Here is a 49,275-nt window from a genome sequence, read left to right on the forward strand (position 1 = left end):
AATCATCGAACAGGCTCTGTCACCGCTTTACGTTTCGGTGCACGCGACTGATCCGGAGCTGCGAACCAAGATCATGGGACGCAAGAAGGTCGATGATCTGGCCGGTAAGATGCGCCGTCTTGTCGACGGCGGCATCCGGATCAATGCGCAGGTCGTTCTCATGCCGGAGATCAATGACGGTGCGCACCTGGCAAGGACGGTTTTTGACCTTTATTCTTATTACCCCGGCGTTTACTCGGTCGCCATTGTGCCCTTAGGGCTCTCGGATCATGCCCCAGCCCGGGGACGACTTACCCCCGTTTCCCCGGAGTTCTGTCGCGCAGTCATCCGTCAGGTGACGCCCTGGCAGCGGCAGTTCAGGCAGGAGACGGGCCGGGGCTTCTCTTATCTAGCCGATGAATTCTACATTCAGGGAGGATTGCCGATCCCCGATACCCGCTGCTACGACGACTTCGCTCAAATCGAAGACGGCATCGGCATGGTGCGCCACTTTCTCGACGAGTTTGCCACCCACCTCGGGCGGCGGCGCAAGCCCCGGCCTCATCTCAATGGGACATTGGCGACGGGAAAGCTCTTCTACGCGTTTTTGCGGGATTGTGCCGCGCTCCTGAACCAAAAACTGGGCGCACATCTCCAGGTAGTCGAGGTGGAGAATCGATTCATGGGAAAGAGCATTACGGTGGCAGGCCTGCTCGCGGGCCGGGATATTGCAGAAGCCCTCGACGGCCTGCCACTGGGCGATTTCCTGGTGATCCCGAACGAGGCCCTTTCCCAGATCGAGGGGATCTTTGTCGATGATATGTCGCCGGGCGATCTGGCGCGCCGCCTCGGCAAGCCCGTCTACCCCAGCGGCCGTGGCATGCGCGACTTCTTCGGACTGCTCTGCCAAAGCCTCTAGAAAGCTCAACGAAGGGGGCGCAGAGGAGAAAAAATGCGTTCCCCTGCACCTTTGCGCTCGCTGCGTTGAAAGCAGTTGTTTTTCCCACCTGTCTCCTGCAGAATGTATGGCCTCAGTCGCGGAGGCGATATGGCCAGGACTATCCAAGGGAAACTGGATGCAACCGGAAGCCGATTTGCGATCGTCATCAGCCGATTCAATTCTTTTATCAGTGATCGCCTGCTCAACGGCGCTCTCGACGCCCTGGAGCGCCACGGCGCCGCGCCGGATGACATCACGACCGTCTGGGTGCCCGGTTCATTCGAAATTGTACTGGCGGCCAAAAGGATGGCGCTCTCGGGCAAGTACGATGCCGTTATCTGTCTGGGCGCGTTGCTGCAAGGGGAGACCCCTCACTTCCAGTACATCTCCTCGACGGTGACCAGGGGAATCGGGAATCTCAGCCTGGAATCCGGGGTCCCGGTAATCTATGGTATTCTTACGTGCAACACTCTGGAACAGGCGATTGAACGGGCCGGTCTCAAGTCAGGAAACAGAGGGTTTGATGCCGCTCTTTCGGCAATAGAAATGGTTCAAGTCTTAAAGCAGTTATAGAACCGCGAACGCAACAGCGCACTCCTTTTACCGCATCCTAGGATCGCATCATCTGAAATGGGACTCAGAAGAACCGCGCGCGAATGCGCGCTTCAAATGCTCTATGAATTTGATGTGGGCAAACATGACCCCGAGATGATCCTGGACTCTTTCTGGGAGATGAATGAACAGCCGGAGAAGGTGCGCGAGTTCGCCTGCCACCTGTTCCGGGGGGCGCTCAGCCGCATCAAAGAGATCGACCGGCTCATCCAGGGCCACACCAAGAACTGGCGCTTGAGCCGCATGGCCGCCGTCGATCGAAATGTCCTGCGCCTGGCCGTGTTCGAACTGCTCTCGGACGTCAACACGCCCGACACCGTGGTGATCAACGAAGCCCTGGAAATTGCCAAGAAGTTCTCCACCAACGAGTCGGCGCAGTTCGTGAACGGCATCCTCGACAGCATCAAGAACGACCTCCTGCAAGAAAGGGTGAAGGAGTAAATGGAGCACGAAACCAACCCCCTGGTCCAACGGCGGCTCAAGCTGGAGGAATTGAAACGGCGGGGCTACGATCCTTATCCCCACAAATTCGATTACAGCCACACGCTGGGGGAAATCCACGGCCGTTTCGACCAGGCGTCGGCGCAGGAACTGGAGGAGTCCAAGCCGGCCGTGCGCGTGTGCGGCCGCATCATGGCACTGCGTCCCCACGGCAAGGCCGGTTTTCTCGACGTCTCTGACGGCGAACATCGGCTGCAGGTCTACGTGCGGCGCGACCGTGTCGGGCCGGAGATTTTCGGACTCTATGAGCTGTTCGACCTGGGCGACCTGGTAGGAGCGGAGGGGACGCTCTTCCGTACGCGCACCAACGAGCTCACCGTCCTGGCTGTTTCTCTGACTCACCTGGCCAAAAACCTGCTGCCCCTGCCAGAGAAGTGGCACGGTCTTACGGACATTGAAATCCGGTTCCGCCAGCGCTATGTCGATCTCATCGTCAACCAGGAGGTGCGTGACACCTTCATCAAGCGCGGCAAGATCATCCGGGAAATCCGCAACTTCCTCGATGGAAGGGATTACCTCGAGGTGGAAACGCCGGTGCTGCAGACGATCGCCGGCGGCGCCCTGGCCCGCCCTTTCCGGACGCATCACAACGCTCTCGACATCGACCTTTATCTGCGCATCGCCCTTGAGCTTCACCTCAAGCGCCTGATCGTCGGCGGCATTCCCAGGGTCTATGAGCTGAGCCGGATTTTCCGCAACGAAGGGATCTCGATCCAGCACAACCCGGAATTCACCATGCTCGAGTTCTATCAGTCGTACAGCGACTTTCGTGATCTGATGAATCTCACCGAGGAGATGATCACCCAGATAGCCGAGTCGGTTACCGGCTCGCGGCAGGTCGCCTACCAGGAGCGCCTGCTGGATTTCGATCACTGGCAGCACCATACCATGAAGGGAGCGATCCTGCACTTCTGGCCCGAGTCGATTCCCAAACCCGCTGACGAGGATTTGCGCTCCGAGCTCAGGCTGCGCGAGTTGGCGCGCGCCGTGGGCGCTGAATTCGGCGCTGCCGACACGGTCGGCACGCTGCTGGCAGCCGTATTCGAACACGTCGTCGAGCCCAATCTCATCCAGCCCACATTCATCTACGACTATCCGACCGAGGTCTCTCCTCTATCCAAGACCAAGCCCGGCGATCCGGATGTCGTGGAGCGCTTCGAGCTCTACATAGCCGGCATGGAGATTGCCAACGCCTACTCTGAGCTGAACGATCCGGCCGAGCAGCGTGCGCGCTTTGAAGAGCAACTCAAGGCACGGGGCCGCGGCGATGAAGAGGCTCACGTGATGGACGAGGATTACATTCGCGCGCTCAGCTACGGCATGCCGCCGACGGCCGGCGAGGGGATCGGAATCGACCGCCTCACCATGGTTCTGACCAACTCGCGTTCCATCCGTGACGTAATCCTGTTCCCGTTGTTGCGTCCTGAATCAGGAGGGGAGTAAAGCGAGATCTCCACGCACAGGACGCAGAGTTCTTTTGCTGCGTCCTCCACGTTGAGATTTCGGCAATCAAGTTGGCTGTCTATGAAATTTGAATTGTTTGTCGCGCTCCGATACCTCAAGGCCAAACGCAAACAGACCATGGTATCGGTGATCTCCGCCATCTCGGTGATCGGCATCACGGCCGGCGTGATGGCACTGGTGATCGCCCTGGCCCTGTCCACGGGATTCCGGGAAGACATCCAGACCAAGATCGTGGGCGCTACGTCTTATATCAACCTCCTGCGCATCGACAATAGTCCCTTGCTCAACTACCAGGATCAGCTCGTCAGCCTGGCCCGTGTCACGCATGTGACGGGTGCCGCGCCGGCGATCTTCAGCCAGGTGTTTGTCGCCAGCCCGACGCGCAACCAGGGCGCCGTGCTCAAAGGGGTCGATCCCGCGCGCGAGCGGGAGATTTCCGACTTCTTTTCCCACATCGTCGAAGGGGATCCCCACGCTCTTGAAGCGCCCGAAGCGCCTGCACCCGCAGATCCGGAAGCGCCTCCCATCCCCGGCAACATCATCGTCGGAAAGGAAATGGCGCGTTCCCTGGGCGTAAGGCTGGGAGACACCCTGCAGGTGTTCTTCCCGAGGGGGAAACTGACACCGCTGGCGGGAAGAATAGTTACCATAGGCGAGAAAACCTTCCGCATCGCGGGAATTTTCGAATCAGGCCTATGGGACTACGATTCGAATTGGGCCTATACCGATATGTATGCGGCGCGCAGACTGCTCTCGCTCCCGGCAGACTCCGCGTCAGTCCTGCAGTTCAAGACTGACAACCCTGAGGAGGTCGAATCGGTCGCCGATGCCATCCGCGCGACAGCAGGACCGGGGTTTATCACCACCACATGGATCGACCTCAACAAGCCGCTCTTCTCCGCACTCAAGTTGGAGAAGATTGCCCTGTTCCTCACCATCAGCCTGATCGTCTTCGTCGCCGCACTGAACATCGTAACGACGTTGATCATGATGGTGCTGGAAAAACAGCGGGACATCGCGATCCTGACCGCAATGGGCGCGACCCAGAGAACGATCATGTGGGTGTTCATGCTTCAGGGACTGATCATCGGCCTGATCGGAACGACCCTGGGAGCCGTTCTCGGGGTAGGTACCAGCAGGATCCTGGACAGCTACAAACTGATCCGGCTTCAGGCCGAGGTCTACAGCATCCCTTACGTCCCCTTCCACGTGAAGACCTGGGATGTAGTGCTGATCTGCGGCACGGCGCTGCTCATCAGCTTCGTGGCCACCCTCTATCCGGCACGCAACGCCTCGCGCCTCGACCCCGTGGAGGTCCTGCGCCATGAGTGATCTCCTGAAAGTGCGCGGCTTGTGCAAGGGTTACCGGTCGGGATCCGAACGCCTCGAGGTGCTGGTGGACCTCAGCCTGGACCTTGAAGAAGGGGAAATGATGGCGGTGACAGGAGTTTCCGGCTCCGGCAAGAGCACACTGCTGCACCTTCTCGGCGGCATGGATCGGCCCGATCGGGGCTCGATCCGCATCCAGGGGACGGAGATTACCACGCTTGCCCTGCCGGAGTTGTCATGCTTCCGCAATCACACGGTGGGTTTCGTATTCCAGTTCCACCACCTCCTACCCGAGTTCACGGCGCTTGAGAATGTCATGATGCCGTTGCGGCTGCGTGGCGAGTCTCCGGCGGCGGCACAGGCGCGTGCCTGCGCCGCGCTCGAGGACGTCCGAATGAAAGAACGCGTCCATCATCGCCCGGGTGAACTCTCCGGCGGAGAGCAGCAGCGGGTTGCTATCGCCAGGGCTCTGGTGGGGATGCCGAAGCTCCTGCTTGCAGACGAGCCCACTGGAGACCTGGATCTCCACACGGGTACGGCCATCGGCGAGCTGCTGCGCTCCCTTCACGAGCGGCACGGCCTCACTTCCATTGTCGTGACCCACAACGAGAAGTTGGCGGGGATATGCAGCCGCAGCTGCCGCCTCGAGAACGGCCAACTCAATCCGAAGGAGTCAGGAGTCAAGAGTCAAGAGTCAGAATAAGGCGTTGAGAGCATCGGCCCCGAAGCGCCGGCCGGACCTCCTGCAACAAAGCTTCGCGCCAGATTTCCCCTGCCGAATCCTCCAGATCGGTTTCAAGAGCGAGTCTCTCCCTCTTCAGCTATACTTGCCTGATGATTCTCTGGGTCGTGGCAATCTTCATATTTCTGCTGAACCTGCCGTTTGGTTACTGGCGGGCGCGAGTGCGGAAATTCTCCTTGCAATGGGTCCTTGCCATACACCTCCCGGTCCCCTTGGTGATCGCCTGCCGCATCTTTTCCGGGCTGGGCTGGCACCTCATGACTTTTCCAGTAATGATCGGCGCCTTTTTCCTGGGCCAGTTCGTTGGCGGAAAATTCTTAAGATACAAGCCCTTAGGTTCTGCATAGTTGAAACCTCGGAAACGGGGATTTAGCCGTCCCTCAGCGTTTTGCTTTGCGTTGTTCGCGGCCTCTGCATTGAGATTTTGTCCGTTCCGCATTACCTTTCACCTTTACAGGGTTTCCGGGCAATCCGTATAATATATTGTTAATGACTCGTCGAGCGTTACCGTATGTTTGAAAAATATACAGAGAAGGCGCGCAGAGTTATCTTCTTTGCCCGCTATGAAGCCAGCCAGTTCGGCAGCCCCTTAATTGAAACGGAACACCTTCTCCTTGGGCTGATTCGAGAAGACAAGAACCTGACCAACCGCTTCTTCCCCAAGGCAAATGCCTCTATCGACAGCATTCGCAAGGAGATAGAAGGTCGCGCGACGATTCGGGATAAGGTCTCGACTTCCGTCGATCTCCCCTTCTCGGATGAAAGCAAGCGGGCCCTGAACGCCGCAGCCGAGGAATCGGAACGGCTCTCCCACAAGCACATCGGGACCGAACATATGCTACTGGGATTGCTGCGCGAGGAAAAGTCGGTGGCGGCCGAGATCCTGCGGGAACGCGGCCTGCGCCTTTCGATGATCCGCGAGGAACTCGGGCGCGGCGCCCCGGAGAGGCACAGTCAGAGCCGGGCGAAAGAGCCGTTGAGCCTGGCCGAGTTCTCGCGCGATCTGACGGAAGCTGCGGCAAACGACGCGCTGGATCCTCTCGTGGGGAGGAACAACGAGATCGAGCGCATGATCCAGATTCTTTGCCGAAGGACGAAGAACAATCCCGTGCTTATTGGCGAGCCTGGTGTGGGCAAGACGGCAATTGTTGAGGGTCTGGCGCAGCGGATCGTTAGCGGCCAGGTTCCGCCGCCGCTCATGGACAAGAAGATCCTCGCGCTGGACATCTCTCTGATCGTCGCCGGCACGAAATATCGGGGCCAGTTTGAAGAGCGTCTGAAGACCATCATGAAGGAGTTGGTCGAAAACCGGAACCTGGTGGTTTTCATCGACGAGCTGCACACGCTCGTGGGCGCAGGTTCGGCGGAGGGCTCGCTCGACGCGGCCAACATTTTGAAGCCCGCGTTGTCGCGGGGGGAGATTCAGTGCATCGGGTCGACGACCCCTTACGAGTACCGCCGCTCGATCGAAAAAGACAGGTCGCTCGAGCGCCGCTTCCAATCGATCAAAGTGGCAGCCCCGACCGAAGCCGAAAGCATTCAGATCCTTCAGGGCATCAAGGAAAAATACGAGAACTTCCACCAGCTGAAATATACGGATGAGGCGCTGGAGAGCGCGGTTTACCTCTCCAACCGCTATATATCGGACCGTTTTCTGCCCGACAAGGCGATTGACCTCATCGATGAGGCCGGCGCGCGCGTCAAGTTGCGCTCCATCTCCGTGCCGGAGGAGTTGATCAACCTTCAGCGGCGCATCCGCATCATAGGCGGCCGAATCGAAACGGCGATTTCGGCGCAGGAATTCGAGAAAGCGGCGCGCTATCGGCTGGAGGAGGACCTCGAGCAGGAGAATCTCCAGGTCGTCAAAGAACGCTGGCGACTGAAGAGCACCGTCCCCTTGAAGGTGACGCGAAACGACATCGAGGAGGTCATCTCCAAATGGACGGGCGTTCCGGTCTCTTCGATCCATGAAGAGGAGAAGTTGAAACTCCTCCGCATGGAAGAGGAGCTTCACAAGAGGATCGTGAGCCAGGACAAGGCGATTTCCGCCCTCAGCAAGGCAATCCGTCGTTCCCGTGCCGGACTGAAGTCCCCGAAACGGCCGGTAGGCTCATTCCTTTTTCTGGGCCCCACGGGCGTCGGCAAGACAGAAATGGCCAGATCGCTCGCAGCCTTTCTCTTCGGCAGCGAAAACTCCATGATTCGGCTCGACATGTCGGAATACATGGAAAAGCATTCGGTGTCAAAACTCATCGGATCGCCTCCCGGCTATGTCGGTCATGATGAGGGAGGCCAGTTGACCGAGAAAGTGAAGCGAAATCCGTACTCGGTTCTGTTGCTGGACGAGATCGAAAAAGCGCACCCCGACGTTTACAATATCCTGCTCCAGGTATTCGAGGACGGGCAACTCACCGATTCGCTCGGCAACACTATCGATTTCAAGAACTGTCTCATCATCATGACCTCCAATCTTGGGGCCCGGTTCTTGGAGAAACGCGGCCACCTGGGATTCCGCACCACCTCCGAATCCGACGCCAAAAAGACAGAGGACATGATCCACAGTGAGGTCAAGAGAATTTTCAATCCCGAGTTCCTCAATCGGCTGGATGACATTATTCTCTTCGAAGCACTCAATGCGGATGACCTGGAAAAGATCGTCGATCTGCTGATCGGCCAGGGAAATGAGGTTCTCAAGCAGAAAAAAATAACAATCCTGCTTCGTCCCGAAGCCCGCAAATGGATCGTGGAAAAGACATGCGCTGATCGTTCCTACGGTGCCCGTCCATTGCGCCGCGCCATCCAGAAGTACATCGAGGACCCGCTTTCCGAAGCTCTCATCAGAAGTCAGTTCAAACCGGAGACTCTTCTTGAAATCTACCTGGACGGGGACAGCCTTTACTATTTGCCCGCCGGAGAAGCCGTCGAGAGCGGAGTGAAATTGAGCCTCTAGTTCCGGCGCAGGTCTCGGGTCATTTTTTGGCCGCGGCGATGGCAGAGAGCTCCCTGCAATTGTCTGCGATTTCCGCATTGAGGCTTTGGGAAGGCGATGCACTGCCAAAAAATGGAACGTAGCGAAAGGTAGCGGAGTATAGATACCCAGGCGAATCTCGTGCTGGATTTAAGCCCCTGGTTCATCTAAGATATGCGTTTTGTATAACATGCTGCAAAAGCAGCGGATGGGTTATGCGGTTCAGGGCCGTGTGAAGCTGGAGGACGGATGTCAAAGTTGGTCAAATCGGGAATCTGGTATCTGGCTGGGTTATTGCTGACAGGTTTCCCGGCCGTCGCCCAGCAACCCCAAAAGCAGAAGGAAGTAATCATAGAGAGGATCGACATCCGCGGCAACCGCAGGATGACGGAAGACAATATCCGGTCCTACATTCAGTCCCGTCCCGGGGATGTTTATGATGAGGAACGCCTGCAGTTTGACCTCAGGTCGATCTACAAAGAGCTGAAGTGGTTCGAGAACATAGAGGTCACGTCGACGGACGGCGACGCAGGGAAGATTGTCACATTCCTCTTCAAGGAAAAACCGCTGATCCGCGAAATCAAGTATGTCGGCAACAAGTCGTTCACCGAATCCAATATCCTTGATCAATTCAAGGAGCGCAAAGTCGGCATTGTGCAGGACTCCATTTACGAGCCGGCCAAGATCCGTGCGGCCGAACGAGCCCTGAGGGACCTCCTGCTGCAAAACGGGAGACCGTTGGGAACCGTGCATTCCGAGATCGAGCAGGTACCGCCGAGCAGCGTACGGCTGAAGTTTGTGATCGACGAGGGGCCCAAGGTGCGCATTGGAGATATCCGGTTCGTCGGTGCGAAGGTCTTCTCCGAGGAAGAGCTGAAAACGGCGCTGAAGCTCACCAAGGAACGCGGCCCGACCTCCATCTTCAAGGGAACGGACAAGTATTTCAAGGACAAGCTGGATTACGACCTCCAGACCAACCTGACTGCCTTCTACCAGGAGAGGGGCTACCTCCAGGTTCAGATTGGCGAACCTCTCACCCGCATTTTTGAAGGGCCTCGGGGAAAAATCCCGATGCTGAGGAAGACCAAGGAGCAGTTCCTGGTAGAGATCCCGATCGAAGCCGGTGACCAATATCACCTGGGCGATTTGAAGATGAACAATTGCGGCATCTTCAAATGCGACTTCCTCGCCAGCCTTTTTCAGATGAAGAAGGGGGATGTTCTCAACTACAAGAGGGTCAAGACCACCATCGATAACATCAAAAAGCTCTTCGGCAACTACGGTTTTATCGATGCGGACCTCATCCCGGATCAGACTCCCCACCCCGATACCAAGTCGGTAGACCTCACGTTTAATCTGGAGCCCGGCAAGCAGTTCACCGTGCACCGCATCGAGTTCGAGGGGAACACCAAGACTCGAGATAAAGTGATGCGGCGCGAGTTCGTGATCGAGGAAGGGAAGATCTTCAGCAGCCAGTTGCTCGAGACCTCGGTGCAGCGCCTGAACATGCTGGGCTATTTCGAAAAGATCGAGGACAAGGACTACAACACCGTTCCGGATCCCAAAACGGCGATGGTGGACGTCACCGTCAAGGTAAAAGAGAAGAGCCAGCAGTCCATCGGTTTGACAGGAGGCGTCAGCGGCTATTCGGGGAGCTTTATCGGCATGAACTATCAGACTAACAATCTGATGGGACGCGGCGAAAGCCTGGAGTTCAGCTTCACGGCCGGGACCCGCACAACCGACTTCATCGTGTCGTTCACCGAGCCCTACTTGATGGACACGCGCTGGAACATGGGCATCTCGCTTTTCAATTCGCGCAACCGCTTCGATACCTACAGCGTTTTCGGCTATACCAACATCGTTTCAGGGCAGCCGACCCAGTTGTTCACGCAGCGCACCAGCGGCGCGACCCTAAATCTCAGCCGTCCCCTTGGGCGCACATGGTGGCGCCTGGGAACGAGCTACACATACCAGAAGATTGGAGTCGCCGACATCGCATCCGGCTTCGAGCCGTTTGCGCTCGGGCAGTTCACCGGCTTTGCTCCTGGCGGGGATGCGAACGCCGCGCTGAAGGGAATCATCCGCAGCGAGATCACACCTTCGCTCTCCTATAACTCCACCAACGCCTTTTTCAATCCCACCAGGGGCCACAGCCTGACCTTGTCGGTGGGCGTCGCCGGGAGTGTACTGGGTGGTGATTTCAATCTGATCCGCCCATCGGTGGAATACCGCCAATTCTTCCCCGACAAGTGGATCAGCGGCCGGCGCAACACCTTCGGATTCCGGTTCGTGGGACAGTATGTGAAGACCTTCAGCAACTCGACCGTGCCGTTCTTTGACCGGTTCTTTATCGGGGGCGAGACTACCATCCGCGGCTTCGACATCCGCTCGGTCAGCCCGCTGGTGATCACCTCGACGAGAAGGCTGGATCCCCAGGGCAATCCGCTCATCGACCTCACGACCGGTCTGGCCCGCATCGATCGCAGCATCAATCCGATCGGCGGCGACGCCATGGGCCTTTTCAGCGGGGAGTATCGCGTTCCGATCGCGGGCCCGCTGGCCATGTCCCTTTTCTATGATATGGGCTTGACGACCGTGACTGATAGGAGTGTGCTCGGCGTCTTCGGCGCAACCACCTCCAACGCGCTGATCGCGTCCTCGAATCGCGTGATCCGAAGCTCAACGGGTCTGGAGATTTCGTTCATGCTGCCGATGGTGAACGCCCCATTCCGTCTGATCTTTGCCTTTAATCCCCAGGTTTATGACAACACAGTCCTGATCGGCACGATCCCGTTCAGTATCAAGGAGCCCCGCCACGACATCAAGTTCACAATCGGACGCAGCTTCTGATTCCATTTTGCCACTGCATGTGAGGTATAGTACATTTTTTCATCTGTACGCCTGCAATCAGCATTTTGTTTGCATTCATCGTGCCATCGAAAGGATCGAGCAGGCCTGGCACTTCAAAAAGACCAAAGGAGACTACATTTGATGAGTCGAAAACCGATTTTATTTCTGGCTTTATTGCTGGCGCTTCCCGTCTGGGGCGCAGCGCAGAATCCCCCGACCCCGCCGCCTGCACCCCCCGCCGCCCAAGCAGCCGCGCCGGTCGTGATCGGCCCGGCAAAGGTCGCTTTCGTGGACATCCAGCAGGCCATCACCCTCTGCGATGAGGGGAAGAAGGAATCGGCCATTCTGCAGCAGTATGTGGATCAGAAGAGCCAGGAACTTCAAAAAATGCAGAAGGAACTCGAGGGGCTGAGAAACCAGCTCGAACTTACGGGTTCCAAACTGAACGACGACGCGCGGCAGGATCTCGCCGACGCGATCGAGAGCAAGGACACCCAGGTGCAGCGCTTCCAGCAGGACACGCAGAAGGACATCGACAGTCGCCGACAGAAGCTCCAAAACACCATCGCGCGCAAGATGCTGACCTCCATCGAGAAAGTGGCCAAAGAGAAGGGTGCGAATGTGGTGCAGTTTCTCGGCATTACGAACATCTACGGTTATGTCGATCCATCGCTGGTCATCACCGAGGATGTCGTGAAGGCTTACAACATAGCCTATCCGGCCGCCGCCGTGTCTCCTGCGGTGAAGAAGTAACCGGGCGCATCCGCCGGCCCACCACTTCGACGAGCAGGCGGTTTGAGGTTACGGACTTGATTCGGGGATGGCATGCGCGGGCGCCATCCCCTTTTTCCCTCTCCCAGCCGAACCCGTTCCCGAGGAATCATGGAAGGCACTTTCTCTGCGCTGAAGATACGCGAAATCCTGGAAATCATGCCCCACCGTTACCCGTTTCTGCTGGTCGACCGCATCATCGAGTTTGACGGCAAAAACCGGATGGTCGGAATAAAGAATGTTTCCTTCAACGAAGCGTTCTTCCAGGGTCACTTTCCAGAACACCCGGTCATGCCGGGTGTTCTGGTAGTCGAGGCTCTGGCCCAGGTCGGCGTGATCCTTCTCTTCAGTGCGGACGAGAGCCGCAACTCCAAGCTGGTTTATTTTTCGGGAATCGACAACTGCCGCTTTCGCCAACCCGTGATTCCGGGCGATCAGATCCGTCTGGAGGTTACCTCGATCAAGCGCCGCGGCAACTTTTTCAAAATGAAGGGCGAGGCCCTGGTGGACGGCACGCTGGTAGCCGAAGCGGAACTGTCCTGCGCCATCGTGGATCGCGGCTAGGCATATGGGATATCGCATCAGCATGAGCATTCATCCTACGGCTATCGTCGACAAAAAGGCGGAGATCGGATCGGACGTGGCCATCGGCCCCTACTGCGTCGTGGCGCCGGACGTCCGCATCGGCAACGGCACCGAACTGGGTCCCTACGTGAGCGTGCAGAGTGGCACCACAATCGGGGAGTCCTGCAGGTTCTATGGCCACTCTTCCATCGGGACCGATCCCCAGGATCTCAAGTACATGGGGGAACCCACGCGCCTGCAGATCGGCAACCGCAACGTGTTCCGCGAGTTCGTCTCGATAAACCGCGGGACACCGCATGGAGGCCACGTCACCAAGATTGGTGATGACGGTCTGTTTATGGCTTACAGCCATGTCGGGCACGACGGCCAGGTGGGCAGCCATGTGATTTTCGCCAATGCCGCCACCCTGGCGGGACATGTTGCCGTCAGCGATCACGCGCAGGTTGGCGCGTTTTCCGCCATACATCAGTTCTGCCGCGTGGGACCTCATGCTTTCATCGGCGGCTTTTCCGTCGTGACTCGCGACGCCCTCCCCTATGTGAAAACGGTCGGCGCGCGCAACGATGCCAAGACGTACGGCATCAACACGATAGGCCTTCAGCGCAAGGGCTTTGCGGAGGACTCCATCGAAGAATTGAAGCAGGTCTATCGGATCCTGTTCCGCTCTCAACTCAACACCAGCGATGCCCTGGTTAAAGCGCGTGAGGGCACATGGACCGCGCCGGAAGTCGCAGTCCTTCTTGAGTTCATCGAAAGTTCCGAACGAGGATTTATCCGATGAGAGCATGCCGCCGAGACGCCAGAACCTCAAGGCGCCAAGAATGCAATTTTCTGCCGGCGTCTGCGCGTCCTGGTGCCTCGGCGGTTTGAAAGCGAAGGCGATGAACGAGAGTGCCGTCAAATACGGGCTGATTGCCGGAAATGGCAGGTTTCCTTTCATGGTGCTGGAATCGGCGCGGGAGCGCAGCTTGGACATGGTCGTCGCGGCCATAAAGGAAGAGACCTTTCCGGAGATCGAATCGTGCGGCTATCCCGTACACTGGCTCGGATTGGGACAGCTCGGTAAGCTGATTCGCGTGTTCCAGCAGGCCGGCGTCACAAAAGCGATCATGGCCGGTCAGGTCAAACACGTTCAGATCTTCGGCTCTTCCCTTCCCGATCTGACCATGCTCAAGACGCTCGCCGGCCTGAAACACAAGAGTTCAGACGCCCTGATCGGAGCCGTCGCCCGCGTGCTGGAGGAAGCGGGAATCGCCCTGCTTGATTCCACCGAGTTTCTCAAGCCGCACATGGTCCCCGAAGGGACGCTGACTCGTCGCGGCCTCAATGAGCATGAGCAGGCGGATCTGGAGTTCGGCAGGCCCGTCGCACACCGGATAGCGCTCATGGACATCGGCCAGACGCTTGTGGTCCGGGATCGGGCGGTGGTGGCCGTGGAGGCCATGGAGGGCACCGATGCAGCGGTCCGACGCGCCGGTGATTTGGCCGGCGGCAGAGATCTCACTGTGATCAAGGTGAGCAAGCCCAAACAGGATATGCGGTTCGATGTGCCGGTAGTCGGGCCATCCACCATCCGGAATATGATCGAAGCAGGGGCCACGGCTCTGGTGCTGGATGCCCACCGGACCCTGCTGGTTGATCGACGCCAATTGGTTCAAATGGCGGACAGCAACGGCATCGCAATCGTAGGGCTGCCCCCGATCGAATGACGCGCCGAACACGTCGGCGAAGGAGCAAATCGTGGACAAGATCCGTGTCGGCGTAGTCGGGGTGGGAGCCCTCGGCCAACACCACGCCCGAGTCTATTCGACGCTGCCCGATGTCACGCTCGTGGGTGTGGTCGATACCCGACCGGGACGAGCCGAAGAGATTGCCGGGCCACTCGCTACTCAGTCATTTGCAGACTATCGGCAGCTTTTCGGCAAAGTGGATGCCGTCAGCATTGCCGCGCCCACCACCCTGCACGGGGAAATCGGGGAAGAGTTCTTGAACCAGGGAGTGAGCGTGCTGGTGGAGAAACCGATCAGCCACACCCTCGCCGACGCCGACCGTCTCATGCGCGCGGCGCAGACAAGTGGCTGCGTGCTCCAGGTGGGACACCTTGAACGGTTCAACCCGGCAATCCAGGCGGTGCGCGAGATCGTCAACCGGCCGCGCTTTTTCGAAGCCCACCGCATGGGGCTGTTCTCGCCGCGTAGCTTGGATATCGATGTGATCCTCGATTTAATGATCCACGATCTGGACATCATATCCTCACTCGTCCCCACACCGCCGGTACACATTGAGGCCGTCGGAATCGCGATCCTGACCAAACGCATCGATATTGCCAACGCTCGCATCCAGTTCGGCGACGGCTGCGTGGCGAACGTGACCGCCAGCCGGGTTTCCATGGAAAAGATCCGCAAGCTGCGGTTCTTCCAGGCCCGCGAGTACATCTCCATCGACTACACCCGGCAGGATGTATCGATCTTTCGACTGGATGGGCCCCCGGCCAGAGCTGCCCAGATCATCAGCCAAAAACTCACTCCCCCGCGCCGCGAGCCGCTCGATCTGGAGCTGCGCGCCTTCCTGGATGCCGTCCGGGGACGCGGTCAGGTGGCATGCACGGGAGCTGAAGGCAAAAAAACTCTGGAACTCGCCCTCCAGATTCTGGAGAAAGCGGAGAAAGCACAGGCACAAGCCCTGAATTCCGGCCCGGAAATCCGATGACGGGTATAATGTTTATAGCATACTGAGCACAGGCATGGCATTTCAGGACTCGGCGCCAAAGTGCGCCGATCAGGCTTAAGCCCATAGAATTGACAGGACTTAGCTTGCCTTTCTATACTTTGCTGGATATGGGCGGTTAGACGCGAATGTTTGAATATGCGATTGGCCACTACCAGAAACACCCGCCGAGCAGGCGTTTGCTTGCCTCCTGGGTCGCCAGTATTCTGGGCCACGCCCTCGCGGTCTTGATCCTATACCTGAACCCGCAATTGCTGCAGGGTGGTTCCTATTTGTGGTTCCGGCAACCGGTGCTTACGCCGCCGGAAGCACAAAGCAAGCAGTGGCGCAACCTCACCTTCGTGGCAAAAATGGAAATGCCCTCCGCCGAAGAACTCAAGAAGTATATCTATGACTGGAACCGGGCCAAGGCCGAGAAGGAGGCAAGCCTTCCTCCTATCCGCATCAACCTGCCTCCCACGAACACGAATGATTTTCCTCCGCGGCTGCCGAAGCCTCGACTCGACAATCCTCCCATCCCGGGCAATCTGCCCATCCCAGTGACGGCAATACCGGCCGTGTCAGCACCACCCGCTACCAGCGGCGATGCTGGAGGAGACACCAAAAAGGCGCCGCCGACCGGCGTGACGGACGTGGCACCAAAGACGATTCCTAAGGGCGTAGGCGACGCTCCTGCTCAGCCTCCGGGTTCCATGACGACATCCGGTTCCACAACCGCATCCCAGGCTGCCGCACAGGGTGCGGGTGGGAAGGCTGTCAAAGATCCGGGACAGGAAATTAGGGGTGGAGGTGACTATCTCTTCGACACCAAAGGATTTAATTTCGACGAATACGGCAAGCTCGTCAAAGCCCTTATCGAACAAAAATGGCAGATCCCCTCGAACCTGCGCGACTCGCAGGGAAGCACAACCATTGTCTTCTACATCACCAAAAACGGGCAAGTCATACTCGCCGGTATCGAGGGGAAAGGATCAGGTAATCTTTCCCTGGACTATGCAGCGCTCAGCGCTGTATGGTTGGCAAATCCTCTCCCTCCGCTACCGAAGAACTTTCCTGCGGATCGCGTGGGCGCCAGATTCATATTCGCATACAACGAACGCAAGTGATGAAGAAGAGGACATTCCGATTCTCCAGACATTACTCAGCCTGACGACTGAAAGTGGGGGAAGATCGAGATTCATGCGGAGAGCTGCGGTCGACTCATGCCGGATTTCCGTCAGCGCTTTTGTCGTCTTCTGTAGCTTGCTGGCGGCCGGATGCGGGCATAAAACCGTAACGGTGAGCCCGCCCCGGCAGCCCCCGGCAGCCACCATTCCCGCGCAGAAACCGGCGCCGGTTCCTCCCCCTGTGGTGACTCCGCCAACATCTGCAACAGTGACCGGCGCAGGGATTGAGCGCACGCCGGTCTCCCCTTCCACTCTGCCCAGCCCGGGCCCGCGAGGTCCATCTGTCCGGATCGGCCTCACCGTCCCAGCGGAAGAATTGCGGATTTCCGCGGCGGGGGAGTTCATTCTTGTCGAAAAAACGCCCGAAGCCCTGCGGCAGACACTGACCGGACAAGTCCAGGTCCGGCTGGAGCGCCCCCTGCCGGAAGCCGCGGAAATCTATCGGGTTCAGGTTGCATCTCTAGCCAATCAGGCGGCGGCCGAAAAGCTGGGCCGGCAACTGAGCGAGCAGTTTTCCATGCCGACTGTGGTTCATGAGAACGCAGCCACAGGGACGAACCAGGTCCGGCTCGGCAGGTTTGCCACACGCAACGAGGCGCAGCAGTTTGCCGCCGGCCCGCTTGCCGAAGCCGGATACCGCGACGCCTTCGTCGTCCGCGAAGTCGGGGAAGCAGGCAAAGGAGAGCCGACGCTGGCTCTGCGTGGGCCGGAGAGTCTCTTCAAACTCAGCCGTGCGGGCTATCTCTTTCTGCCCGTGTCAGACCTGAACTTCCTGCGGTTGAACGGAAAGCCGTATCGGGGAGTGCTGGACATCAGCCTCAGCAAGGATGGTCGTGTGATCGTGGTGAACCAGCTCGGCATGGAAGAGTACCTCCTCGGCGTTGTCCCCGCAGAGCTGAGCCCCGATATCTATCCCCAGGAAGCCGCGCTGGCAGCGCAGGCCATCGCGGCACGGACCTACGCGTTAAAAAGCATCGGACGGTACCGCGCCGATGGTTACGATCTGACGGACGATACCCACACGCAGGTTTACGGAGGGGTGTCCATAGAGAAAGAAGCTTCCAATGCAGCGGTGCAGAAGACCTTCGGCATCGCCATCTATTATGATGGCAGTCTCATTGACGCCATGTACATGTCCACGTGCGGCGGACGCACGGAGGATTACGCCGACGTGTTCGATGCCGCGCCCAAGCCGTATTTAAAGAGCGTGTTCTGCACGGTGGAGAGCGGCGCCGCCGACATGCCGGAAGCGAACATCGGCGGGAGCCATGAGCTCAGCCAGGTGCTCTTTGCCGATGATGGCACCCCAGCCAACCGCGAGCTGGAGCTGGCACAAGTGCTGGGACTCACCTCTTTTGACCGGATCACACCGGAGGTGTGCGCAGGCATGCCCGGCCCGGATGAAATCAGAGGATGGCTGGAAAAGAGCCGCCTTCTTGCCGGCAAGACCGACAAGGAAAGCACGGCACAGGAAACCGGCATTACTTCGCGCGCCGGCTTCTTGCGTTATGCGGCGGAACACTTCTTCGGCATGCGTGAGATCGACCGCAGTGTATCCGAGTCCGATACCGCCTATTATCTGAGCAATTTCAGTGATGGGGCGGCCGTTCCGGCAGACGCCCGGCACGCACTCGCCTATCTCGTCCAGCGGAAGCTCTGGCAACCCTACCCGGACAACAGCGTCAGACCCAACCAGCCTGTCCAGCGCGGTGATGCGCTCGCTCTGCTGATCCGATGGATTACATCCGTGCGCCCCGAAATCCTCAAGACAGGAGTGTCGGCGGAACCAAGCGCCGAGATTGCCGGCGGCGGCTCCAGGAGCACGCTCATCATCAAGAGGGGCAGCCGCACCGAGCGGCTGCCCCTCGCCCGGGATGTCCGCCTGTTCAAGGCTACGGCCGGCAGGAGCATGCCTGTCGGCGGATTGCGTGTCATCGGCAACGAGAAGCTGGCCTATCATCAGAACCCGAATGGCGAGATCGACTTCCTCGAAGTGGAACTCAGCGCGAGCGGCGCTTCGAGCGACCGCTTCTCTCCCGTGGCAACATGGCAGACCACCATCACGAGAGCCGTGGTCGCGGAAAAGCTTCGTTCCCTGGCAGGGAACGTGGGGGAAGTCCGGGACCTGAAGCCCGCCCGCTTCGGCGCCTCCGGCCGCGTCGTCCAACTGGAAATTATCGGCAGCCGCGGCTCCGTGGTCGTCAATGGATATAAAGCGCGCGGCGCCCTGGGATTGAGAGATACACTCTATACCCTGTCACGCGCGCGCACCGACGACGGCAGCGTCGCCAGCTTCACCTTCGATGGGCGTGGCTGGGGTCATGGCGTCGGCTTATGCCAGACGGGCGCAGTCGGCATGGCACGGGCCGGGCGCAGCGCCGAGGAGATTCTCAAGACTTATTATCAGGGCGTCGAATTGCGCAAAGTCTATTAGGGCGATGGACCATCGACGAATGAACTTCGTGGAGCCGCGCGATGATGGATCGTCAACGCTCTCAGCTTCTGGGGATCATCGTATTGGCGGCTATTATTCTGATCATCGCCTGCATCCACTACTACCTCAAACTCGGCTGACACAGGTAAGATCTCAACACGAGAGGTGCAGGGGACGCTGAGAAAAACTCATCCTCTCTGCGGCCTCTGCGTTGAGGCTTTCCGAAGGTGATGTGACGATGGCGCACCCGGCGATCGCGGTTGTCGGTCCGACAGGCTCAGGCAAGAGCGATTTGGGGATGGCTCTCGCAGAGCGATTCCACGGTGAGATCATCACCTGCGACGCGCTCCAGGTGTATCGGCACATGGATATCGGCACGGCAAAGCCCGGGACGGACGAGTGTGAAAAGATCCCCCACCACATGCTCGATTTGCGGGAACCGTGCGACGACTTCTCTGCCGGGGATTACCTGCGTTGCGGGCGTGAGGCACTGCATGTGATCCGGGCGCGTGGGCGCATCCCGTTCGTCGTCGGCGGCACCGGATTCTATCTACGGGCATTGATCGAAGGACTTTTCGAAGGACCGGGGCGGTCGGACGTGCTTCGGTCCCGCATGCGCAGGATCATGGCCAGGCGAGGTCCGGAGAGCATTCACCGCGCCCTGCGTCGCGTTGATCCGGAAACGGCCGCACGCCTTGCTCCCGCAGATGCCGAGCGCAATATCCGCGCCTATGAAATCTACCTGCTGTCCGGGCATACGATGAACTGGTGGCAGCGCCGCCCTAAGAACAGTCTTCAAGGATTCCGCTGGCTCAAAGTGGGCATCCTCTGGCCCCGCGCCCTGCTGTACGCGAGGATCGACCAGCGGGTCGAAGAGATGTTCCGGCGCGGCTTCGTCGCGGAAGTTGAGACTCTGATAGCCAGGTATCCCAGGGATTGCCAGGCCTTCAAAGCCATCGGTTACCGGCAAATTGCGGGGCATCTGGAGGGAAAATGGAGCCTTGAGCAGGCCCTCGAGGACACCCAACGTGAAAGCCGTCGCTATGCCAAACGGCAGCTCACCTGGTTTCGTGCCGATCAAGAAATTGTCTGGGTGGATCCTACACCCGGCACGGAAGCTCTCCTTGACCGGAGCTCCGCCGAGGTCGCCCGATTCCTGGGCTGAGTCGTGGGGAGCACTGCCGAGGACCGCCCGGCCCAAGCCGCACACGCCGCTTTGACCCCTCGAACTCATTGACCCTCAGCAGTGCGGAATCAGCAGCGCTCCTGCCACATCCGCTCTCTTGCATGTCCTGTGCCATTTGGACATCTTCTCCGTGAAAGCCGCCATCTGTTTGAAATTCTTTAGCTTCGGACAATAACCGCAGTGCGCTCCGGAGCAGATCGGCCGCAGTAGTGAGCGTGCCGGCTCACTTCTGTTCCTGGCAGGCGACACCGCATGGCCGCAACTGAGACAGAGATCACGAAGAACACCGCGCGGCACAGCCGCATCCCGGTAATCTCAACGCACGGTGCGCTGAGATTGCAGGGACCGCAGAGCATTGATATTTTTTAAGAGCTGCGGTTGCTATAATTACAGATTCGTTGAGCAGAACCGGAGGCCCCCGATGGAATTCCAGCCCGTGATCGGACTAGAGGTGCACGCGCAGCTCCTCACGCACAGCAAGCTCTTTTGTGGATGCAGCACCCGGTTCGGCGCTCCGCCCAACTCGCTGACGTGCCCGGTATGTCTCGGGCTGCCGGGCGCACTTCCTGTGCTCAACCGGGAAGCAGTAGCCATGGCCGTGCGCGCCGCTCTGGCGCTGGGGTGCACCGTCGAGCCGATTTCCATTTTCGCCCGCAAGAACTACTTCTATCCGGATCTGCCCAAGGGATATCAGATTTCGCAGTTCGATCTCCCGCTTGCGGTGCGCGGCGCGGTGAAAGTGCTATCGGGCGAGAGGACGGAGGACGGGCACATCGTCAACCGGCGCGAGAAAGTTTTCGGCATCACCCGGCTGCACCTCGAGGAAGACGCGGGCAAATCTCTTCACGACGGCATGCCTGAGTCCGATGCAAAATCGTATGTCAACCTGAACCGCAGCGGTGTACCCTTGATCGAGATCGTGAGCGAACCCGATTTCCGGAGCAGCCAGGAGGCTTACGACTATCTGACGCATCTGCGCAGGACTCTGCTCTACCTTGGGGTTTGCGATGGCAACATGGAGGAGGGGAGCTTGCGCTGTGACGCGAATGTCTCCGTCCGCACCGCAGGGGCAGCCGCGTTCGGCACCAAGGTCGAGATCAAGAATCTCAATTCCTTCCGCTTCCTGCAGCGCGCTCTCGAATACGAGATCGACCGGCAGGCGCAGGTCATCGCCGAGGGAGGCCGGATCGTCCAGGAAACCCGTCTGTGGGATGAGGCAAAAGGCAGCACGGCAGTGATGCGGAGCAAGGAGGAGGCTCACGACTACCGCTATTTCCCCGAGCCCGATCTGCCCCCCCTCAAACTGGATCCTGCGTGGATTTCAAGCTTGAAGGATTCTCTGCCCGAATTGCCTCACGAGAAAACACTGCGGTTCATGAAGGAGTATTCCTTGGCGAGCGATGATGCGCTGCAGCTCACTTCGAGCCTTGCCATGGCGGCCTACTTCGAGGAATGTGCCGGAATTTCGGGAAATCCGCGCGGAGCGCTTCACTGGATCACCGGAGATCTGGCTTACACTCTCAAGAACTCCGGCCAGGAGATCGAAACGTGCCAGCTGCCGCCGGAGCGGCTTGCCGCTCTGATCCGTCTGATCGACACCGGGGAGATTTCCGGCAAAATCGCCAAGACGGTGTTCGAGGAGATCTACCATTCCGGGGAGGAGCCTATCGCTGTCGTCAAGCGGCTCGGTCTGATCCAGATCAGCGATGAGGCTACGCTTGAGGAGGCTATTGACAAGGTCAAGGCTGCAAACCCAAAACAGCTCGCCGACTATCGCTCGGGCAAGGAAAAACTCTTCGGCTATTTCGTCGGACAGGTGATGAAGGAAACCAGGGGCCAGGCCAATCCACAGCTCCTGAACGACCTGTTGAGAAGAAAACTCAAAGAGTAGGGATCCGACCTCAGACCTTCGACCTGCGGCCGTGCCGGTGAAGGGGGTTAGGAGTCAGAATACCCGTCCGGCGAGCCATTTCTGGCAGCTATACTCTCTATCGGCGCCCGTCTTCGGTCGGATGTCGGAAGGTCCGAGGTCGGAAATGAACAAATCGGAGTCTCGCAGGAAGGCGGCGTCGCTGCGGCAGCGACAGATCCGCTCGAAGGCGTTCTCGCCGCAAGCCGACAGCCCCAGACCGCTGTTCGTAGCCGATGTCATGCTCGGTCGCCTGGCCAAATGGCTGCGCATCGCCGGATTTGATGTCCTCTACTCCAACCGCTTTACGGACGATGAGTTGGTGGCCTTGTCACGCCAGGAGGGTCGAATCCTGCTCTCCCGCGACACGCGTCTCCTGGTACGCAGAGCCGTGGAGCGGTTCATCTTTCTCGAGAGTGAGACCATCCAGTCTCAGCTGAAGCAGGTGTTCCAGGTTACCCGCACCACCTGCTTGCCGGGCATCCTGACCCGCTGCCTGTCCTGCAACGACGCCTTGCTGGAAATCCCGCGTGAAAAGGTGCGCGGAAAAGTTCCTGCGTTCGTGTACGAGACTCAGGCCAGTTTCAAGTGCTGCCCGAAGTGTGGCAGGATCTATTGGGCCGGAACCCACCGCCAGTCTATTCTGCGGACCTTTGAAAAACTCATCTGTGGACCGATTATAAGTCAACGTCCTCCTCGAAGTTGAGGCTATCGGAGCAGTTGAGATTCTTTGCTGGTATCATTGCGCACAGGAGGATCGGAATTGCTGACGGCGGCGCAAAAACAGGAGGTGTTGAAGTTTGTCCGCGGGCTTGAAGCCCGGACATTCACTTTCCGGGACGTAGTGCGATGGCTGGACCTTGACAGCGATGAGCGGCGCAATCTGCAGCGCTATCTGGATGAGCTTGATTCCCAAGGCATCATTCACCGCATCAAGAGGGGCCAGTATGCACTCCCGTCCAGAGAGGCTCTGGTTTCCGGGATTCTGATCTGCCACCGTGACGGGTACGGATTCGTGCGACTCGAAGACCGCTCGAAATACGGCCAGGACATTTTCATTCCCTCCAGGAACATGGAGGAAGCCCTGCACGGAGATCGGGTGTTGATCAAGGTGATCAGGAAGAAACGTGTCTCCAGACCGGGCCGCCACCCACACCCGGACGCAGGCAAGCCGGAAGAGCGGCTCGAAGGCACGGTGCTGCGCGTGCTGGAACGCGCACACCCAAGCATCGTGGGGCGCTACTACGAGCATCCGCGCTTTCCCATGGTTGTGCCCCTCGACACGCGCATGTTCCAGGACATCCTGATTCCACCCCAGCAGAGCAAGAACGCCAGAAATGGTCAGGTAGTGGTGGTAACCCTGCTGATGCCTCCGGGAAAGAATCAGAGCCCGCGCGGGCGCGTGATCGAGGTCCTGGGATATCCAGGCGACAAGGACATAGAATACAAAATCGTAGAGCATAAGTACGGCCTGCCGGTGGAATTCAGCATCCGGACTGAAGAGGAGGCGGCCGCGATTACGGACCGCGTGCTGGAGCAGGATTGTGCGGAACGCGAAGACTTTCGTGACGAGACGGCAGTGACCATTGACGGTGAAACCGCGCGCGACTTCGACGACGCCGTCACTCTCGAAAAGCTGCCTTCCGGACACTTTCTCCTTGGCGTTCACATCGCAGACGTCTCGCACTACGTGCGCGATGACACCGCCCTCGATGCCGACGCCTATACCCGGGGCACGTCTGTATACTTCCCGGATCGCGCCATTCCGATGCTCCCGCCCAAACTGTCGAACGGAATCTGCTGCCTGAAGCCCAATGAGGACCGGCTTGTTTTCTCTGTGATCATGGAAATCGACGGGCATGGCCAAGTCATCCAGAGGCGTTTTACTGAAGCCGTTCTTCGCAGCCGCGCGCGCATGACCTACACCTCCGTGGCGCGGATCCTGGTGCAGAGAGATCCGTCAGAACGAAGCCGTTATGCCCAGCTCCTGCCCCTGTTCGAAACCATGGAAGAACTCTGCATTATTCTGTCCGGGAAAAGGTACCGCCGCGGCGCCGTGGATTTCGACCTGCCGGAAGCGGAAATTGAGTTTGACCGGAACGGGCGGGTGATCCGCGTCGTTCCCGCCGAACGAAATATCGCCCACCGCATCATTGAAGAGTTCATGCTGCTCGCCAATGAAACCGTGGCGGAGCGGTTGACCGAATCAGGCGGGCCCGCGCTCTATCGAGTTCACGAAGAGCCTGATCCACAGAAGGTGGAAGATTTCGCGGAGTTCGCCGGCGCGCTGGGGCACCGCCTCGAAAGCCACAACGGCCAATACCGCCCCCGCGATTTCCAGAAGTTCGTTGCCCGACTCGAGGGCAGAACCGAGGGTCGGTTCCTCGCCTACCTGATGCTGCGCTCTTTCATGCAAGCCCGCTATTCGGCTGAAAATCTGGGGCACTTCGGACTCGCCACATCCGAGTACACCCACTTCACTTCCCCCATCCGGCGTTATCCCGACCTGATACTCCACAGGCTCCTGAAGGAGTGCCTCAGGAAGCATCCTTCGGAAGCGTGGCAGGCAAAAATGTCCGCACGGCTGCCTGAGATCGCTGCCTGGATGTCGGCGCGCGAGCGCAATGCCGGCGAGGCGGAGAGAGAGATCGAGAAGATCAAGAAAGTGCAGTTCATGGCCGACAAAGTCGGTGACGAATTCGAGGGCATCGTCTTCTCGGTCATTCGCCAGGGATTTTTCGTGGAGCTGCTGGAGCACTACGTGGAAGGATTCGTCCCTGCAGGCACACTCATCGACGATCGTTACTTCTACCAGGAAGACACCCATTCCTTTGTCGGCGAGCGCCTCCATCGCCGCTTCGCGCTTGGATCCAAAGTCGTGGTGCGCCTGGACCTTGCCGACCAGGAAACCTGCCGGCTCACATTCTCGGTTGTACGTGTGCTCGGGTGAGCAATCATCGGCCGTCGCCGATCCGCTCGGCCAGGAATCTCGGTTTTTGGCAGGCCATGCCATTCAGGCGGAATGGCCGACATCCAAAATCAGAGAAGCGCCTGGGCCAGTGCTCCCAGCAGGAGTCTCTCCTGGGCAGGAAATACCGTGCGCAGGTCGAGGAGAATCCTGTCGTCCTCCACGCGCACGATGATGGAGGGATGCTGCAAACGGAGATGCTGCTCGATGCTGCGGGCAGAGTGCCGATCCGACACGACCGCAAGCAGCACCGTCTCAAGGCTGGAGTCGGGGCAGGAGCCGCCGCCGACGACCGAGCTCCCATCCTGAAAAACGGCGCGCACCCCTTCGGGAAGCCTCGGCGTGAGCGCGCGCAGAAAGCGGCCGCACCTGCGCCGGAGCTCTCGTCGAGATATCGACAGCAGGCGCAGCACCGGGATTTCCAGGAAAGCCTGTCCCGTACGGTAGCTTGCCAGAGTCGCCTCGAGCGCTCCGTAAACGAGCTTCTCCACGCGCAAAATGCGCATGAGCGGATTCCTTCGGATCATGTCGAGCCAACGGCACAACCCGGCAATGATGCCGGCCTGAGGTCCGCCGAGAAGCTTGTCGGCACTGAAGCAAACCAGGTCGGCGCCGGCCGCGATGCTGTCCTGCGCCCGTGGTTCATCGGCAATACCATAGGGCCGGAGGTCGACGAGGCAGCCGCTGCCGATGTCCTCTACCAAGGGCAACTGGTGGCGGTGCGCAAGGTCGATCAACTCCGGCAAGCCGGGCCTCTCCGTAAATCCGCGAATGCGGTAGTTGCTCGGATGGATGCGCAGAATCATCCCGGTATCGGGCCCGATGGCGGCCTGGTAATCGCCGATCCGCGTCTTGTTGGTGGTGCCCACCTCGCGCATTCGGGCGCCGCTGCGCGCCAGAATATCCGGTATGCGGAAGGAGCCTCCGATTTCAATCAGCTCACCCCGTGAGATCACCACCTCTTTCCCGGAGGCCAGAGTATTCAGGATCAGGAAGACGGCCGCGGCGTTGTTGTTGACCACGGTAGCGGACTCGCAGCCCAGCACTTCGTTCAAGACGGGCTCGATCAGCAGGTCGCGATGAGATCGAGCACCCGCCACCAAATCATACTCGAGGTTAGTGTAATGAGCTGCGACTGCCGATAAGTTCTTTTGGGCCGAAGCCGAAAGTGGCGCGCGACCCAGGTTTGTGTGCAGAATGACTCCAGTCGCGTTCACAACCGTCACCAAGGCAGGGCGCAACCGTCGCTGCAGTCTCTGCTCCAGCTGCAGTTCGAGACTGGCCAGATCGATCGGGGTGTCTGTAGTTGCGTTACCTGAGCGCAGAGCGGCCCTAACCAGATGGAGCAGGCCATGGATCTCGGAGACGACAAAGCCGTGGCTGGTGCGGCTGACCCAGGCCGCCACCGTGGGCCGCAGCAGAAGCTGATCGACTGCCGGAATCTGGCGCAGCAGCTCCTGCAAAGCGTTCTGATCTTGAGCCATTGCGCCATTTCAACACAGCCCCGGAGGGCTGTCAATCTTGACACCCGAAATATAGCCGTGAAAAACAGAAAAACGGGACACAGCAATTCTACGGTTTTGATCTGGCTTGGACGCAGGGCAGCAGACCGAAAATCGGATTATCCCCTTTATCTGGGTTTTCGGGTGTCTGGTGATATTAACTTGGACAGAGGCGGGGCTTAACCAAAGTGTACGATGACGACCTGACCCTCCTGGACGAATCGATCCGCCGTTTGAAGGTTGAGTACGATATCTTCTTCGTCGGCAACCGCAAGAGGGCTCCCGACGACCTGCGAATGCGCGTTGAAAAGCTGGTCAAGCGGCTGGCCGAGGCCGTCGACATGAGCTTTTCCCAACGATTCCGGTATAATACCTTGATCGCGCGCTTCTATGTCTACCGCGATCTGTGGCGGCGCACCCAGCAGGAGCGCGAATCTGCAGAAGGGCTCCAGGATGTTCCGGGACCCTCCTCATCCTCCGATACACAGGCCGATTCCTCGCACCGACGAGTTCAGATCTCGATCAGCGATCCTAAGGCTGAAGCAGACAAAGTACGACACTTGTACGACGAGTTGCTTCGCATGAGGGGAGATCATACGAAGGAGTCGCCCAGCATCTCCTACCAGCAGTTCGCAAGCTACATTGCGAACCAGACACAGGGCATCAAAAAGAAGTATCAATGCGCGAGCGTCACTTTCCGGATTGCACTTGAGGAAAAAACACTCAAATTCACGGCCAAGGCGGACAACAGCGCGTCAGGCTGAAGCTTGTTGCTGTTGCTGCTGCTGTTGCGATTCCAGCCTTACCACATTTTCTGCTTGGGGGCCGCGAGGCCCCATTTTGATGTCGAACTCGACGGCTTCACCCTCCCGTAGAGTTTTGTATCCCTTCTCGCGAATCGCACTGTAATGAACGAAGACATCAGCTCCGGAATTCTGTGAGATGAATCCGTAGCCTTTTGTATTATTGAACCATTTCACTGTGCCGGTGATTCTGGCCATGCTTCCCCTCCTAACGCCGCAATCGCAGACGACAGGGCCCAAATCACCCTAAGTCCGCCGGACATTAGAGATCTTAATGTGCAATTACCAATTTTGATCCAGCCTATTAGAGGCTATTCGCCATTGTCAAGGGGAAAAATGTACTTTTATTCCCCCCGGTGGATCGTATACTATCCGCTGCGATTGAAAGGGCAATCCAAAAATGTCAGGCGGCGGGACGATGCGCGCCAATCAGCGATGGCGCCGTCATCGAGAATGGCTCCGCCTGCTACAATCACGCCGGCGTCGCAAGCCGGACTTGGGGAGCCGGCGCGCAACCTCCGGAATCAAATTTCACCGATCCAGGGTTGGCGATAAAGATGTCACAAATTAGTATTCTCTAATTAAGGAGGCTGCCTTGATTTCGATCCGACGTGCACTGGTGAGCGTCTCTGATAAGACGGGCCTTGCGGAGTTGGCACGCTATCTGCACGACAGCAACGTGGAGCTGCTGTCAACCGGCGGAACCGCCAAATTCTTGCGAGGTCAGGGAATTCCGGTGGTCGAGGTGTCGGACTATACCGGTTTTCCGGAGATTCTCGATGGCCGCGTGAAGACGCTCCATCCCAGGATCCATGGCGGGCTGCTCGCGATCCGCAGCAGCGCGTCGCACCTGGAACAGATGCGGGTGCAGGGTATCCAGCCGATCGACTTGGTTGTGGTGAACCTCTACCCGTTCCGCGAAGCCGCCGCCAGGGAGGGCTCGAGGTTCCCGGAGGTCGTGGAACAGATCGATATCGGCGGACCCAGCATGATACGGTCTGCCGCCAAGAACAGCGACTCCGTCGCCGTTCTGACCGATCCGCGTGATTACCCATGGATTCTTCAGGAGTTGAAGGCACACAACTGCAGCCTGGGCGCCGCCACCAGGTTCATTCTCGCCCAGAAAGCTTTTGCTCATACCGCGTCATACGACGGTGTCATTGCGGCCTATTTCTCTGAAAGGATATGGTCGGCGCAAGGTCCCGTGAAGGCCGGACAGGGCTTGCCACCCCTTGATATCCTTGCCTTGCAGAAGGTCAAGGATCTCCGCTATGGAGAGAATCCTCATCAGCGAGCCGCGCTTTACGAGCGGATTTCACAGTCGCGTACCGGGGTCGCGGGAGCCGACGTACTCCAGGGGAAAGAGCTCAGTTACAACAACTTGCTTGACTCCGACGCAGCCTGGGGCCTGGTGTGCGAGTTCGACCGGACAGCGGCCGTCATCATTAAGCACACCAATCCTTGCGGAGTGGCTCAGGCCGACGGCCTTCGTGATGCCTACGTCATGGCCCGCGAGTGCGATCCCGTCTCCGCCTTCGGCTCGGTCGTGGCCTTCAACCGCAAGCTGGAGGACGATGTTGCCAAAGAGATTGCGGCCACCTTTGTCGAGGTCGTGCTCGCCCCGGACTTTTCCGAAAAGGCACTGGAATTACTCCAGACCAAGAAAAACCTGCGGCTCTTGCGCATGCCGCCACAGGCTCCTGCGCCGCTGGAGCACCGCGAAATCCGCGGCGGATTCCTGGTGCAGGATCGGGATCTCCATTCATGTTCGGCTGGCGCGTGGTAAAGCACGTCAAGTCGAACGCCATCGTCCTCTGCGACACCACGCGCACACTCGGCGTCGGTGCCGGACAAATGAGCCGCGTGGACTCCGTAAGGCTGGCAGCTCAACGCGCGGTGCTGCCGCTGCCTGGATGCGTCATGGCCTCGGACGCTTTTTTCCCGTTTCCGGATGGAATTATCACCGCGGCCGGGTATGGAGTGAAGGCAATCATCGAGCCGGGTGGGTCTGTGAAAGATGCCGAGGCGATCGAAGCCGCAGATGCCCACGACATGGCAATGGTCTTCACCGGCATCCGCCATTTCCGGCATTGAGGGATACAATTTCAATTCCTTAGCGGGGAGAGACCCGATGCTCATGGTCCTCGATGTGGGGAATACGAATACCGTCCTGGGTGTATACCGGCAGGATGAGCTTCTTCATTGCTGGCGCCTGGCCACGGAGCGCGATCGAACTGCAGACGAGTGGGGGATTCTGCTGCGCACGCTTTTCAATCTGGGCGAAATCTCGACGGGAGCCGTTTCGGCCATTGTGATCTCTTCTGTGGTGCCGCCGTCCTGCCCTGCCCTGGAAGAAATGGCCTTGAGGTACTTTGGAATTCAGCCGCTGTTCATCGATCCCACTATGGACATGGGCATGCCGGTGCGCTATCACCCTCCTGAGGATGTGGGCGCGGATCGGATCGTCAACGCGGTGGCGGCCTACGAACAATTTGGCGGTCCTGCCATCGTGGTGGATTTCGGCACCGCAACCACGTTTGACGCAATCTCGGATCATGGCGAGTATCTCGGGGGCGTGATTGCTCCCGGTATCGGAATCTCCGCCGAGGCGCTCTTTCTGAAGGCCGCACGCCTGCCGCGGGTCGAGGTGCGGCAGCCGCGCAAGGTCATAGGCGATTCAACGGTCGGCAGTATCCAGTCTGGCCTGTATTGGGGGTACGCCGGGCTGGTGGACGGAATTCTGCGGCGCATGAAAGAGGAACTCGAAGGAGCACATGTGGTCTCGACCGGCGGACTTGCTGAACTGATTTCCCCGGCATGCGAGGAAATCGATTCCGTGGACAAGAACCTCACCCTGGAGGGAATGCGCCTGATTTACCAGCGTCTGAAGAAATGACTTCGGAAGGAGTCAGGAGTCAAAATAGAGGAACCGATTCCCGTCAATGTCCGCAAAAGGCACATGTCGCCAGAATCCCCTTTGGCATTGGCCGGGGCTTGCATTCAGTCCACGGAATAAACTGCAATTCGCTCTCTCCTGACTTCTGACTCCTGACTTCTTGTTTCATAATAGGGCCGACACATTTTTCGCCATGAACTACTACAACTACTTCACCGAGATCGAAGAACATTTCGTCCGGCGACGGGGCAGGCACCTTTTCGTCTCCCCCATGGACTGGAGTCTGATCGCCACCTGGCGTGATTCCGGGGTGCCGCTGCACGTCGCTTTGCGTGGCATTGACCGGGCCATGGACGGTTTTTTCGCCAAGCAATCGCGCAGCGATTCGAGAGTCAGCACCCTGTTTTACTGTCACGCGAGCGTGATGGAAGAGTATGCACGCCACCTGGACTCGCATCTGGGTGAGGAGCCGGCAGAACGGGCCGGCACCGCAGCCGACGCTCCACGGGCGCCATCGGAAGAGTTGGAGGGACCGGACAAGAAGACCATTCTCGAGTTCCTCGCGGCAAGAATTGCGGAAATAAAAGCGCTGTCCGGGAAACAATCTATAGGGCAAGGCGCGTCGGGAGAAGGAATCGACAGGGTCGTGCGGCGCCTCGAGGAGATCACACGCGACCTCGAAACGGAGAACCAGGTGGATTTCGAAGCGCTGGATCGGGACCTGGCCATTCTTGACGAGACGCTCGTCGGGGAGTTGCACGCCACGATAGCAGCGGAGCAGATTGCGGCGTGGGAGCTGGAGGCCAGGAAGGAGTTGAAGATCTACCGCAAGAAACTGCCCAAGGAGACCTACGAAAAGATTCTGGAGAACTTCCTGCGCACGAAGATCCACCGGTATTTCGCGGTGGGCGAGTTAAGCCTCTTTCACATGTAGGCTGAGTCTTGCCGGGACCGGGCGCCAGCCGAAGCTCTGGCTCTCAGGTTAAGTTGGAGGGGCCGCACACCCGGCTGGATCGGATGGAATCACAGTCATGAAACGCAACGATCGCACTGCCGCTGCCTCCGAGCGCTTTGAGCTGGAGATTGAAAAACTCGTCTTCGGAGGCGACGGATTAGGGCGGCACAAAGGTAAGGTAGTCTTCGTCCCCTTCACCGTTCCGGGTGATCGGGTCGAAGTCCGCCCCGTCGAGCGCAAGAAGGGTTTCATCCGCGCCGCGGTCACGCGGATATTGCAGCCGGGACCGGGACGACGCGACCCTTGCTGCCCGCATTTCGGAAAGTGTGGCGGCTGTCAGTGGCAATGCCTGGACTATGCCCTCCAGGTCGAGACAAAGCGGAAAATCCTCGAAGAGCTGTTTCACCACCACTTCCCCGAAACCAGGAAGCTGCTGATCTCCATGACGGCCTGTCCGGAGCCGTTCGGCTACCGATCTCGCGCCCGACTGCAGTTGCGCGGCGCCGGGGCGCAGTCGGTGGTCGGGTTTTTTCGCCACCGCTCGCACACCGTCGAGGACGTGAGCGTGTGCCCACTGCTGCAGACGCCACTCAATGAAGCATTGGACAGTGCGCGCAGCGCTCATCGAGAAGGGCGTTTCGGGTCGGGGGAGAAGGAGCTGGAGCTCGCATGCGCCGGGGATGGAAGATGGGTTTGGGCAGAGGCCGGGCCGGCGGAGCCTGCTGCCGGAGAGCTGCCTGAGGATGTTCTCTTGAGGCAGGTCGGTGAATTCGTCTACGCCTCGGCCGCCTCCGTCTTTTTCCAGGCGAACGGCTTTATGCTTGGCGAGCTGATCGCGGCGGTGCGGGATCTGGCGGAACGAGGAAAATCTGCGCTGGATCTCTTTTCGGGGGTCGGTTTCTTCTCACTCCCACTGGCCCGGTGTTATCACAACGTCGTCTCTGTGGAATCCAGCCCATATGCCCACCGTCTCTCCGTCAGAAACGCCTTGAGCGCCCGCCTCGAAAATATCCAGGCGGTGTGCGCCGATGTGCGGGATTGGGTGCACGCCATCGGTTCGGTCTCGGCGCCCGCATTTGACCTGATTCTGCTGGATCCTCCCCGCACCGGAGCGGGGCTGGAGGTCATGAAACGTCTTGCGGAGTGGGTGCCTGAAACCGTCGTCTACGTCTCCTGTGATCCACAGACATTGATCAGAGATCTGGCCGGGCTGCCTGCGCGCGACTATCGGATTGATTCCATCGCAGGCCTGGACATGTTTCCCCAGACTTTCCACTGCGAATCAGTCGTGCGCCTGAGACGCCGCTGACTCATTCGCCTTGGAGTGCGGCAGCCTGCCGGCGCCTTTGCCCCGGCGCAGGCGCGATGGCTTGGACGTGAATGCCTGCCAACGCGTAAGCAAGCTTGCGCGCGCCAAGGATTGTTATGCCGGGTCACTGGGGAGAAGTGCCATTCGCGGCATTGACGGCATGCCTGGCCGGTGGGATCGCGGCTTCAACCCTGCTCCTCCAATACAGCTTTGCAGCGCTGGCACTCGCCACGGGCACCTTCATCTGCGCGGCGTTCCTCGCTTTCGTCAGGGGCCGGTTGAACCTGTGCCTGGGTCTGGTGCTGTGCGCACTCGCGCTGGACGGGCTCCTGCTCGGGTTGGCAGACCGGGACGGATATGCCCGCGACGACGTGCGCTCCTTGCTGTCGTGCGGGTCCCTTCAGCCCGGTGAACAGGTCATGCTCGATGCCTGCGTGCTCGAGGATAGCTTCCAGCGCGGTCCGGACGTGGTAACGACCATCGAACTGCGCGGCTTGCGCCGCAAGGATGTGTGGATCACCGCCAGGGGCAGAGTGCAGCTCAGGGTCGCTGTGCCCGACGATCCACAAGTTCCCGGAGCAGCGCTGATCTATGGCGACAGGGTGCGGGCCTGGGCCGAATGCGACCTGCCGCGAAATTTTCAGAATCCGGGTTCGCCCGATCGTGTCAGCCTGCTGGCACGGCGCGGGATTCATCTCCTGGCCCGGGTTAAATCGCCTCGGCTGCTCGAAATCCTGCCCCGGGACTTCGGTACCCCCTGGGATCGTGCCACCGCGGCGGTGCGGCGCTCTCTCCATCGGCAACTCCTGAGATTGGGGCAGGAGGGAAATCCGCAGAGGGCGGCTGTCCTGTCCAGCATCGTTCTCGGTGATTACGTGGAGCTTTCCGGCGAGACGCGCGCCCAGTTTCAAAACGCCGGGACCTATCATGTCCTGGTGGTATCCGGCCTGCATGTGAGCACAATCGCCTGGATCCTCATTCAGCTGTTTCGGCTCCTGCAGGTGCCCGCCGCCGGCGCGCGGCTGCTGGCTGCATCCGGTATCCTGTTTTTTACTTGCCTGGTAGGCTTTCAGGCCAGCATCACGCGGGCGCTCTGGATGTTCACGCTGTACCTGATCGGCCAGAGCCTCTTTCGCCGGTCATCCCCGGCAAACATCGTCCTCGCTTGCGCGTTTCTGCTGCTGTGCGCGCGTCCCGGATGGCTCCAGGACGCCGGATTCCAGCTGTCTTTCCTTTCGGTCACGGCCATTGTCTTGATGGGGCTGCCCGCCATTGAGCGGGCGCTGCGTCCGCTGTTGGACCCTATGCGACATGCCGGCGACCCCGAAAGGTTGCACCTGCAGACGGGGAAATGGCAGTCGCAGGGGCGCCGCCTGCGGTTTCGGGCCGAAGTGCTCGCAGAAGCCTGCGCCGACCGGTTTCATCCGAGGCTGGAGCGGGTTATGCGGGCTTCGTTCCGGGCGGCCGCCACCATCGGATTCATGATCGGGAGCATGCTTTTGATATCGATCTCCGTGCAGGTCTGGCTCGAGCCGGTGCTTGCTTATTATTTCAACCGGTTGAGTTGGGTGGCACCAGCAGCAAACCTGGCGGTGGTTCCCCTCTCTTCTCTGGTGCTGGCGGCGGGCATTGCTGCCGAAGCGCTAACGAGTGTGGCGCCCTCGGCGTGGCCGGCTTTCCGTATTGCCGGCATGTCTGCTTCGCTGCTGCTGGACGCCAACCGCTGGTTCTCTGCGCTCCCGGGTGCATGGCTGCGTTGCCCGACTCCATCGGGTCTCTGGGTTTTCGCAGGATTCCTCCTGGTTTTTCTGTGGTGCTTCCTCCGGTGGCGCCATTTGTGGATTGCCTGCGCGTTCGTGGGATTAGAGATCGCCGGCTTGTCACTGGCCGAATTGAGGATCCTGCCTCCAGCCGGCATCGCTCTGCTCCCGACTTCGCGTGGCGCGGGCCGCGCCGGAAATGCCCCCCTGCTCCGGTTGTCCTTTCTCGATGTCGGCCAGGGCGATTCCATGGTCATCCAGTTCCCCGACGCACGCGTCTGGGTCATCGATGCCGGCGGGCTTCGCGTGGACGCTACCAAACTTGAAGATGCGAACCCTTTCGATATCGGTGAAGCCGTCGTCAGCCGGTTTCTGTGGTCACGATGGATTGTAGCCCTGGATCAGGCTGTCTTGACGCATCCACACCAGGATCATGCCGGAGGCATGCCGGTACTGTTACAGAACTTTCCTGCAGGCCGCCTGGGCTACGGGGATGCCGGCGATGAACCGGTTCAGGCGCGTGTTCTTGAAGCAGCGCACGCGGCCCGGGTGCCCATTCGCGCCATCACGGCAGGAGAAGAGTACCACCTGGCAGGCGTGGTCGTGCGCACTTTGAACCCTCCGGCAGGCAGACCTGCCCGCTCTCTGAACGATGTTTCTGCGGTCATGCGCCTGGAGTTCGGCCGCTTCTCCGCGCTGCTGGCCGGAGATCTGGAGGGATCCGGCGAAGCGGTAGTCCTGTCGGGCGCAGCAGAGTTGCACAGCCTTCTGCTGAAAGTCGCACACCATGGCAGCCGCAGCGCCACGCTCGATCGTTTTCTCGATCGCGTGCGGCCCCGTTGGGCCGTGATTTCCGCAGGACGGAAAAACCCATTCCAGAATCCGTCCCGGGAAACGCTGCTTCGTCTCCTGCGCCATGGAGCAAGGCCGCTGCTCACGATGGACCAGGGCGGCATTTTCCTGGAAACCGACGGCACCCGATACACCCTGAGCAGCTACGCCCTTGGGGTCCTGGAACAAGGTGTTCTGGAAAGCGATTGACGACTGAAAAACGAGTGATGAGTTTTTTGATCGCCAAGCGTGTCAGGCTTTATACGCTATGACGGCCTGCATGTATTGGGCGCGCTCGAACGACGAGGGGTCGGCACAATTCTTCTGGCTCATGCTGCCCTGCAGCTGGCTCACCGATTCGTATTCGTGATTCTTCATCCACTCGATCATGCCTTTCTCGATCTCGCGGATATGTTCGATGCCGTGACGCAGCAGCACGGAGCAAAGCTGGGCGACATTTGCTCCCGCCAGCAGGACCTTCAGGACATCATCGGAACTGTGGATTCCGCTGGTAGCCGCGAGATCGGCCTTGATCCGGCCGTACAGGATGGCAACCCAGCGCAGCGGCAGGCGGAGCGCCTGTGGTGTGCTCAACAACACATTGGGACGGATCTCGAGATTGTCGAGATCCATGTCCGGCTGGTAGAAACGATTGAAAAGAACCAGGGCATCGGCTCCCGCATCATCGAAGCGCCTGGCCATGTGCGCCATGCTGCTGAAAAACGGGCTCAACTTGAGCGCCACGGGGATGCTGACCACAAACTTGACCGCCTTGAGAATGTCTACATAGGTCTGTTCGATCACGGCCGAGGATTGCGCCGGGTCGGTGGGAATGAAATAGACATTGAGCTCGAGCGCATCGGCGCCGGCCTCCTCGATCTTCTTGGCATAGTCGACCCAACCGCCGATCGAACTGCCGTTGAGGCTGGCAATGATCGGGATGCCGACTGCCTTCTTGGCCTTGCGGATCTTTTCGAGATAACCCTCCGGGCCTGCGCGATACGCCTCGGGTGCAGGGAAGTAGGTTAGAGATTCGGCGAAGCTCTCGGTTCCGTGCGTGAGGTGGTAATCGAGGGCCTCTCGCTCCCGCGTCAACTGCTCTTCAAACAGGGAATAGAGAACCACTGCCGAGGCGCCGGCGTCTTCCATGCGCCTGAGATTATCAAGGGTGTCCGAAAGAGGCGAAGCGGAAGGCACGAGCGGGGTCCGCAGATTCATGCCCAGATATCGAGTGCGCAGGTCCATATTCTCTCCTTTATCTGCTCAAATATTGCTTCAACACTATGAAGTGTCGCTTCTCATTCTCAAGGCCGCAACCCCGGCATTATACCTTTGATATTGGATTTCGTCTCGCACAACCAGACCCGGGAGTCAGGAGTCGGGAGTCAGAATCTCTTGGGCGATGCGGTGGGCCATCTTCACGCAGTCGTTGAGCCCGACGCCGTAGAAGGCGTTGCCGACGAGATGGAGACCCGGGCGTTGCCGGGTCAGTTCCTCAAGACGTGCGCGGCGCCCGATGTGCCCGAGGGTGAATTGCGGGATAGCGCGCTCCCAGCGATAGACGCGCATAAAAGCCGGGTCACTCCCGATTCCCACCAGGGCTCCCAACTCACTGCGCAGAGTGCGCCAGAGTTCTTCGTCCGAAAGCTTGAGCGCATCGGGATCCCCGGCACCGCCCAACATGGATCGGAACTGGACATATCCTGCCGGGGCACGGTTGGCAAAAATCGACGAGGTCCAGATGGAGCCGAGCGTGCGCAGTCCCTCAGAGCGGGGTATCAGGAAGCCGAAGCCGTCAAGCGCGTGCGCGATGTCTTCGCGCCGGTGTCCCGTGGCCACCACAACGATGGGCGCGTAACGAATGGTCCGGAGTGCGGCCGACAGCTCCGGATCGGTATCTTCGAACATCTGCGTCGCGGCGAAAGTCGGGCAGGCACAGATCAGATTCCTGGTGCGAACCCGGCGTCCTGCCTGATCCGTAACTTCCCACATACCATCGCTCCAGGCGATGCGCACGGCCGGCCGGTTGATGCTGATTATCGCCTGCAGGCGCTCGTGCAGTCGTGTGACCAGAATATCCAAGCCGCCGCGGAACGAAGTGAGGCGTCCACCCGGTCCCGCGGGCCCGCTCGATTTTCTTACTGCCCCATCTCGGCCTCCCGGGCGCCGCTTGAACTGGCGCGCCAGGAGTGCCCGCACCAGCCCGCCATAGCGCTGTTCCATTTCCCGCATGATCGGGAAGCAGGCCGGAAGAGACAGCTCGCGCGCCAGCCCGCCGAAGATTCCGGCGACCATAGGATCAATGAAGGATTCGGCAGCACCGCGGCCGATGCGGCGGGCCGCGAAGTCGAAGACCGACTCGTCGCTGTCGTCGCGGCGCGCTGCGATGAAGGGCTCCATGAAGATGCGCACCTTGTCACGCGGGCTCAGCAGACCGGTGCCTAGAATTGCTCCCGGAGAAAGCGGCACCGGATGCAGGCGCCCATGCTTGACGATAAAGCGTTTCTGGCTGCTGTCGTCGGCCGGTTCCAGTGCTTCCGAGAGACCCACCTCTTCGATCAGCTGCAGGGTCAGCGGCTCGCGATCGAGAAAGCCGTTCGGCCCCCAGTCGATCGAATAGCCGGCGACACGGTCCGTGCCGATCGTGCCGCCCAGTCTTTCGGTGGCCTCCCAGAGCTCCCATCCGCCGGGACGATCGGCCAAACCCAGCCAATGCGCGAGCGAGAGTCCGGAAATCCCGCCACCGACAATCAATCCCTCCAACCGCGGCGTCGCCGCCGAGGTCGCCGGTTGAGTGGCAGTTGTCGGGTTCGGGATCATTCGGGACTCCTGTGTTCCAGGAACAGGACCAGTGGAAAAGCCTAATGTTACCAAATCGGTTCTCGACGTGCCGGAGCTCCGTTGGCGTCTGCATCGGTCTTTGTTGCATTCGACGCTATATGGGTTGAGAAATTCAGTGCAGGCAACTGTCTGGCCATTCTTACTCGAAACCAGCTTTCAGCAAGGCGGGCAAGGACACAACCTCTGTTAAGGGATCGATACAATATTGCTCTTCCCCGGGATACACGACCAGGCGACGGGTCACCTTCACGTCCTCGCAGGCCAAATGGAAGCCCCTGGTTGGATGCGGGCGGCTGAGCGATCGTTTTACTTCTACGGCCCACAACTTGTTCGGCCCGAGGTCCAATAGCAGATCGATCTCAGCTCCAGCAGATGTGCGATAGAACCAAATATTCGCCCCCGCGGGCGCTGCCGAGATAAGATTCTCGATCACGAAACCTTCCCAGCTTGGACCAACAACCGGGTGGCCGAGCAATTGCTCGTGCACCGGCATCCCAAGAAGCGCATGAACGATTCCGCTGTCGCGCACATAAACCTTTGGCGAGCGCACGAGGCGCTTCGAGAGGTTGGGGGTCCAGGGCTGCAATCGCCTCACAAGCAGGAGATCTACCAGGATGTCGAGATACCGTGCAACGGTCTGGCCGCTGACTCCAAGGCCGGCAGCGAGGCGCGCGGCGTTGAGCAATTGGCCTTGACTATGCGCCAGCATCTGCCAGAAGCGATGAAGGGTCTCCGCCGGCACACGAGGCCCCAGAGCCGGAATGTCGCGTTCAAGATAAGTCTGAATGAACGCAAGCCGCCAATCAAAGCTGCCGGAATCATCCGGCGCCAGGTAGCTGTCCGGGAACCCACCGCGCACCCAAAGCCGTTCCACTGCATTCGTGCCAAGAGTTTCGATTTCTCTCACCGTAAACGGCGTAAGTTCCAGATAGGCAATTCTCCCGGCCAGACTCTCCGACGATTGCTTGAGCAGATCCATGGACGCTGAACCGAGAAGCAGGAACTCGCCTGCCCGAATCCCTTCGCGACGTCGCCGATCAATAACACCCCGCAAGACCTGAAAGATCCCCGGCGCACGATGGATTTCGTCGAGAATTACCAGCTGATTCTCATGGGCGGAAAGGTAGAGTTCAGCGTCGGAAAGTTTGGCTCGTTCCGAGGGAAGCTCCAGATCCAGGTAGACGGCCTTTTCGGCGAGATCGTCCGCGAGCGCCCTCGCCAGGGTAGTTTTGCCGGCCTGGCGCGGCCCAAGCAAAGCCACCGCCGGAAACCGGCCAATCATCTCCCGAAGCCGCGCTGTCAGTAGACGTGGTATCATCATAATCCATGTAATTATACTACAGCATGGAAGAATTGATAGGGAGACACGCAAATTACCAGTTTGCCTGGACGGTAACCTTTGGTTAGCAGGAAGAGCATCTGGTGGTCAATGTTCACATTGTTTGGGGCAAACAGGATCAACCAGCAATTCTTATCTGTCCGGAGGCTGACGGCCGTTCACTTTCTGATGGCCGATTCCGGCATCGTGTTTAGATTCAAAGATTTTTGTTGATTTCATCCGCTCTGAAACCGATCATGGAGTGTTTTTGCTTTGCCCAAATTCCCCCAAAAGAATAATTCCGCGGGCGGCGAATTTCTCCGAGCGGGAAGCCGTAGAGCGTGTTGTATTGAGTGGTGATGGGGCTTCCATTTGTGGAAGCATTCTAGGGGATTCCTGCAATGCGTCTCGACCAACTTGGCCCCAATATCATCATCAAGGGCCCGATCTTCCCGGAGCCGGTCCAGATAATCGTCGTCAACCCGGTCGGAGAGGCCTTCAAGGTCATTGCGAAAGGACTGCAATCCGGTCGAGTTCACGAGCCGATTCTCAGCCCCGCTCAGCTTGACTCCCTTGAAGCCGTAACCACCCAAACCTTCGACGGGGACGCCGTACGATTTCGGCTGGCCATTGAAGCCCTCCGCTTGGGCCTGGCCTATGAATACGATCCCTATTTCGCTCTCTCGATTGCGCGAGTTGATCCTCTCCCTCATCAACTCGAGGCCGTCTATGACTATTTCCTCGAGCTGCCCCGCATCCGGTTCCTGCTGGCGGACGATCCCGGCGCCGGCAAGACCATTATGGCGGGCCTGCTTCTGAAGGAACTGAAGATCCGCGGCCTGGTTCAGCGCACGCTCATCGTCACGCCGGCCAACCTGACATTCCAATGGCAGCGCGAGCTGCAGGACAAATTCCACGAAAAATTCCAGGTGATCCGCGGCAGCGTCCTCCGCGCAAACTACGGGCAGAATCCGTGGCAGGACAGAAACCAGGTCATCACTTCGATCTCCTGGGTCTCCCGGATCGAAGAGGCCAAAGACAGCCTGCTCCGCAGCAACTGGGACCTGATCATCGTCGACGAGGCGCACAAGATGAGCGCCTACAATACCGAGAAGAAGACGCTCGCCTACCAGCTCGGCGAGCTGCTCTCGGAAAAGACCGATCATTACCTCCTGATGACCGCGACGCCGCACAAGGGGGATGCCGAAAACTTCTGCCTTTTCCTGGCGCTCCTCGACCGCGACGTCTACGGCGACGTGAGCAGCCTCGAAGAAGCCCTGAAGCGCAGCCACGCACCGTTTTACCTGCGCAGGACCAAGCAAGCGCTCTATTCATTCCCGGATACTGAAACCGGCGAAGTCAAAAAGCTCTTCATGCGCCGCCACGTCCGCACCGTTCCCTTCGAGATCGACGCCGACGAGCAAAAGGACCTGTACGGCCCCTCGGAAATACCTGAAACTCAGAGGCTAAAGAGCGCAAAGTCAATGACCTGGCGAGGCGAAATCCCACCCCAGAAATGGATGAACTTCTACATGAAAGTGCTATCGAGATTCGCAGTGGCCGGCGGCCTCAAACTAGAAGTCACAGCCGAAATCAGGCCGCCGGGTGGCATAACTGCCCAGCAAACCGAAGAAACTCGCCAATGCCTGCGCGAACTCGGCCTGAGCGATTCCGTAAATAAGGATTGAACGGCAGTACGTTTACTAAGTCGGCCTGAGCGAAATGAGCACAGATATCCTTATGATTCGCATTACAGGAGGCAACGGTGACTGATTCACCTGCATTGCACTTGCACAACAGTCTGCGACAGGCCAAGGAACGATGGGCAATCTTTTTGGGTGCGGGTTCAAGTCATGACTACGGCATCCCAACTATGGCGGAGATGGCGAATATCCTTCGTATCCTGATGAAATCTGGGAAGCCCGAGCACGGAATTAGCCAGTCAACGCTGAGTCTGCTAGCCAAGCTCTGTCCTGAGAGTGAGGGAAAGGAAGTGTCTTGGAACATCGAGGATTTGCTCACTCGGCTACATCAATTACTTGACTCGGCAGCGGAGCCACCCAGCGGATTCGCGCCAGTGAAAACGCTACTCGGCGAGTCACAGGTTGACTTGGCGGCGATCACGCAAGCGTCCGAAGATCTTGTCCGATTCATGGCGACGATGTGCGACTTAGAAAGCCACAAGTATTCGGACCATGGAACCGGCGAGGTGAATTACCTTTCCGATTTCCTCCTTTCGATGGCCTCTTTCGGAACTTCAATGAATCAACTTGTCCGTGTGTTCACCACTAACATCGACTTGTGCATTGAAGCGGCTATGGTGCGACTTTCCCAGCGGCCACGTTCAGATCGCCGACCAGACCTCGTATTGGTTGACGGATTTGAAAGTGCGATTCTACCCACATTCAACATGGGTTGCTACACGCGCGCCGCCTCCGCTCCCGGGAATCGGTGTGCCGTCTACTACTGGAAGCTTCACGGTTCCGTCGATTGGACATATGCCCAACCGTTGGCTGAGGAGAAAACCAAAGAGGATAAGGGATACTCCGATCAGTCCATCATAGTACGGCGGGTAGGCAACGAGCTTTGGGGCAAACTGGCGAGTTGCTGCGCTCTGCATGAGAAGCCTTCCCAAGAAAACGAGCCGATCGTCATATTTCCGACTCCCGCAAAGTACTCACAGACGTACACGTTCCCGTACATGGATATGTTCGAAGCGTTCCGGAGGACACTTGAAGAGGTCGAGCTCCTGATTTGCGTCGGGACGGCTTTCCCTGACCGACACATCCGTTCAGCTGTCCGTTCCTTTGTCGAGCGTGATAACACCCTTCTCTTCATTATCGATCCCCAAATGAGTTCAGGAACACTATCGTCTTACTTTGGCCGATCTCGATCTGTCCAACCCGTAATAAATATGAGATTTAAGCAATTCATTGAGGAGTTCAGGGCATTGGAAGCAACCAACGATAATGCACCAATTGCGGAGGGCCAATCATGAGCAAGAACATCGGACATGTCCTTGCGGTATCGGGGGCTCACCTGACAGTCGAAGTTGACCCGCATTTGAGCGATCTACATGTTCGACATGAGGGTGCAACATATACCGTCGGCCAACCAGGGACGTATCTGATCGTTGACGCAGGCCACGACAAACACCTCGTGCTGGCTACCACTGTGCGCAAGAGTCAGTGGGCTCCATTAGCAACACGTACAGGCGCCGAAAAAACGGAAACGATTCTGCCGCACGGCGACTTTCCTTATCTCCCGTCGCCACTACCGCAGCTTGACAAAACACTGATAGACGGGATTCTGGTAGGCACGATCGTGGGCAACAGATTCGAAGTAGGTGTCTCACGTCTTCCCGTAGTCGGTGATGTCGTCATGCTCGCGCTCGAACACCACCTCCGGATAGCATTGTCACCTCCGGCAGATCGGAAGGTACTTTCAATTGGGGATTATGTCGATTCAGAACTGCCTGTTTACCTCGATGTTGACCATTTATTAGGGAAACACACCGCCATCGTGGGGACAACCGGATGTGGTAAATCCTACACAGTTGCACGTCTACTACAGCGCCTTATAGATGAATTCCCCAGTGCAAATATTGTCGTGTTCGACTTGCACGGTGAATACAGAAATTGCTTTCACCATGCTCGACAGGTTCGTGCAGATCTGCTCTCCCTCCCCGCATGGTTACATGGATTTGATGACCTTTTCTCTCTGTGTGCCGACTTAAGCAATCAGTTTAACATCCACAACCAACGGTGGGCATTCCGAGATGGGATTCTTAAATTAAAGCAGGAATATTGCAGAAGCGTGCTAAAAGACGACCAGTTGGCCAATAAGATCGATCTTGATGCCCCTATTCCGTTTTTGTTCGATGGGCTCCAAAACTATCTTCACAACTTGAACTCAGCTACATATAGCTCCGACACGGACAAGCTCGCTCTCGAAGCTGGAGAAAAGGAAGACTGGTTTGGTGCACGAATGAGATTCCAGGCGAAAAAGCCCAGAGTGGTGACCGGAGGTCCTCTTCACGGGGAACTGGACCGACTCACACTTCGTGTCGACGCACGCGTAAATGACCCGCGGTACTCTTTCATGTTTCAGTACAAGCTGAAAGGGGAAAATGAACTTCCTGAAATGGTCAAAGACATGACCGGCTTCAGGGGGGTGAACGCTCAGCCAATAACTGTTTTTGACCTCAGCTATCTCCCATCGGAAACTGTAGGCACAGTCGTGGCGACGCTCTCCCGAGTACTTTTTCAGGTGCACTTCCTAGCCAAACGCGGCCTCTGCACACCCACACTTGCCGTCTATGAAGAGGCCCACAATTACATATCAAGAAGCGGCCGCGGAGCGTATGGAGAGGCCAGAGATAGCGTTGAGCGAATTGCCAAGGAGGGCCGAAAATTCGGGATTGGCACAATCGTTGTCAGTCAGAGACCCAGTGAGCTGAGTGAGACGCTACTCAGCCAATGCAATACCTTCCTGTGCATGCGTCTTGCCAACAACACTGACAAGAATCACGTCGTGGCCCTTCTCCCAGATTCTATGCAGATGCTCACAGATGTTCTGCCGGCTCTTCCGCGGGGACAAGTAATGGCCATTGGACTGGCATCCAAGATGCCCGTGCGGCTTGCTGTGGCTCGAATCGAGGACGAAAAGCGCGTCCCGAACAGCGGGGATCCTGAATTCGGGAAGCGTTGGAGCGGAAACATGGAGAAACGGCCCGAGCCCGATGTGGCGAAGATCTGTGATTATTGGATCCGCTCAGAGAAACCCAAACCTGATTCCGAGTGAGGAGATTAGTGGTGCTTGGCTATGTTGTCTGTTATCAAGAACTGGAATTGCAAAAACTTCCTGGACCAATAGAATGAAGAAGATCGCCCCGGCAGCCATTGTGGCTCTTAAAGAAGCGGTCACTCAGCTTTACTGGTACAAGAGCGACCTGCGGAGCTTTCTCACAAACACACTCGTCACTCCCGGCCTCCTGGAAGGGCTGAATTGGGACGACTACAAGCGGAACATCGCTAGCAAGTTGGTCGACTTCATGGCGAAGAGGCAGGATCAGTATCAAAACGATCTTGTGTGTCTCATCAGTGAGGTCGCGCGCGTTGAGGATTTCTCCCACCTTGAACGCCTCGAGGGTGGCAAGGAGAAGGCTGCCGCTGCGCGCGCCGCGGTTCGTGCTTTGCGCAGATTGGCAGGAGGTCATGATGCGCTTTTGGAGGAGCAGAAGAAGGTGGAAGAGCGCCGGCGCGTTGCGCACGAGGAACTCTTGCGAAAGACGGCAGTGCGCGAAGGTTTAGAAAAGCTAAACCGGGATTACCTGGCGTTGCTGACCGATACGGATCATCAGCACCGTGGATATCAACTTGAGAAGATTCTCCGGATGCTCTTTGAGCTGTTCGATCTGGACCCCAGAGCGTCGTTTAAAATCACAGGAGAACAGATCGATGGAGCATTCACGTTCGAAGGGACGGATTACCTCTTCGAAGGTAAATGGCAGCAAGAGCTTGTCGGGGCTGCCAAACTAGATAGTCTCGCGGGCAAACTCTCGCGCAAGCTCGATAATACCCTGGGCCTCTTCCTCTCGATAAATGGGTTTTCAGATGACGGCATTAAGGCCCATTCGTCAGGGCGTAGACTGATGATTCTCATGGATGGCAGCGATTTGATGGCTGTCCTCGAGGGGCGCATCGATTTGATCCAGTTGCTATTGCGAAAGCGGCGCGAAGCATCTCAAACCGGACGCATCTACCTTCGAATTCATGAAATTCTATGATGACAGGCAAATACCATGAGGAAGTGCACCGTCATTGCTACATGTCTGATGAATTCCAGGTTCATCAATAAACTTGAGGACGCCGAAGCCACCGTCGAGAAGATCTTCCGAACCGAGTTTCCCGAGTCTGACTTCGTCGACTGGAACCGCGAAATTGATGATCGGGCGGCACAGAACATAATTAAAAGCGTAGGCTGCGCGTCTCGCATCAACGTTAGGAGGTTTATCGAGGACTTCGACATTTAGAGCCGAGGATAAGCACGTCCCTCCGTCGGAGCTCCTGTTTGTGATTTCGCGGATCGAGTTGGCCGGGGGGACTGACGACGCCAAGGCGCTGTATCAAAAACGGATGATCTCAATTATGAAGGGAAATAGGGACGCTACCTTATTACAAGGGATCATGACTCGGAGGGCGCGGGCCGACCTCGATAAATATTGCAGTGAAAGGAGATCATGCATTCGGGAAGATTTCTGGATGGACTTTGCTCCAGTTTTGGCCCTCCTTTTATGATCACAAGAAAAATCGAAGACTGGATCGCCGGTGGCATGGTCAGGTCATAAACAAATGGGAGGTCATAACAGATAGTCCGGGTCAATTGCTGCGCCAGAGAACGTTCTATATCAGACTGAAGCACCGGGAATCGTTGGGATAGGGGTGTGGGCCCTGGATGAATGGTGCTGGAATGTGAGTCCATTGTACCGCGGGGATACATGAACGCGCAAAGGTACGAGTTTTGTTCTTCATTGTTTCGAACAGGCCGCCGAGACTGTCTCGAACAAACCGTTCCAAGGTGACAAAGGCAACCAGCATAAATCGTGCGGCGCGCGCTGATCATTGAGCTGCCTAGGAGAGGAGTCAAACGTGCAGACGCTGAAAAAGTTCTTGACCGATCTCAATTCGATCCCGGCATCGGCCGCGTGGGTGCTGGCCGATCTCGGCGAGGCCCGCGGAAAGCAGGAGCTTTTCGTCCGCCAAGCGCCGCAAAAGCTGAAAGCTTTGAGGGAGCATGCGCTCATCGAAAGTGCCATCTCGTCAAACCGCATCGAGGGGATCGAGATCGATCGGGCCCGAGTCGGCACGATCGTTTTCGGGAAACCGCCATTGCGTGATCGCAACGAAGAAGAAGTCCGCGGCTATCGGGATGCGTTGAAGATAATCCATGAGCGGGCTTCGGATCTCAATGTTTCCGTTGAAACGATCGTCAAAATGCACCGGCTTTGCCGGAGCGGCGCATGGGATGCCGGCAGATTCAAAGAGAAGGAAGGAGACATCATCGAGAAGTACCCGGACGGGCGCGTTCGCGTACGATTCAAAACCGTTTCCCCGGAACTGACGCCGTCCTTCATGCGGGAGTTGGTGTCCCTGTGGGACCGCTGCCTGGAGGAAAACGGTGTCCACCCTCTGGTTGCGCTTGCCGCCTTCAACCTCGACTTCCTTTGCATTCATCCGTTCCGAGACGGAAATGGACGCGTCTCACGCCTCATGCTTCTGCTTCAGTGCTACCTCCTCGGCTATGATGTCGGACGCTATATCAGCCTGGAACGACTTATAGAACAGAACAAGGAGCGATATTATGAAACGCTCGAATCAAGCTCCCAGGGCTGGCACGAAGGGAAACACGATCCCTGGCCATACATAGGCTACCTCCTCTTTATCATCAAATCGGCATACGGGGAGTTCGAAGTTCGGTTGGGACAGACTAAGAGCCCGCGCGGCGCCAAGACACAATTGATCGAAGCCGCCATCAGTAATTTCCCGGGGCCGTTTTCTCTGGCCCAGCTGGAAAACGCCTGTCCAGGGGTAAGCCGCGACATGATCCGCAAGGTCCTGCGCAATCTTCAGACTGGCGGAAACGTGGAATGCCTGGGCCGCGGCCCCGGCGCAGCCTGGCGCAAAAGGAGGTAATACCCTCAAAAGAGGGCAATAGAAGGGGTACTGTGTTTTCCAATGAGAACGGATCCGAGGGAAATGGGGACTGACCGTGTGAAATAGGGACGGCACCCTATTTCCCGGAGGCTATAAAGGTCGCCGGCCATTGCGTGTGATGCGGCAGTTTGCGCCGAATGCGATTACTTGCGTCCGCAACGGTTGTTGGTCAGGTCGTTCAGAGACGGGAGACCTTCGCGCTCAAGGAATGTGCCGAGATGCATGTCACCGCGCACTCCAAAATCGCGATCGTATTGTTTGTCGATGGTTTCCATGTGGGTGTCGTCCCGCTTATCGAGATCGGGGAACAAGCTACTCGACTCCCGATTGGAGTATGCATGAATTCCCAGGTTGAGTAATTTGTTTCCAGATCCCAGAGATGGCAAATATTGCGCCTATCACCGGGCATTGCGAATCCGAGGTCGATTCCATGAGGTCAGAAAATCATCTCCGGCGAAAGACTTTATCCCTCTTTTGCATTGCGTCCCTCTTTCTGGCTTGTTCTTCGTTCGGCCAGTCCCAAACGGAGACTTTCCGGTTGGCCAGCGTCAAGATAACGGGACTCAGTAGCTTTGACGCCACGCAGGTGGTGTCCGCCAGCGGCTTGCACAGCAACCAAAGCATCACCCTGCAGGACATTCAGGCGGCGGTGCAAAGACTGGCGCAGCCTGGCTTCTTTGAAAGTGTCAAATACCGTTACAGCTACGACTCGGGAAAGATGGATTTAGAGTTTCAGGTTGTCGAGACAAAGAAGCTCCTGCCCTGCATCTTCAACAATTTCGTGTGGTTTAACGACAACGAAATTCTCAATGCCATGCGCGCGAGAATGCCGATGTTCAGCGGGCGCATACCTGAGGTGGGAACGGCTCTGCAGGATGTTACGCGAGCATTGCAAGACCTCCTGCGCGCACGCAACATCGCCGGGGCTGTGACCACCATGCTGTACCAGGAGCATCAAGGCGCTCCACTCCAGTGTCTTTTCCAGGTTTCCGGCGTCGATCTGCCCATCCGTAAGTTGGAGTTTCCCGGATCAAAGGCTGTTCCTGAGCCAGAGCTGCAGGAGAAGGCCAAGCCCTTGCTTGGTCAACAGTACTCCAGAACTTTGGCGCAAAAATTTGCGCGCGAGACTCTTGCTCAGCTATTTCGCAAGAAAGGGTACCTGCGCATGCGGTTTAAGGATGTAGCGCTCAGGATCGAGGACGAATCGGCATCGGCAACCGGCATCACCGTAATACTGGAACCGGATGAGGGATTGGAATACACGTGGAGTAATGCCCTTTGGACTGGAGATAGCGGGCTGCTCCATGAAGATCTGAATCTGATAATGCGGCTAAAGACCGGAGACATTGCCGATGGTATCCAAATTGATGAAGGCCTTGCAGCAATAGAAAGGCATTTTGGCAAATATGGCTATATCGAGGCGCAGACCAAGGCAACGCCGGATTTCAACGATGCGGATCGCACCGTGACCTATAATATTCAAGTGGACGCCGGGCCCCAATACCGCATGGGTAGCCTAATCTTCAAAGGCGTGCAGGAGCAGGTCGCCAAGCGGCTGGAGTCGCTATGGCGCCTGCGAGCCGGTGATATCTTCGACGTCAGTTACGCAAATGAGTTCCCGAAGAAGGATGCGAAAGAGGAAATCGCCAAGATTCGTCCCAAGCAAATAATCATGACGATGACAGCAGATCGTGAGCATCTGCTCGAAAATGTAACTTTCGAGTTTAAGTAACCACGCAGATTCAGGAAAGGCAGCAGGACGTTTCAACAGCATGCCTTGGAAGTTGTGTGTTGATGCCTTATGGAACATGAGGCAAAGAACCATGAATCATTGCTTCAATCTGAGATGCACGATCGCGCTCGCTCTGGGGCTGATGCCCATTTTCGCGCAGGGCCGACAGGCCTCCCTTAAAAAGGAATCCGCCAGCACCGATTAGTCGCGGCGGATGCACGTCATCGTCATGGCATCAGAAGCGATTGGCTCGCGGCCTCCCCAAACTCACGTTGACGTAGTCCCACTTCGGGGGATGGGGTCTGGCGACGGCAAGTGTTTGCAGCGCTTGGGAAGATCGGCTTCGGCGCTCGGGATAAGTGACCCGCTGCTGCTCTCCAAAAATGACCCACCCTCGTTTTTCGCAGATCGTATGTTCCGCAACTGAATGATTCGGCTGCCATGGTGACGATGAGTCACCATGCCTGATGCTGCGAAGA

The 49,275-nt window shown here is 58.1% G+C and carries 38 protein-coding genes and 1 pseudogene (1 of these 39 cut by a window edge); 32 read left to right on the forward strand and 7 right to left on the reverse strand.

Translation table 11 applies throughout. The features are described 5' to 3' along the window. The 19 genes from LAP85_15970 to rnr form a co-directional block, all read left to right on the forward strand. Positions 1-898 carry the 3' portion of a DUF512 domain-containing protein gene (locus LAP85_15970; GenBank protein MBZ5497901.1) on the forward strand. The gene continues 410 nt to the left of window position 1, outside the view, so only the last 898 of its 1,308 coding nucleotides appear in the window; its start codon lies off the left edge, out of view; it ends in the stop codon at positions 896-898. A 129-nt stretch (positions 899-1,027) separates the two neighbouring features. After that, positions 1,028-1,492, forward strand: a complete 465-nt coding sequence (gene ribE, locus LAP85_15975; GenBank protein ID MBZ5497902.1) for a 6,7-dimethyl-8-ribityllumazine synthase — start codon at positions 1,028-1,030, stop codon at positions 1,490-1,492. 57 nt (positions 1,493-1,549) lie between these two features. Next, the gene (nusB, locus tag LAP85_15980; protein MBZ5497903.1) at positions 1,550-1,972 is read left to right on the forward strand and encodes a transcription antitermination factor NusB; all 423 of its coding nucleotides are present in this window, start codon (positions 1,550-1,552) and stop codon (positions 1,970-1,972) included. Continuing rightward, positions 1,973-3,475, forward strand: a complete 1,503-nt coding sequence (gene lysS / locus LAP85_15985; GenBank protein ID MBZ5497904.1) for a lysine--tRNA ligase — start codon at positions 1,973-1,975, stop codon at positions 3,473-3,475. A gap of 81 nt (positions 3,476-3,556) precedes the next feature. Continuing rightward, positions 3,557-4,828: an ABC transporter permease gene (locus tag LAP85_15990; GenBank protein MBZ5497905.1), complete on the forward strand. Its 1,272-nt coding sequence runs from the start codon at positions 3,557-3,559 to the stop codon at positions 4,826-4,828. After that, entirely contained in the window at positions 4,821-5,528 is a 708-nt protein-coding gene (locus LAP85_15995; protein ID MBZ5497906.1) for an ABC transporter ATP-binding protein, read from the forward strand. The genes LAP85_15990 and LAP85_15995 overlap by 8 nt, the downstream gene beginning before the upstream one ends. Before the next feature lie 550 nt (positions 5,529-6,078). Next, positions 6,079-8,517 (forward strand): ATP-dependent Clp protease ATP-binding subunit, encoded by a 2,439-nt coding sequence (locus tag LAP85_16000; GenBank protein MBZ5497907.1) that lies wholly within the window; start codon positions 6,079-6,081, stop codon positions 8,515-8,517. Between the two features lie 267 nt (positions 8,518-8,784). Then, positions 8,785-11,388 (forward strand): outer membrane protein assembly factor BamA, encoded by a 2,604-nt coding sequence (gene bamA / locus LAP85_16005; protein MBZ5497908.1) that lies wholly within the window; start codon positions 8,785-8,787, stop codon positions 11,386-11,388. A gap of 141 nt (positions 11,389-11,529) precedes the next feature. Beyond that, on the forward strand, positions 11,530-12,141 hold the full coding sequence (locus LAP85_16010; protein MBZ5497909.1) for an OmpH family outer membrane protein: 612 nt from the start codon (positions 11,530-11,532) through the stop codon (positions 12,139-12,141). A gap of 129 nt (positions 12,142-12,270) precedes the next feature. Beyond that, positions 12,271-12,723, forward strand: a complete 453-nt coding sequence (gene fabZ / locus LAP85_16015) for a 3-hydroxyacyl-ACP dehydratase FabZ (protein ID MBZ5497910.1) — start codon at positions 12,271-12,273, stop codon at positions 12,721-12,723. A gap of 22 nt (positions 12,724-12,745) precedes the next feature. After that, the gene (gene lpxA, locus LAP85_16020; GenBank protein MBZ5497911.1) at positions 12,746-13,525 is read left to right on the forward strand and encodes an acyl-ACP--UDP-N-acetylglucosamine O-acyltransferase; all 780 of its coding nucleotides are present in this window, start codon (positions 12,746-12,748) and stop codon (positions 13,523-13,525) included. A 100-nt stretch (positions 13,526-13,625) separates the two neighbouring features. Beyond that, positions 13,626-14,453: a UDP-2,3-diacylglucosamine diphosphatase LpxI gene (gene lpxI, locus LAP85_16025; GenBank protein ID MBZ5497912.1), complete on the forward strand. Its 828-nt coding sequence runs from the start codon at positions 13,626-13,628 to the stop codon at positions 14,451-14,453. A gap of 28 nt (positions 14,454-14,481) precedes the next feature. After that, positions 14,482-15,453, forward strand: a complete 972-nt coding sequence (locus LAP85_16030) for a Gfo/Idh/MocA family oxidoreductase (protein MBZ5497913.1) — start codon at positions 14,482-14,484, stop codon at positions 15,451-15,453. A gap of 146 nt (positions 15,454-15,599) precedes the next feature. Then, the gene (locus tag LAP85_16035) at positions 15,600-16,577 is read left to right on the forward strand and encodes a TonB C-terminal domain-containing protein (GenBank protein MBZ5497914.1); all 978 of its coding nucleotides are present in this window, start codon (positions 15,600-15,602) and stop codon (positions 16,575-16,577) included. 73 nt (positions 16,578-16,650) lie between these two features. Next, positions 16,651-19,071: a SpoIID/LytB domain-containing protein gene (locus LAP85_16040; protein MBZ5497915.1), complete on the forward strand. Its 2,421-nt coding sequence runs from the start codon at positions 16,651-16,653 to the stop codon at positions 19,069-19,071. 238 nt (positions 19,072-19,309) lie between these two features. Beyond that, the gene (gene miaA / locus LAP85_16045) at positions 19,310-20,236 is read left to right on the forward strand and encodes a tRNA (adenosine(37)-N6)-dimethylallyltransferase MiaA (protein MBZ5497916.1); all 927 of its coding nucleotides are present in this window, start codon (positions 19,310-19,312) and stop codon (positions 20,234-20,236) included. A 442-nt stretch (positions 20,237-20,678) separates the two neighbouring features. Beyond that, positions 20,679-22,148 (forward strand): Asp-tRNA(Asn)/Glu-tRNA(Gln) amidotransferase subunit GatB, encoded by a 1,470-nt coding sequence (gatB, locus tag LAP85_16050; GenBank protein ID MBZ5497917.1) that lies wholly within the window; start codon positions 20,679-20,681, stop codon positions 22,146-22,148. A gap of 145 nt (positions 22,149-22,293) precedes the next feature. Next, positions 22,294-22,872, forward strand: coding sequence for a Mut7-C RNAse domain-containing protein (locus LAP85_16055; protein ID MBZ5497918.1), 579 nt, complete (start codon positions 22,294-22,296; stop codon positions 22,870-22,872). A gap of 57 nt (positions 22,873-22,929) precedes the next feature. Further along, positions 22,930-25,116, forward strand: coding sequence for a ribonuclease R (gene rnr / locus LAP85_16060; protein ID MBZ5497919.1), 2,187 nt, complete (start codon positions 22,930-22,932; stop codon positions 25,114-25,116). Between the two features lie 89 nt (positions 25,117-25,205). Here the strand turns inward: rnr and selA are convergent, their stop codons facing one another. Beyond that, positions 25,206-26,618 carry an L-seryl-tRNA(Sec) selenium transferase gene (selA, locus tag LAP85_16065; GenBank protein ID MBZ5497920.1) on the reverse strand — a complete coding sequence of 471 codons (1,413 nt, stop codon included), beginning with the start codon at positions 26,616-26,618 and terminating at the stop codon, positions 25,206-25,208. Positions 26,619-26,824: 206 nt separating this feature from the next. Between selA and LAP85_16070 the strand changes: the two genes are divergently transcribed. Then, positions 26,825-27,400, forward strand: coding sequence for a hypothetical protein (locus tag LAP85_16070; protein MBZ5497921.1), 576 nt, complete (start codon positions 26,825-26,827; stop codon positions 27,398-27,400). Here the strand turns inward: LAP85_16070 and LAP85_16075 are convergent. Next, positions 27,392-27,637, reverse strand: a complete 246-nt coding sequence (locus LAP85_16075) for a cold-shock protein (protein MBZ5497922.1) — start codon at positions 27,635-27,637, stop codon at positions 27,392-27,394. The genes LAP85_16070 and LAP85_16075 overlap by 9 nt on opposite strands. Positions 27,638-28,034: 397 nt before the next feature. Here LAP85_16075 and purH point away from each other — a divergent pair. From purH to LAP85_16100, 5 genes and pseudogenes are all read left to right on the forward strand, one after another. Beyond that, positions 28,035-29,533, forward strand: a pseudogene (gene purH / locus LAP85_16080) (bifunctional phosphoribosylaminoimidazolecarboxamide formyltransferase/IMP cyclohydrolase). A 37-nt stretch (positions 29,534-29,570) separates the two neighbouring features. Beyond that, complete coding sequence (locus LAP85_16085; protein MBZ5497923.1) at positions 29,571-30,335, forward strand: type III pantothenate kinase; 765 nt, start codon at positions 29,571-29,573, stop codon at positions 30,333-30,335. Between the two features lie 160 nt (positions 30,336-30,495). Then, positions 30,496-31,269: a hypothetical protein gene (locus tag LAP85_16090; protein MBZ5497924.1), complete on the forward strand. Its 774-nt coding sequence runs from the start codon at positions 30,496-30,498 to the stop codon at positions 31,267-31,269. Between the two features lie 97 nt (positions 31,270-31,366). After that, positions 31,367-32,599, forward strand: coding sequence for a class I SAM-dependent RNA methyltransferase (locus LAP85_16095; protein ID MBZ5497925.1), 1,233 nt, complete (start codon positions 31,367-31,369; stop codon positions 32,597-32,599). Positions 32,600-32,715: 116 nt separating this feature from the next. Continuing rightward, the gene (locus LAP85_16100; protein MBZ5497926.1) at positions 32,716-35,400 is read left to right on the forward strand and encodes a ComEC/Rec2 family competence protein; all 2,685 of its coding nucleotides are present in this window, start codon (positions 32,716-32,718) and stop codon (positions 35,398-35,400) included. Between the two features lie 42 nt (positions 35,401-35,442). On the opposite strand, the gene LAP85_16105 is transcribed toward LAP85_16100, so the two are convergent. The 3 genes from LAP85_16105 to LAP85_16115 form a co-directional block, all read right to left on the reverse strand. Next, the gene (locus LAP85_16105) at positions 35,443-36,435 is read right to left on the reverse strand and encodes a dihydroorotate dehydrogenase-like protein (GenBank protein ID MBZ5497927.1); all 993 of its coding nucleotides are present in this window, start codon (positions 36,433-36,435) and stop codon (positions 35,443-35,445) included. A 126-nt stretch (positions 36,436-36,561) separates the two neighbouring features. Beyond that, the gene (gene hemG, locus LAP85_16110; GenBank protein MBZ5497928.1) at positions 36,562-38,010 is read right to left on the reverse strand and encodes a protoporphyrinogen oxidase; all 1,449 of its coding nucleotides are present in this window, start codon (positions 38,008-38,010) and stop codon (positions 36,562-36,564) included. Between the two features lie 160 nt (positions 38,011-38,170). Beyond that, the gene (locus LAP85_16115) at positions 38,171-39,349 is read right to left on the reverse strand and encodes an ATP-binding protein (GenBank protein ID MBZ5497929.1); all 1,179 of its coding nucleotides are present in this window, start codon (positions 39,347-39,349) and stop codon (positions 38,171-38,173) included. 401 nt (positions 39,350-39,750) lie between these two features. Here LAP85_16115 and LAP85_16120 point away from each other — a divergent pair, with 401 nt between their 5' ends. The 6 genes from LAP85_16120 (at position 39,751) to LAP85_16145 (ending at position 47,043) form a co-directional block, all read left to right on the forward strand. Beyond that, a complete protein-coding gene (locus LAP85_16120) occupies positions 39,751-41,037 on the forward strand; it encodes a DEAD/DEAH box helicase (protein ID MBZ5497930.1) in 1,287 nt (428 codons plus the stop codon). A 77-nt stretch (positions 41,038-41,114) separates the two neighbouring features. Next, a complete protein-coding gene (locus LAP85_16125; protein MBZ5497931.1) occupies positions 41,115-42,347 on the forward strand; it encodes an SIR2 family protein in 1,233 nt (410 codons plus the stop codon). Continuing rightward, positions 42,344-44,152, forward strand: a complete 1,809-nt coding sequence (locus tag LAP85_16130; GenBank protein MBZ5497932.1) for an ATP-binding protein — start codon at positions 42,344-42,346, stop codon at positions 44,150-44,152. The genes LAP85_16125 and LAP85_16130 overlap by 4 nt, the downstream gene beginning before the upstream one ends. Positions 44,153-44,225: 73 nt before the next feature. Further along, entirely contained in the window at positions 44,226-45,137 is a 912-nt protein-coding gene (locus LAP85_16135) for a hypothetical protein (protein MBZ5497933.1), read from the forward strand. 15 nt (positions 45,138-45,152) lie between these two features. After that, positions 45,153-45,383 (forward strand): hypothetical protein, encoded by a 231-nt coding sequence (locus tag LAP85_16140; protein ID MBZ5497934.1) that lies wholly within the window; start codon positions 45,153-45,155, stop codon positions 45,381-45,383. Positions 45,384-45,999: 616 nt separating this feature from the next. Continuing rightward, the gene (locus LAP85_16145; GenBank protein MBZ5497935.1) at positions 46,000-47,043 is read left to right on the forward strand and encodes a Fic family protein; all 1,044 of its coding nucleotides are present in this window, start codon (positions 46,000-46,002) and stop codon (positions 47,041-47,043) included. A gap of 164 nt (positions 47,044-47,207) precedes the next feature. On the opposite strand, the gene LAP85_16150 is transcribed toward LAP85_16145, so the two are convergent. Then, entirely contained in the window at positions 47,208-47,375 is a 168-nt protein-coding gene (locus LAP85_16150) for a hypothetical protein (protein ID MBZ5497936.1), read from the reverse strand. A 227-nt stretch (positions 47,376-47,602) separates the two neighbouring features. On the opposite strand from LAP85_16150, the gene LAP85_16155 reads away from it, so the two are divergent. Then, the gene (locus LAP85_16155) at positions 47,603-48,796 is read left to right on the forward strand and encodes a hypothetical protein (protein ID MBZ5497937.1); all 1,194 of its coding nucleotides are present in this window, start codon (positions 47,603-47,605) and stop codon (positions 48,794-48,796) included. Between the two features lie 235 nt (positions 48,797-49,031). On the opposite strand, the gene LAP85_16160 is transcribed toward LAP85_16155, so the two are convergent. Then, on the reverse strand, positions 49,032-49,275 hold a 244-nt coding region (locus LAP85_16160), incomplete at its 5' end, for a hypothetical protein (GenBank protein MBZ5497938.1).

It is taken from the genome of Terriglobia bacterium (assembly GCA_020072565.1).
GTDB lineage: Bacteria > Acidobacteriota > UBA6911 > UBA6911 > UBA6911 > JAFNAG01.

What these genes read in the sequence shown, in the direction of transcription:
- ribE (MBZ5497902.1), top strand. Translation starts at nt 1,028, where the DNA reads ATGGCCAGGACTATCCAAGGGAAACTGGATGCAACCGGAAGCCGATTT.
- nusB (MBZ5497903.1), top strand. Translation starts at nt 1,550, where the DNA reads ATGGGACTCAGAAGAACCGCGCGCGAATGCGCGCTTCAAATGCTCTAT.
- lysS (MBZ5497904.1), top strand. Translation starts at nt 1,973, where the DNA reads ATGGAGCACGAAACCAACCCCCTGGTCCAACGGCGGCTCAAGCTGGAG.
- LAP85_15990 (MBZ5497905.1), top strand. Translation starts at nt 3,557, where the DNA reads ATGAAATTTGAATTGTTTGTCGCGCTCCGATACCTCAAGGCCAAACGC.
- LAP85_15995 (MBZ5497906.1), top strand. Translation starts at nt 4,821, where the DNA reads ATGAGTGATCTCCTGAAAGTGCGCGGCTTGTGCAAGGGTTACCGGTCG.
- LAP85_16000 (MBZ5497907.1), top strand. Translation starts at nt 6,079, where the DNA reads ATGTTTGAAAAATATACAGAGAAGGCGCGCAGAGTTATCTTCTTTGCC.
- bamA (MBZ5497908.1), top strand. Translation starts at nt 8,785, where the DNA reads ATGTCAAAGTTGGTCAAATCGGGAATCTGGTATCTGGCTGGGTTATTG.
- LAP85_16010 (MBZ5497909.1), top strand. Translation starts at nt 11,530, where the DNA reads ATGAGTCGAAAACCGATTTTATTTCTGGCTTTATTGCTGGCGCTTCCC.
- fabZ (MBZ5497910.1), top strand. Translation starts at nt 12,271, where the DNA reads ATGGAAGGCACTTTCTCTGCGCTGAAGATACGCGAAATCCTGGAAATC.
- lpxA (MBZ5497911.1), top strand. Translation starts at nt 12,746, where the DNA reads ATGAGCATTCATCCTACGGCTATCGTCGACAAAAAGGCGGAGATCGGA.
- lpxI (MBZ5497912.1), top strand. Translation starts at nt 13,626, where the DNA reads ATGAACGAGAGTGCCGTCAAATACGGGCTGATTGCCGGAAATGGCAGG.
- LAP85_16035 (MBZ5497914.1), top strand. Translation starts at nt 15,600, where the DNA reads ATGTTTGAATATGCGATTGGCCACTACCAGAAACACCCGCCGAGCAGG.
- LAP85_16040 (MBZ5497915.1), top strand. Translation starts at nt 16,651, where the DNA reads ATGCGGAGAGCTGCGGTCGACTCATGCCGGATTTCCGTCAGCGCTTTT.
- miaA (MBZ5497916.1), top strand. Translation starts at nt 19,310, where the DNA reads ATGGCGCACCCGGCGATCGCGGTTGTCGGTCCGACAGGCTCAGGCAAG.
- gatB (MBZ5497917.1), top strand. Translation starts at nt 20,679, where the DNA reads ATGGAATTCCAGCCCGTGATCGGACTAGAGGTGCACGCGCAGCTCCTC.
- LAP85_16055 (MBZ5497918.1), top strand. Translation starts at nt 22,294, where the DNA reads ATGAACAAATCGGAGTCTCGCAGGAAGGCGGCGTCGCTGCGGCAGCGA.
- selA (MBZ5497920.1), bottom strand. Translation starts at nt 26,618, where the DNA reads ATGGCTCAAGATCAGAACGCTTTGCAGGAGCTGCTGCGCCAGATTCCG.
- LAP85_16075 (MBZ5497922.1), bottom strand. Translation starts at nt 27,637, where the DNA reads ATGGCCAGAATCACCGGCACAGTGAAATGGTTCAATAATACAAAAGGC.
- LAP85_16085 (MBZ5497923.1), top strand. Translation starts at nt 29,571, where the DNA reads ATGCTCATGGTCCTCGATGTGGGGAATACGAATACCGTCCTGGGTGTA.
- LAP85_16095 (MBZ5497925.1), top strand. Translation starts at nt 31,367, where the DNA reads ATGAAACGCAACGATCGCACTGCCGCTGCCTCCGAGCGCTTTGAGCTG.
- LAP85_16100 (MBZ5497926.1), top strand. Translation starts at nt 32,716, where the DNA reads ATGCCGGGTCACTGGGGAGAAGTGCCATTCGCGGCATTGACGGCATGC.
- LAP85_16105 (MBZ5497927.1), bottom strand. Translation starts at nt 36,435, where the DNA reads ATGGACCTGCGCACTCGATATCTGGGCATGAATCTGCGGACCCCGCTC.
- hemG (MBZ5497928.1), bottom strand. Translation starts at nt 38,010, where the DNA reads ATGATCCCGAACCCGACAACTGCCACTCAACCGGCGACCTCGGCGGCG.
- LAP85_16115 (MBZ5497929.1), bottom strand. Translation starts at nt 39,349, where the DNA reads ATGATACCACGTCTACTGACAGCGCGGCTTCGGGAGATGATTGGCCGG.
- LAP85_16120 (MBZ5497930.1), top strand. Translation starts at nt 39,751, where the DNA reads ATGCGTCTCGACCAACTTGGCCCCAATATCATCATCAAGGGCCCGATC.
- LAP85_16130 (MBZ5497932.1), top strand. Translation starts at nt 42,344, where the DNA reads ATGAGCAAGAACATCGGACATGTCCTTGCGGTATCGGGGGCTCACCTG.
- LAP85_16135 (MBZ5497933.1), top strand. Translation starts at nt 44,226, where the DNA reads ATGAAGAAGATCGCCCCGGCAGCCATTGTGGCTCTTAAAGAAGCGGTC.
- LAP85_16140 (MBZ5497934.1), top strand. Translation starts at nt 45,153, where the DNA reads ATGAGGAAGTGCACCGTCATTGCTACATGTCTGATGAATTCCAGGTTC.